A 53,942-nucleotide genomic window follows, 5' to 3' on the forward strand; every position below is an offset into this window, starting at 1 on the left:
ACCTGGCGCGCGCTATGTACGCCATCGTCTCCCTTGGCCTTGAGTTCGACGCGATCACCCAGGATGAGCATCGGCGGGCGAGCCGCGGGATCAATCATCCATTGGGTCATGGCGCGAACGGGCAGCGTCTGTGTAGCCAGCGGTGTGACCTTGAGGCTGCCCAGGGTCATGCGCAGCAGGTCGAGGGTTTCTTCGGCGCGCTTGCGGCTGCCAGTATTGATAGCGATCAGATTGCGTGTCGTGTCCCACCACACATCGATGCGCTGGCTGCGGTAGAAGGCGCGGGGGAGGAACTCTTCGTAGACCTGTTCCTTGAGCGCCTGCTTTTCTCTGCGAGGCAGTGGGCGCCCCTCGGCGGCTTCACGGTTCGCCGCACGTTCCTCGACTTCATCACGCACCACACCAGCCGGTAGCAACCGCTCCTGGCGAAGAGCACATAGAAGGCGCTGCCCCTGGATCTCGTGCACGTACAGCTGGCTATTGCGCCCAGCCGGTGTCTGCCAGCCAAGACGACGCGCCTCGCTACCACCGAGGGGACGACAGGCGTGTTCCGCTAGCGCTTCCTGTAGCGCGTCGATGGATAGGTCAGGCGTGGCATGCAGGCGATACAGGTACAGGGATTTAAACCACATAGTCGTATCCTCTCGACCAAGGCCCCGTAGGGCCCCAGTAGTTGATCAGGCGTCGCCCTGATTGAAGGCAACGTGGCGGATTTCGCCAGCAGCGATGGCGTTGAGTACCTGGTGAGCCACGGCAGCATCGAAGCCAGCTGCCATCAGATCTTCCATGGCTTCGTCCCATCGGGTCAGGCCTTGCTCATGACCGGTAATCAGTTCGCTCACGTCGGCCTGATCCTCGACCGGGACTCGGTAGCGCTGAGCGGCCTCGGTAAGGCGACTGGTGTCGATGGGCTTGCTCTCCCGCTCGGGCGTCGGCGCCTCCGGCTGAGCCTTGGCGGCTTCCTGCTCGGCCTTGAATCGGCGCAGTTCCTCAAGTTCGGCTTGCTCAGCGGCGCGTCGGGCTTCCTCCTCGCGCAGCTTGCGACGTTGTTCCTCGAGCTCGGCCTGTTCTGCCGCGAGACGCTCGCGCTCCATAGCGGACTCGTGCATGGAGCGCAGTTCTTGCAGTAGCACCGCCTTGGCGTCTTCGGCCTCCTTGGTCAGGTCGTAGTAGCCCTCGGTGTCGATGCCCTGGGCGGCGTCGTGTAGATCGGCCAGACCCGCAGCGTCGAGCCCCTGGGCGGTGTCGCGATAACTGCCAATCTCTTTGTCGAGACGATCCTGCAGCTTGGCGATCCGTGCCTGACGCTCACGCTCGGCGCGTTCGTCTTCTTCCTGCTTGGCTTCGCGGTGGGGCGCCTCGAGCTGTTCAATCTCGCCGATCAGACCTTTGGCGTACTGGTTCACCTGCTCGATGAAGTCGCGGTGTGGCTTGGTGATCGCTAGTCGAGCCTTGTCGGTACCGGTGCGGTACTTGGTGAGCTCGCGCAGCGATGCCTTGCCGCTCTGGTAGCCCTCCTTGGTGCCGTAATCCGGCACGGTGCCGTGCTTGGCGCGAAGCTCGGCCATGGCCTTCTCGACGCGGTTGAGCTCAACCAACTCGTTGGCGTAAGCCTGAGGGGGATGTTCGAGTTTCTCGGCTGCGTTACCCATGAGTCACTTCCTCTTGCTGTTGTTTCTGCTGTTGGCGTTCGGCCAGAACACGCTCGATGCCGTCCTCGGCCGCTTTGCGGATCATGTCGGCACCCTTGGCAGGATCGACGCGAGCCACGCTGGCCCGATCGTTGATACGCTGCAGCATGGTGTCGGCGGCGAGCTGGATGCTCTTCGGGTGGGGTACCTTGTGCCGCAGGGTGTCGCACTCGCGCTTGAGCCAGTCGGCGTAGTCATCTCGGTACTTCTGCAGTTCGGCGTCGAAGTCTTCAGCCTTCTCTAGGCGCGTCTCGGCTTCGCGGAGCTTCACGTAGCCCAGGTCATCGAACAGGCCGGTGTAGATGTCGGCGGCGAAGCCCAGCTGACTGAGGCACTTCTTCATGGCGTCGGTGACAGACTTCTTCGGCGCCTCGTTGTCCGTGATGAACTGCCCCTTGTTGGTCATGTAGACCGCCCGGGTATGGCCGAAATGAGTGACCTCGCCGCGCTTGCCTTCCCATTCGTACCAGAGCGTTAACTGGCAGGTGTGGGTCTGCTCATGGCCGATCACCGTCTCCTTGAGCAGTACCGGCGCGCCCTGGTCGAAGCGATCCACGTCGATGCGATACCCCCAGCCAATACCCACCGGCCCGAAGATCTTCGTTGCCAGCTTGACCATGTGCATGGTGTCGATGGCGGTAATGTTCTGGCCGTTGACCTTGGCCGGCTTCACCGCATCGGTAGGCGTCTTCTCGACCCGGCTCCAAATCGCCAGGTGTTGGTCGTTTGTCTGCGTCATGCTCATCACCTCACGCCGCCTCGTACTGATAGCTAATAGCCGCTTCGTATTGATCCTCGGCGACTTGCTGCGCCCAGGCGCGCAACTCAGCCCGGCCGTCGTCGGTAGTGAGGTAGTGCTCGATCAGCTGGGCGATGGTGGTGGTCAGCGCGAGGTTGTCGTACCAGGTGCCCAGCAGGCCTTCATCGCGAACGTGCTCGGCGAACGACAGCTTCGCATCGGCGTTACCGTCATCGACGGCCTCGATGATTTCCTTTGTGCGCTGGGTTGTGTCGAAGGGGCGGCCGCGGACGATGAGAGGGAGGGTCATGTTCATGATGTGCGCTCCAGTTCGTCGAGCAGGGCGTCGGCTGTGGCTACAGAAAGCCTCGCAATCTCCTCCGGCGAGGGCATGCCATTGCTTCCTGCGGCTGTGTATCCCTGCATTGCAGCCTTGGCGAAGTCCTCGCGCTTGGTGAGGCCGTGCGCCTCGGTTGTGCCCTTTGAGGGATCGAATGAATCCACCCAAATCTCTGGCTCAGCCAGCGGCATTGCTGGCATATCTGCATTCTTCACGCCGCAGCCCTCCCTTTCTGCTCTTCCAGATAGGCATCGAGGATGATCTCGATGGCCCGGTTCGTTTCGCATGAGCTCGCGTTGTTGTTGCCCTGAGCGAAGAACTCATCCGCCAGCGCGGAATACAGCTCCGTCGCTTCGGCCTGAGCCCCGCAGACCGCCCAGGCCACCGCCTGGCTGACCAACACGGCGTCGCGGTCGTCGCGGGCATCCTCGATCGCGTGGCTGTTTCGGGCCCATTCATACGTCGGCATCGTGGTGCTCCCTCAGAAACTCGCGAGCAGCCTCGGGGATCTCTTCAGGCGGCACTCGCTCAACGGTGATTCGGTACAGGCGCCGTTCGAACAGGAACGTCTCGACGGCTTTCTCTCTGCCATGCTCGAGCAGCATGCGACGCACCAGGGCGCTTTGAGCCGCGGCGCGGGATAGATCAGGGGTCATGACGGCACCTTCCAAAGCTGCAGGAGGGGCGCCTTCAAGCCGTTGCGACGGGCAACGTATTCAGCCTCGCGTCGAGCGTTGGCCGTCTCGCCTACGCTCATTGGCTTGTCGTCTTCGGTGCGGCGGCGCCAGATGAGGCGCTGGCCCGCTGGAACGAGGTCCGCCACGCGGGCGCTCTCTTGGACCAGCGTCACGACATTGCCGCGATGAATCGGGATCATGGCGAACCTCCGGATTAAAAAAGGGCCACCGAAGTGGCCCAGGTACGCAGGGAACTGAAGGGTGATGCGGCACGCCGCTAGACGTGATTACCGCATCGGGATAGACACCGGCCCCGCACCCTGCTTTGAGCGGCCTTCCGCTCGCTAGACTGCATAACCTAAGAGTCGCGATGCCTATCCCGATGGCCCCAGGTGCGCCCTAGGGCTGGCAGAGGCGCCGACAAGAACGCCTCATTTTGATCATGTATTCACGTAATTATATGAATAATATAGATTTAATAGAGTCGACGATCCCTGCGCCGCCTCAGGCGACCGTGATCAACAATTGCGACCGTTTAGCCGCGCTGGTAATAGTGGTTATGTACAAAGCAGGGAGTCGCAAAGTGGACGCCAATAACTTACAAAAACTGGCCCAGCTCAAAGAACAGATTGCCCAATCTGAGCGCGAAGCCAAGAAACTTACGCTGGATACTTATGATTTCTCAGAAGCTGCGCGGCTTTCGCTTGAGAAGCGGCGAGAACAACTAGGCCAGCCCGAATACCCGCCCGAAGTATTTGATCCTGCAATTCCAAGCAGAGACGTAACCGTACAGGTGAAAAGGAAGAAGAAGGGTAAGAAGCGGCCCTCTTCTTCCGGGACTAGTCCTGAGCGGACGAAGAGCGGAAACCTTAAGAAGCGAAAAGATATTCACGACCCAACTGTTCCTACGTTTCCCTGCTCTTCCGAGCCGACTAAAAGCCGAAAGTGGATTACCAAGCTCTGTAAAATGTGCAGCAGAAAGATTCACATTCATGTCGATTGGAAGTCTCCCTCTCTTTATTGCAAATCCTGCAGGTCAACAGCTGCTAGCTTGCGGAAGAACAAGAAAGCCAATTCCTTCACGCCTCAATACACACACTGCGCTATATACCAGGGCGGTGCTCCTGGCGGGGGGAAGCGCCGGTAGCACGAAAGACACCTCATCGAAGCGGCTTTCGAGCGAGCCCTGCTTGATACTGCAAGGCTCATTAACTCGGCCTTCTGCTTGGCACCGTCAGGCTGACGGCTGGGCTCCCAGGGTTTCCCCCAGTCCCCACTCGGCTGCGCAAGATATCTGCGGGGGCTTCCGGCCCCTACGGCTCCTTCGCCGCGTCTAAGCGTCCCCTCTGTAACCCCGAGGTGCGGAGCTGCCTCTCGCAACGTCGGCCACATTCCCCGGTGGCTCGGGTCGGCCTGTGAGGGCCTGGGACGTTTTGTGCTGTGTCCGTGTTAGTGAATTTAAGCATACTGAAATGACCAGTCAAGAGCTTCGCTGAAATATTTTCAGTAAGCTAAACAGGAAGGCGTGAAAAACCCGCCAGTTAGGCGGGTTGGCTGGGTGCGGTCAGCGAATCAGAGGCGGTTCTCTGACATGAACACACGGCCCAGGATCTTGGGGGCGTCGGGATCGGCCATGCTATAGACCTCTTCGGGGAATTCTTCGGCATTGTCGCTGACGACGCGTACGCGCCCCAAGGGGAGCCGGTAAAGGCGCTTAACCCTCAACATGCCATCGTGGTCGAGTGCGTAGACCTTACCGTCCTCGATGTGACGGCTTCCCTTGTCGATGCCAATGGTCGCGCCGTCAGTGATGGCAGGGTGCATCGAGTCGCCCCTTACTGTCGCCAGGGCGGCGTTCTCCGGCTGCACGCCGTAGTGGTAAAGCCGGGGCAGGCTGAATCGCTCCCTGGCCCCGTGGTTCTCAACCACCTGCGTACTTCCGTCGCCGGCGGCGAACTCGACTTCACGGAAGATCGGCAGCCAGACCTCATCAGCACTTACAGGCTCGCTGCTTTCCACGAACTCCGTATCTAGTATTTCAGCGTCGCCGTCAAAAGCATCAATAGCCTTCTGTGACAACTCGTCGAAGCCCCGAATAGGGCCTTTTCCATCAACTAGCCACGTATACGAGACACGCGTAGCCCTCGCCAGTTTCAGCAGGCGTTCGGCAGTGGGGGCCTTGGTCTCTCCGCTTAGCCATTGCGTTACAGCAGACGGGCTGACGCCGCACGCCTTGGCGATGGCGCTCTTAGACTGCCCGCTCTCGCGGATGGCCTGATCAATTCGGTTGTGGATGCTCATTTTAGCGAGCTTAAAGCAAGCATCGTTAAGCATGCTTGCGGCCTTGCTTTCAGCATGCTTAAATATTTCCATACAGGAGGGCTCCCATGAAAACCGAAGACGCAATCCAGCATTTCGGCGGCAAGAAGATAGATCTGGCGAAAGCGCTGGGGCTGTCTCCGTCCGCAATTACCCAGTGGGGCGAAACGGTGCCTCCGCTTCGCCAGTTCCAGCTCGAGCGGATTACCGACGGAAAGCTGAAAGCCGAACCGGTTGCCGCCTGACTTATTGACCGCCTGCCTGGGAAGGCCGCGACCGCCGATGACTGACCGAAAAAAGGAAGAACCATGGCTCAGTACCTGGTTGACGATCGCCGCCGCAAACCGGAAGGCGAACACCTTAGCAACGTGGTGAAAGTGCGTTTTACCGATACGGAACTTGAGCTCCTCCAGGCCTCAGCCTCGATGAGCACCGAGGGACGCCTGGCTCCGTATCTCCATGACCTCGTACTCGAAGCGCATGAGGCGCGACGAGCCCGGCAAGCCCAGCTGCTTGCGGATCTAGCGGAAGGAAAGCCGCTTGATGACCAGGGCAGGGAAGCGCTCGAGGCATTGCTCGCTCGTATGGCTGAACAGGGCCTGATGAGGAGTTTGGCGCAACAACTGACGGCCTGACAGGCCCTGGAGTCGAATCGTGATCGACCAATCGGTAGTGCAAGGCGCATTGGCCCGTATGCGGCCAAGCCTGCGCCAAGAAGCAGAGGAACGCGCCAAGAGGCGTGGCGTTACCGCAGCAGACATCGTGATGGAGCAGTGCCTGGGGCAGCTCGAGGATCAGCTCTATGCGCTGCGGAAAAAAGGACGACCTGCATTGCGGGTTGTTTGAACGGGCGGGCCCAGGCCCGTCACTGCAATACGAGGCCCTTATAGGGCTGGCCCAGAAACGAAGAAGCCCGGCATATCGCTGGGGAGCGTGCCGGGCTTCGAATCACGAACAGGTGATGGAGTAAATCATGAACGAACTCACAGAACATCGCAAGCCGACCATGAGCAGCCGCGAAATTGCGGAGGTGGTCGAGTCTCGTCACGACAAGGTGAAGCAGTCCATGGAGCGGCTGGCAGATCGGGGCCTGATCGCTTTTACCCCAGTGGGGGAAAAGGACACCGGCGGCCGGCCAGGCGTTGTCTACCACGTCAACAAGCGTGACAGCTATGTGGTCGTGGCCCAGCTCTCCCCCGAGTTCACCGCCCGCCTGGTGGATCGCTGGCAAGAACTTGAGGAAAGCGCGGCTAAAACCGCCCTGACTCAATCAAACGTCCCGGCCACCCTGGCCTTGGTTGAGTGCGCCGCCAATCTGCTGCGCGCTTCCGATTCCGGAAAGGTGGTCATGCTTCGCAAGGCCGGCCAGGCCATCGGCGCCGATACCAGCTTTCTGCCCGACTACACCGAAGACAGCGCCCCGGGTCACGTGGGCGCCATGGATACCGCCAGCCTGACCCAACTGCTGCACGACTATGGCGTGGGCATGAGTGCGGCACGCTTCAACCAGGTCCTGGCTGAGATCGGCCTCCTTGAGCGTCGATCCCGTCGGACGTCAGGCGGGGAGACCAAGAGCTTCTGGTGCATCACCGACGCGGGTCAGAAATACGGTAAGAACGTCGTCAGCCCGCAATCTCCTCGAGAGACCCAGCCCCATTGGTACCGGAAGCGCTTTACAGACCTGCTCGCCCTGGCGGGCATGGAAGGTGCGGCATGACCGCGCTTGAGAACATCCTTCACTTCCCAACGCAAGAGAGGCGCCCACGTGTGAACTCATGGCGCTGGAACGAGCTGGAGGAGGACGCCTTGGATGGCCTTCCTCATGATGCCCAGATTCTCTATCTGCGCGTCATACGCAAGCACATGGACTACGCCACAGGCATCACCGGACGTGTGCGCAAGATCAGCTACACGCAGATGCGGGAGGTGCTTGAGTATCACCCGCCGAAACACAGCCGCGAGAAGCCGATCACCTACAGCAAGGATCAGCTAAAGCGTCTGGTTCAGAAGTTGGTGGATGCTGGCCTCATTGAGCGTCTGCACTGCACTGAGAAAGGTGTTGCGCCGATGGAGGTTCGTCTTCCAATGGCCAGCTGTGACGCTGACGAACACCGCCACGAGAGCGCCACGGAAACACCGCCACGTCTAAACCCCCATGGTAGAGCCTCTGGTGAGGTGAACACCGCCACGAGAGCGCCACGTAATAACGAACAACACCGCCACCCTTCCGGGTCCGGTAATTCCTCTCTACCTAGCGGTAGAGAGTCGTCATGCAAGCGCCGCCAGTGGGGTGAGCCTGTCGATCACGAGATCGCGGCCTGGATGGGCGAGATTGTCGATGCTCTGCCGGGAGGCTCCGAAAAACGCAGCCTGACCTCCTGGGCGAACACGATCCGACTGATGCGAGAACAGGACGAGCGCGAGCCTGACCACATACGCCGCTTGTTCGAATGGGCGACCCAGAACGACTTCTGGCAAGCCAATATCCTCAGCCCCGCCAAGCTTCGCAAGCAGTGGAAAACCCTAGCCCTCCAGTTCAACCGTGACCGCACGGGAGCCCGCCATGAAGACCGCAACCCAGCTAGTCAGCGCCGCGCAGAACAAGATCGTGTCGCAGCAAGCCTCGCAGACCCATACGACACCTCCTGGGCGGCTGGTCTGTTCGACGAAGGAGGAGCGGAAGGCGCTGATCGGCAAGCTAGTGAACCGAGTGTTTACCCGCATGGAGGCGATATTCCCCAGGACCTGGCGGATGTCGTTCACAACGGACCAGATGCTGAATCTGGCGAAGCGGGAGCTTGCGTTATCGATGGCGAGTTGGTCTTCGTTGCCGACACAGGAACGACTCGACATGGCCATTGAGCGCGTGAAGAACGATGGCGGCAACTGGCCTCCGTCCATTGCTGAGCTGTGTCTACGCCTGAAGCCCAGCATGTCTGACTTTGGCCTGCCTGATCCCGAGGTGGCATTCATGGAAGCCTGCTCCCATGCAGGCAATGTGAGCGGACACGCATGGAGTCACGAGGCTGTGCGTGAGGCCGGATCGGCAACAGGCTTCTGGGATTTGCGTCACGTAGCCAGCGACATCGAGAGGTCGCGCCTACGCAAGATATTCCACGCCAAATACGAAGCCATCTGCAACCGCGTGATTGCAGGCGGGGAAGTGTCCAGCGTTGCGCTTATCGAATGCGACGACATGAAAACCGCTCTTGAGCGTGCAGAGGCGGCGGCCAATGAGGAATCCGAGCGCCGGATGCGTGAGTTTTGGGCGAACAGGGGAGAAGAGCCCCCCAAGTCCGGAACTGAGGCCATTCAGCGTATGCGCGGGATGCTCGATGAGGAGGGCACTGCATGAACTCACTACGAACCCTGGTCTGGCTGATGACCGCGGCTGCCCTGACGGGGGCCGTGGCTGTCGAGGTGGCCTTACTCCACACGCTTATCGCCGGAGGTGCCTGATGGGATCCGTGACCAAGCTCAAGCCCAAGGCTTGCATCAACCGCCTTGAGAATCCCGAAAGCCAGCTCGGCCGGGTGCACCTGGTGCTGCGCGACGCAACCTACTGGCTGCAACTCCATGAAATCGGCGAGGCCATCCTTCAGCGCTTCGGACGCATGGACAGCCATGCCGCGATCAGCGCCCGTATCCGCGAACTACGTGGCCTGGGCATAACGATCGTCAGCCGCGAAGTATCAGGCCCTGGTAGTGCCCGACCTCACGAATACAAGCTGATGTCCGCCTGGGGCGGCGAGGACGGTGCGGCGTGAGACTCACGGCCCACGAACAAGGCGCACCGCTGCCGCCCAAGTCAGTGCTCGGAAAGGGCTGCAAGGTGCGCAAGGTCAAGAGCCCCTTTCTCGAAGGCGAGAGGCCGGGCGGGAGGCCTGGCCCTACCGATCCTGAGGGCGCGCGTTTGGTTGCTGAACTCATCGCCCGTCACGGAAGCAAATCGGCAGCTGCCCGAGCCGCCGGCTTCAATCCGACGACCTTCAGGACTTGGATATACAAGGGCGTCTATCCGGCCGAGGCGATGAAGCAGGTCCGCAAGGTACTGGGAGGTGATGCGTGAGAATCGTCCCGATAAGTACCAAGGTTCGCCTGGCTGCATCCATGAGCCCGAGCGGCAGCTGGCGGTCACGCTTGGCATGGTCGCTGCGCACCGTTGCTGATCGCCTCACAGGGCAGGTCACGATCGCTATAGAGGTGAAGGCGAGCCAGAAGATCGACGAACACGACATAGCGACAGCTTTCGTGAAGGGGATGGAAGTCAGCAAGGAATTGCTGTTCGAGCAGTGCCGAGCCAAAGAGATCGAGAGTCTCATGCGTCGGCATCAGCCCCACCTGTATGCGGAGGACAAGCAGTGAGTAAGGAGCTGACCTACCGCATCGAGTCGATACGCGATCTTCAGAACACATTGGCTATGGCAGCACGCATGGCAGGCAGGGCGCTTGAGGAAGGGGCGGTCGAGCTAGTGCTACGCCGCCCTGGGCGCGGCCAAGGCCAGAACGCGAAGTTCCACGCCATGATCGGTGACATTCACCACCAGGCGTTTCGTGGTTATTCCGCAGATGGTGTGAAAGCGGTGCTCGTGAACCAGTTCGCGCTCGAGATGGAGGAGCAGGGCACACCACTGGCCAGCCCGGGCGAGAAGGTCTGGGACTGGAAAACCAAGGAGCCCGTCTACGTGCGCCCCACCACGACGAAGTTTCGCAAGGCAGAGGCCGCGGCGTTCATCGAGTTCCTGTACGCCACCGGCGTTGAGTTGGGCGTCCAGTGGAGCGAGCGAGCCCTGGCAGCGTATGAAGAATACCGGGAGGCAAAGGCGGCATGAGCGAATGCGAGAAGTGTGGTGACGAGGCTATCGGCTTCAACGATGACGGCGACCTTCGCTGCGAGGATTGCCTCTTCGAGGAGACGTGCGAAGAGTTGTTTGCCGACCCGGCTGATGAAGAGGAGGCGTCCTGATGCTCAAGACCCTACGCGTTGAATCCCAGGCTATGCGGAATGCGGCCCGAGCCGAGCGCTGCACGCTCGAGATCCTCGGTGTCTGCAGCCATCGCGAGGAAACGACCGTCCTGGCGCACCTGCCTGACGAGTCGCACGGGATCAGCCGCAAGAGTGATGACATATCCGCCGTGTTCGCTTGCTCCAACTGCCACAACGTCATCGATGGCGATTCGAGAGGATGGCCAGCAGATGAGTACCGACAACGCGAGTGGTACTTCCGCCGTGCTCAGACCCGCACATGGCGCCGGCTGCTTGAGCTTGGCGTGATCAGTATCAAGGGGGTGCGCCTGTGATGACGATCAGTAGCCCGGCAGGGCGACGGCTGGCCAAGGCGAAGGCGGATATGGATGCCGCCAACGAGCTGTTTCAAATCGGCGAAACCCAGGGTCAGCATTACGCATACCTCGCAGCGCGCAAAGAGCTTTCCAAGGCGGCAGCCATAGTCGCCGACGAACTGGTTGCCCAACGGTTTCACCTGATGGAGGGCGACTGATGCGCTTGTTCGTTCCCTATATCGGCCCATCCACGAATGTGGCGCTGCGTCAGCACTGGCGGAAGCACAAGAGCCAGGTCGAGCTGTGCGACCTGCTCACCAAGCAGGCGGTTATTGAATCGGGCTTGCCGCCTATTAGCGACCAGGTAGACCTCTTCTTCACGCCCCGCCTGGGCCCGAAGGAGCGGATCCGAGATACAGGCAACTACTCAATCAGCTGCAAGACGATCGAAGACGGCCTGGTCCGCGCCGGCCTGCTTCCAGATGACCGTGGCGAGTACGTGAGGGAGTGGAAGGTGCGCCCGCCGATAATCGACCGCAAGCAACCGAGCGGTACCTGGGTGGAGATCGTTTTAGTGAAGGAGGAAGCGGCATGATCCAGAGACACGAAGAGAATGCACAGGGCCGCGACTTCTTTGTAGGAGATATTCACGGCCAATACGACTTGCTGATGGAGGCCATGCGTGGCGTCGAGTTCGATAAGGCCCGGGATCGCCTGTTCTCCGTGGGCGACCTGATCGACCGGGGCGCTGACAGCTTCAAGTGCCTATCCCTCGTTTTTGAGCCCTGGTTCTACGGCGTGCTCGGCAATCACGAGGTATTGGCCCATGACGCCTTTGAGGACCCCGGAAGTGCTTGGGACCTGTGGCAGATGAATGGCGGGAGCTGGGTTTACCTGGAAGGCGCTCATGAAGTGAAGTCCATCCTAGGGGAAGCCCTGCGATACCTGCCCTACGCCCGCGAAGTCGAAGTGGCCGGCAAGCGAATCGGCATGGTTCACGCAGAGCCGCCCGCCGATTGGGCCGACATAGAAACCGCCGATCCTCAGCACCTTGTCTGGAGCCGGAGACGCATCAGCCGCATGGATACGACGCCCATTGCTGGCATCGATGCCGTAGTAGTTGGCCACACCATCCTCGAGCAGGCGACCTGGCTGGGCAATGTCCACTACATCGACACCGGAGCATTCCACACCGGGAACCTGACACTCATCGATGCGCGGTCGATTGCAGGGTGAAGGAGCCACCCCGCACCTGGCCGGACGGTCGCCCCGTAGGTGGGACCAACGGCTACCCGCCGGAGTACGCCGAGTGGTTGCTCTATTGCCAGGCACTGCATGTCGCGAAGCAGATGCTCAAGGCAGGCAAGGGACAGCGTGAGGGCATCTTCAAGCAGTGGGAAGGGCAATGGCCGGGTGTGACTCGGGAACGCGTCAGGGAAGCGATGGCAGAGCTCAGCACAAAGCCCAAGGGCAACGAAACAACGCAACACAACGATTTAGGCAACGCTAGGGCAACGGGGGATAGGGGATGAGATATTCAAGCGCACGCCAAATGATTTTCGACGCGTATCAGACACGCCGCGGCAATAGCCCCATCGCCGGGCTATTCGATGACCTGCGCCGGATCCGCGAGAAGACCGGCAACAACGGCGCCAAGCTGCGCAGCCTGATTGCCGAGCACAAGCGCAACGTGAGAGCGCTGGCCAATGCCGATGTGAACAGCCCCGACATTGAGCAGCTGAAGATGGCCGTTCGCCGTACCGAGCAGCGCCTGTCCGAGGTTCGCACCGCGCTCGAGGATATATCGAAGTCGAGCAACGAGGGGCACCTTCCTGACAACGATTGGAAAATTGTGCATGGGCTGGAAGCCGGGGCAGTGATGAGTCGCGTCGAGTCATTGCCGATCCACCTGCAGGCACTAGCGCGGTATTGCTTCGGCCCCTTCACCCGCGACGAGCTTGCCGAAGATGCCGAGCATGTACATTGGGCCCTGTACTCGAAACTGCTGACCGAAGGCGTGAAGCTGCCAGGTCAGGGCAAGGGGCTGCCTACCGCCGAGCAGCTCAATACGCTCAAGTATCTGTGCGCTGCCGCCCTGTACCACCACAGCCAGGTGACATGGCCTTATTCACGGCCAGGGCTGCCCACGCCCAAAGCGGTGCAGGGCTTCATGCTGGACGAGTATGGCGTCGAGGTGGAGGTTCGATTCTGGACGCGCACCGATCGCTCGACCTGGGGCGCGGTATGGGAGCGCATTCTTCGTGTGCTGGATAACTGGGAAGCCGAGGCATTGGCGCCGGTGGCTGACCTTTTACCGCAGGCGGCCTAACAGATATTCTTGTCAGCTTTCGGTTAAATGGTAAGCCAAGTGGAAACGAGTGATGTCCTACAGTTCCTTGCCACCGTTATATTCGGTGGCGTTGCTGCATCCTTAGCCTCAGTGCTTTGGGGTAGAAGACATGCAAAGACTGACGCCAAAGTGGCTCGTCTTGAATCGCTTTACATGGCATTGGTGCGCTCAGAGAGGGATATGGACACCCATGTTCTATGGCACAGCCAATCCATGCTGGGGTTGCTGACCCCTGAACAAGCCATAGAGGGGCTTTCGCGTCACCATCAGCCTGTCTCAGATATAGGGCCCGGGGCTCAAGTACAGACCTATATCCATTTGTACTTCCCTGAATTCAGCGAGCGGTTCGCTGAGCTCGAAAAGCGAAGCAAGGATTGTGTGAGTTTCATCATTTACTACCAGAATTCGACCAAAGGCGGAAATACGGTCAGGAAGGACCTCTTGCCCGCGTTCCAAGCAAAAACAAAAGCCTTTCGCGAAGAGTTAGAGTTATTTAAGTCAGAGATCGCTGAGAAGATTCATTCTTCAATATAGACACCTGCATCCGTTTCGCTTATCTTATACCCATGATCCGATTCTGCGCCCTGGCTTCCGAGCCGGGGCGCTTGCGTTACTGGCCAGCTCCGATTAACTCTCTCGTTAATTGCTCTTTGGCGGCCTTCTCGCGGTCCTCTAGAGACAAGGAAAAGTATTCTCTAGCTGTTATGTTGAGCTGCACCCTGCGGTGGTGGTCTTGAGAAACTCGCACGTAAACAGCGAGCGGATCGGTGCTGCTAATCCCGTTTATGCTTAAACCCATATCGCTTTTCCTTCCGAGAAAGACGCAAGGGTAAAGCCCAATCCAAGGCCCTGCCAGTCCGGCGGGGCCTTATCGTTTCTACTGTCGTGAGACAGCAGGTAGGTATTTATGCACTGGCTCGACGAGATCGATGCGGTTCGACCGGCGGTCTCGCCGGAGCTTTTGCGCGTGGCGATGCCGCGCTGCCCTGATGTGGCGGAGTGGGCCGACGAACTGTCCGAGGCGCTGGCATGGGCAAAGATCCGTGTGCCAGCCGAAGTGGCGATGTTCCTCGCCCAGATAGGACACGAGTCCAGCGACCTGACCCGGCTCGAGGAATCGCTCTGGTATAGCGCCGATAGGCTCATGGTCGTCTGGCCCAGCCGATTCACCACCAAGAGCATCGCCAACCGCTTCGAGGGCAATCCCGAAGCCCTAGCCAACGAGGTCTACGGCGGTCGGATGGGTAACACCCAGCCCGGTGACGGCTGGCGATTCATCGGGCGCGGACCGATCCAACTGACCGGACGCGATAACTACACGCGTTGCGCCGAGGCCACAGGCCTTCCCCTCACAGAGCACCCTGAACGGCTAGCTAGCTGTCCCCGGCATGGGGCCATGGCGGCTGCCTGGTACTGGCTTGATCGCGTCACACCTGGCGCAGACATCATCACTGTGACTCAGCAGGTCAATGGCGGACGCCATGGCCTAAACGACAGAAAGCGCCGCTATGAGCGCACGCTGCGTCACGTTCAATCACTTGGTGCGCAATGCCCGGAGGCGGGATGACAGCCCGAGATGCCGACGTGAAACCGTCTGTCTTTGAACGACACCTACAGACAGGGATCCAGGTCATTCTGGTTGCCCTGCTGGCATGGGCCGGCCTCGAATTGGTCAACCTCGGCAAGAATACTGCCGTACTGCAGGAGCGGTTGATGTATCAAGGTCAGCAGATCGCAGACTTGCGTCGAGAGCTGCGCCAGTGGAACGAAATCTACTACCGCCAGGCTGACGCCGAACGGGACTTCGACGATATCCGCAAAAGGATCGAAGGCCTGGACGGCCGGGTATCCACCCTCGAGGGGGTACGACAGTGAAATGGTCCGATGTCGCAGAAACGGTGGCGAAGGTTGCGCCTGTTGTTGGCGGTGCTCTTGGCGGTCCTGCTGGGGCTGCAGTTGGCTCTCTCGCCGCTAGGGCACTGGGTGTTGAGCCCACTCCTGAAGCAGTGGCGCGCGCTATTCATGACGATCCTGAAGCGGCCGTAAAGCTGCGAAAGATCGAAGCCGACCTCGAGGCAATTCGTATCGAGGCACAGGCCAGTGTGATTACGGCGGAAGCCAATGGCGAAAGCTACCTGCAGCGCAACTGGCGCCCGATCCTGATGCTCGTCATCACGGCCATCGTTGCCAACAACTACATCATCGCGCCGTACCTGGGTGCCATGTTTGGTTCGGCGCTCACGCTCGACCTGCCTGAACGTCTGTGGGATCTGATGACCTTGGGTGTAGGTGGGTATATCGGCGGACGCACGATCGAGAAAGTTACCCGAGGCAGTTCCGGCAAGGGGCTGATGGATCGGATCAAGACGAGGTGAGTGCTATGGATAACCAGCACAAGAAGATCAGCGGCTACCGAGACCTGACTCAGGATGAGATCGACCTGATGAACGAGGCCAAGGCGCTAGAGGCTCAGTGCCTGGCCTTTCATCGCAAGGTGAGGGGTGTGCTCGTCAGTCAGAGCATCACTGGCAGCGACGAGGACAGGTTCAGGATGGATAACGCCAACGCTATGCGCTGGCACTCCATTGCCCGCACGGATATCGAGACTGGATTCATGGCCTTGGTTCGTTCCATTGCCCAGCCTCAGCCGAAGGAGTAGCCCATGCACTTCCAGGCAGCCTACAGCTACATGAAGCGCGGCCATGCCATCACCCTGCCTGAGTGGGGCGGCTACTGGACGTGGGATGACGCCGCAAAGACAGTGTTGATGCATACCCGTAAGGGTGAGGTCATCGGTATTCGTGACTCTCAGGACATGGACTACACCCTGTCATTCACATTCAGAGATGACTGGGAGTTGGTCACCGATATCAGCACTACCGAACATAACCAGGCCAAAGCCTGACCGAATCCCCGCAAGGGGTAGGGCACTGTCGTGAGATAGAGCCCGACCTTTTTCGCGGCACGTCGTGAGACGCCCGCACCTTTCTACGGAGGCGCCGCCCGTGAGGGCCGCGACACCCCATGGCGAAGCAACGATACGACTGGGAGGCCATCGAGAAGGACTTCAGGACTGGACGCTTCAGCCTGCAGCAACTCTCGCACCGACATGGCCCGAACAAGGCGACGATCAGCCGCCGTGCAGCCGAAGAGGGCTGGCAGAAGGACCTGACCGGGGCCGTGCAGCAGCGCACCCGGGAGAAGCTGAGCCGTCCCGCATCCGAGCCGCCCGACCTTCCCGATGCTGACATTATCGAGATGGCGGCGACCGAGAACGCCACTATCGTCCAGGGCCATCGCGAGATGCTGGTCCGCTGGCGGTCGATCGCCAGTAGCTTTGCCCAGCGCCTGTCCGAGCAGATTGCTGCCGGTAAGCGCACCATTGAGGTATCGGAAGGCAAGCCCGCCGAGGTCGATGTCGATCTGGAGTATGTCGGCAAGTGCATGGGCTACGGCACCCAAGCCGTTGAGCGCATCGTCAAGCTGGAACGCCAGAGCTATGGCCTCGACCTGGATGGCGACGATGTTCCGCCCGAGCGTGAACTCTCCGAGGACGAGCTTGACGCCAAGATCGCTCAATACCAGGCGCAGCTGGGTGAGCAGTGACGCCGAAGGAAAAGCGCGACTACCTGGCGCTGCTCGAGGAAAAGGCCAGGCGGCGACGCTACAACCTGATCGAGTCGCTATTCCCCGATGACGGGCCGCTGCGTCGTGAGCTCTACCCGCGACACATGGAGTTCTTTCGGGCCGGGGCTATTCACCGGGAACGACTGTTCCTGGCAGCCAACCGGGTAGGCAAGACCATCGCCGGCGGTGGCGAGATGACCTACCACCTGACCGGCCTGTACCCGGACTGGTGGGATGGGCGCCGCTGGGATCGCCCCGTTGAGGCCATGGCCGCTGGCGACACCAGCCAGACCACACGCGACATCATCCAGCACAAGCTGCTAGGCGGATTGTGGAATACCGACGAGTTGGGGGCGGGGTTGATACCGCGTCGCCTGATCGGCAAGCCCACGCCCGCCCGAGGCGTTCCGAACCTTTACGAAGAGATCCCGGTAAAGCACATCACCGGCGGCTGGTCACGCCTCAAGCTGCGCAGTTATGACCAGGGGCGGCGCATCTTCCAGGGTACCGAGCTGGATATCTTCTGGCCCGATGAGGAAGTGCCACTCGACGTCTACGAGGAAGGGCTCGTCCGGACCATGACCACGCACGGAATGATCATGATGACCTTTACGCCGTTGCAGGGCCTGACCCCGCTGGTGGTGTCGTTCCTCGAATCCAAACATGAGCAGGAGCCGGTATGACCGACTATTCCTCCAAGGTGATGGCAGGCGCCAAGCGCGCCATTGCCGGACTCGAAATGCCGCCGGCCAGCGCGCGCTACGTGAAGCACAAGACCAAGGCCGAGAAGCATATCGAAGCCCTGGTGAAGGAGCGCGGCATTGAAAGCGGAACGATCGGGCTGCGCATCGCTCGCAAGATCGACAGGCGTGCCGTGCACGGCCAGGTGATGCGTATCGCCGGGGCCGTGTTCACCGTCAAGGATCCGGCGCAGGCATGAGCCGCTATGTGGTTCAGGCGGGCTGGAATGACGTGCCGCATCTCTCCGAACAAGACAAGGCCGACCTGATGAAGTCGCTTTCCCCGCACCAAATCAAGGCGCGTTCCGAAGGTATTCCCAGCCTGGGCGCCGGGGCGATCTACCCCGTACCGGAAGAGGACATCGTCTGCGAGCCGTTCCAACTTCCCGATTGGTGGGCGCGTCTCTACGGACTCGACGTGGGCTGGAACAAGACGGCGGGCATCTGGGCCGCATGGGATCGGGATACCGACGTCATCTACCTGTACAGCGAGCACTATCGCGGCCAGGCAGAGCCCAGCGTGCACGCCAAGGCGATCAAGATGCGGGGCTCATGGATTCCCGGGAACATCGATTACGCCGGCACCAACCAGAGTGACGGCAAGCGGGTAATGAATCTCTACAAGGACGAAGGCCTGATCCTGCACCCGGCCAACAAGGCAGTGGAAGCGGGATTACTCGAAATGCTCGACCGCCTATCGACAGGACGGCTCAAGGTGTTCTCCACGCTGCAGCACTGGCTGAGCGAGTTTCGCCTGTACCGGCGCAACGAGAAGGGCCGCATCGTCAAAGAAAACGACCACCTCATGGATGCCACGCGCTACCTGATCATGGGGCTGAACCACGCCACCACGCGACCGGTGGAACGCGCGCACCAGATCACCCAGCCGGGCGACACCACCGCCGGATACTGAGCAGGTACCCCGATGCAGAATGACGCGACTGTCGAGACGACAGACGACATCAGCCTCGCTGAGCAAGCGCAGCTCGAGGAACGCCTCAACATGATGGGCGGCAAGCTGCACAAGCTCGCTCATGACCAGGTGGCCGCCAAGACACAGATTGAGACGCGCTGGCTGGCTGACCTTCGCCAGTACCATGGCGAGTACACGCCCGACCAGACAGCACGGATGGAGAAGAACGGCGGCTCCAAGGTCTTCGTCAACATCACGCGCAACAAGACCCGGGCAGCGCAGGCGCGGCTGTCCGACATGCTACTGCCCAACGATGACCGCAACTGGGGTATCAAGCCCACGCCGGTACCGTCGCCCTCAGGCGGTCAGTACGACAAGGCACAGATGCGCGAACTGGTTGAGGACGCCGCCAAGGCCATGGGCGAGCGCATCGCAGACGACTTCACCGAAGCCCACTACAACGCCATCGCCCGCGACGTGATCGCCGATAGCTGCCTGTTGGGTACCGGGGTGATGAAGGGCCCGACCGTGGTCAACCGCACGCGCCGCGCCTGGGTAACAGACGAGTACGGCCAGAGCACCATGGAGATTCAGCAGGAGTTTCGCGCCGGGCTCGAGCATGTCTCGCCGTGGGATTTCTTCCCCGATATGTCCGCTGCATCCATGTCGGAGGCCGAGTTCGCCTTTGAGCGTAAGCTGATCAACCGTAAGCAGCTGCGTCAGTTGGCCGAGCTTCCCGGTGTCCTGGCTGGCCAGCTGCGCAAAGCGCTTGAGGATGATGGCGACCACCATATTAGCCACGACCGTCGCGACGACATTCGGGCCATCACTGGCGTGGATACCGTAGCCAACGACCGCCGCTGGGAACTGTGGGAATACTGGGGCCCGCTCGACAAGGAAGAGCTTCGCGCTTGTGGCTGCGATGGCATCGAAGAAGACCCGTTGATCGAGTACACCGGCTGCGTGCTGATGGTGGGTCCGCATGTGATCAAGGCGGCGATCAATCCGCTCTATTCCGGTGACCTGCCTTACAGCGTGTGCAACTGGGAAGAGGACGGCTCCAGCATCTTTGGCTTCGGTGTGCCGTACCTGATGCGCAACCCGCAGCGCGTAGCCAACGCCGCCTATCGCATGATGATGGATAACGCAGGCCTCTCGTCAGGCCCCCAGGTAGTGATGAAGAAGAAGGGCATCACCCCGGTAGACGGTGACTGGACGCTGCGCCCCCGCAAGCTGTGGTACGCCGATGATGATTCCGAAGTGGGCCATGCATTCCAGGTCTACAACATCACCAGCCAGCAGGGCGATCTGTTCGCTATCTTCCAGCAGGCCCAGCAGATGGCCGACACCGAGACCAACTTGCCGATCCTGCTCCAGGGTGAAGGCGTCTCCGGTGGCCCCGGTGCCAAGACGGCGACCGGCATGCAGATGCTGATGAACAACTCGAACATCGTGTTGCGCTCGGCGGTGAAGAACTTCGATGACGGCATTACCGAGCCCACCGTGCGCCGCTTCTACGACTGGCACATGGCCTACACCGATGACCCCGAGATCAAGGGTGACTTCGATATCGTGGCGCGCGGCTCGTCTGTCCTCATCGCCCGCGAGGAGCAGCAGGAAAAGCTGATGATGCTCAGCCAGATCGCCGGCAACAATCCGCTGTTTGCGCAGATGACCAACTGGCAGGGGCTGTACAAGGAGATCCTGCGCACGCTGCAGGTGCCGGTCGATGCGATCGTCAAGAGCGAGGAAGACATCAAGCAGGAGGGCGAAGGCGAGGAGCCGCCACCCGAGGTCCAGTTGAAGATGGCCGAACTGCAGCTCAAGCAGCAAAAAGAACAGCGCGAGGCCCAGCGCGACCAGGCCGAGATGCAGCTCAAGGCCCAGCAACAGCAATGGGACCAGGAATACCGGGCGGCACAGCTACAGAGCCAGCAGGAGATTGCTCGCCAGGAAATGGCGCTCAAGCAGGGAATCACCATGGCCCAGCTCGAAACCAAGCTAGGGCTTGAGTCGCAGAAGTTGGAACAAAAGGCCCAGGAGACGTCCGCCCAGTTGCAGACTGAGCGCGACAAGACCGCGGCGCAACTGACCGAGCGTCAGAACGACCGCATGGCTCGTGAACGGAACATGCAGCAGGGGTTCGATAGCTATGGCTGATATCGACAAGCACAGCACGACCTGGCGGGCTGTTACCGAGTGGGCCCAGGCCGAACGCGCTAAGGCTGTTAGTAGCCTGATCGCAGGCAGCGGCTATGACGACAAGCTGCGCGGGGATATCCGTACGCTCGATAGCTTGATGGCCCTGACCGACGAGCCGCCCCCGGCGATACCCGCCGCTGAATACGACTGACCTCAGGCCCGCCACGTGCGGGCCTTTTCATGACCACTAGCCGCTCGGGAGAGCCGCCCCATGGCAGATAAAGCCGCTGATCAGCAGCCGCTGGACTCGCAAACCACTGACGAAACCAGCTTCGATGACGCCTTCGCCGAATACTCCACTAAGGAGCGAGGCGATCGCGACGAGTATCACCGCGAAGAGCGCGAGGCTGAAGCCACCCAGACCCAGGACGCACCACCCCAGGACGAGACCGACGAGGTTGTCCAGGGGGAGGAATCCCAGGCCAGTGACAGCGATCTCGAATCGCGCCTGAAGCAGCTCGAGCACAGTGAGCGCAGTCAGCGTGGCCGTGTAGGTGCCCTGAGCCGACAGATTCAGGAACGTGACCGCATCATTGCCGAGCTACAGAACCGGCAGGCTGCCCCGCAGCCGACACCGAGCAAGAAGACGGGCGAGTCGCAGGACGTGAAGGACCAGAAGCAGGCCATCGCTGACGAGCATGGCGTTGACGACTGGGAGAGCTTCCGCCAGGACTTCCCTGACATTGCAAACGCGCTCGATTCCCGCTTCGAACAGATGAGCCGGATGGAAGAGCGCATCAACTCACGCCTTGAAGAAGTGAATGGCGTGATTCAGCCCATACAGCAGCAGGCCCACGAACAGCACCTCGCAGGTCAATTTGCCGCGCTTGAAGCCCGGCACAAGGACTGGCGTGAGGTGGTCAGTGCGCCCGCGTTTCAGCAGTGGCTGGAGCAACAGCCGGAATGGATGCAGAAGCAAGTGGAGTCCGAGAACGCCGACGATGCGTCCGCGCTACTCGATATCTACAAGGGACTGCACGCCACCGCCGGCGAAAGCCGCAACGATACGCGCGAACAGCGCAACAACCGCCTGGCGCAAGCGCAAACGGTTTCCCGCCGTGGCGCACCGCGTCCGAGTGGGGCCCCCGACGATTTCGAAGGGGCCTTCAACCACTACGCAACCCAGAAACGCTAAGACCGTGAGGTACTGAGCAATGCCTACTACCGCATATGGCGATATCTCCCAGCGCACCGCCGCCTGGGCCGCCTCCGAAATGCTGACCCACGCCGAGCCCATCCTGGTGCTCTCGAAGTTCGGTCAGTCCAAGCCGCTGCCGAAGAACAAGTCCGACACGGTGAAGTTCCGCCGTCCGGTGCCGTTCCCGGTGGTGACCGCCTCGCTGACCGAGGGCGTTACGCCGAATGCGCAGCAAATGCAGTACGAGGACGTGACTGTCCAGATCAAGCAGTGGGGCGCCGTGGTCGAGATCACCGACTACGTGGCCGACCTGGCTGAGGATCCGGTGCTGTCCGACGCCTCGACGCTGTGCGGCGAGCAGGCAGCCGAGACCATCGAGCTTCAAACATGGGGCGCGTTGAAGGCGGGCACCAACGTGTTCTATGCCAACGGCGAGTCTCGCGCGGCCGTGAATACGCCGATCAGCCTGGCCAAGCAGCGCGCGGTTACTCGTGGGCTGAAGGGCAACCGGGCGAAGAAAGTCACCAGCATGGTAGGTGGCAGCCCGAACTACTCCACCGAGCCGGTGGATGCAGCGTTCATTGCTTTCGCGCATACCGACCTTGAGGCCGATATCCGCGACATGGAAGGCTTCACCCCGACCGAGAAGTACGGCTCCATGAAGGCGCTGCCCTACGAGATCGGCAAGGTCGAAGACGTGCGATACGTTCTCTCGCCCGTGCTCGACAAGTGGGAAGACGCAGGCGGTGTCGAGAACGGCATGGTCTCCACCACGGGTACCAGCGCCGACGTGTATCCGGTGGTCTACATCGGCAAGGAGTTCTACGGCTTGATCCCGCTCAAGGGCGCCAATGCCGTGAAGCCCTCTGTCATCAACCCCAGCACCATCTCCAAGGATGATCCGCTGGGCCAGCGTGGCTACGTTGGCTGGAAGACGTACTTCGTCGCCAAGATCCTCAACGAGGGTTGGGGCGCACGGATGGAGGTTGCGGCCAGCGAACTGGCCTGATACCTGAGGTAACCGAAGCCCGCCACCCGGCGGGCTTTCCTTTTCATGACATGCCGTGAGGTATCCCGTGAGCGATTCCACTCCAATCAACACTGCCGAAATGACCCGCGAACAGCTCGAGGCGACAGCCAACGACTTAGGCGTCAAGTTTCAGAGCAATATCGGCGACGACACGCTGCGATCGCGCATCGATGAAGCGCTGGGCACGCCGAACCCGACTGGTAGCGCGACCAAGCCCGCAAACGAGCAACCCAAAGGCTCGGCCCAGCAGACGAAACCCGCCAAGCGCAAGATCATCGTCGCCACCCACGATCAGGACAAGCAGCCGGTCCAGGTGTTCGTGAACGGTCGCAGCTACATCATCGAGCGTGGGAAGGAAGTCGTAGTGCCTGTCAGTGTCGTTGAGGTGTTGCGCAATGCCGTGCAGGACGTCTACGACCCGAAGACCATGAAGAAGTCGCATGTCATGGCCTATCCGTACCAGGACCTTGGCGAGGCGTAAGCCATGACCTTCCTGCAACTCTGCCAGCGGCTGCGTCAGGAGGTGGGCGCAGCCGGTACCGGGCCTGCCGCAGTCACCGGCCAGCATGGCGAGGCCCAGCGCCTGATCGGCTGGATTCAGCAAGCGTGGACCGAGATTCAGGCCACGCGCCCCGACTGGCGGTTTGCCTGGGCGGAAGGGTTGATCGAGTTGGAGAGTGGTTACCGCGACTACGCGCTGCCCGACGACTTCGCCTCGTTCATCCCTGACACGATCTACCTCGACGATCGCGAGCTAACGCTACTGCCGTACAGCGAATTTCGTCGTCGCTTTCGCAATGCCGCACCGGCCCAGCCACGCCATATCACCGTGACGCCTGGCGATGTGATGCGGTTGGGCGGGGTGCTGCACTTCGACGGCACACCGGGCGAGGGCGAGCGGCTGAGCTTCGAGTATTACCGCTCACCGCAGGAACTCGTCACGGGCAGCGACGTACCGCGCCTGCCCCTCGAGTACCACATGCTCATCGTCTACCGGGCAATGATTCAGTACGGGCTCTACGAGAACGCGGGCGAAGTGGTGCAGCAGGGCATGAGCAACGCCAACCGCCTGATGACCGAGGTGGAGCGCACGCAGCTGCCTAGCGTGTCGTTTGCGGGGCCGCTGGCATGAGTCGCTCGGCATATATCCGCCTGGGTGGCGGTCTCGACCTGGTCACGCCCCCGGGCGAAATGGCCCCGGGTGCGGCGCTGTCGTGCATCAACTACGAGTGCCCGGTGACCGGCGGTTATCGGCGCATCGATGGCTACACGCAGCAGGGGCCGGTGGTTCCCGGCGAAGGGCCTGTGCTGGGCGTGGTCACGTTTGCCGACGACACCTATGCCGTGCGCAAGGATGTGGGGGCCAATGCGGCCACACTCTACCGGCTCGATACCGGGACGGATGCCTGGGTATCCATCGGCGCAGTGCATAACGGCCGCCATGAGTTCGATGAGGGCAACGCCTACGCCACCGAGGCCGGGCGTGCCTTGTACGGCGTGGGTGGGGGCAAGCCGTTCGAGCTGACGGCCTCCGGCACCTTCACCACGCTGACCAATGCACCCAGCGGGGCGAAGCTGATCGCCCTGCACAAGAACCATCTGTTCCTGGGCTTTCAGGCGGGTAGCTTACAGTTCTCGGGCATTGGCGAGCCTTCCAACTGGGACGCATCGACCGGCGGCGCTGGCGAAATCGGTGTCGGACAACGCCTGACCGGCCTGTTGCGCGGCGTAGGCGGGGTGCTGCATGTGCTGTGTCGCGATAGCGTTCAGACGCTGCGCTTCACTAGTGCCAGTGATTCGGTGCTGGATGTCACGGTGCCCAACACCGGGGCGCGCACCTATTCGTGCCAATCGCTGATGATGCCGTACTTCGTCAACGAGCGAGGTATCACTACCCTCGAGGCCACGCAGCGCTATGGTGACTTCACGCCACTACAGCCCAGCCGTACGGTCGAGCCGCTGTTCGTGGGCGATGGCCTGTCCAGCCGCGTGAAGGCCAGCGCCGTATCCAAGAGCAAGGCGCAGTATCGGGTCTGGTTCGACAACGGTACCGGGCTCTACATGAGCGGCAACGGCATCGGCGTGGTGAAGTTTCCCCACCAGGTGGAAGTCGCCCACACCGGTGAGCTCTCTACCGGCGAGGAGCGGATCCTGTTCGGTGACAGCAACGGCTATGTCTACCGGCTGGACGACGGCAACACCTTCAACGGCGAGCCGATCGAGGCGTTTCTCACCCTGGCGTTTACAGACCTCAAGTCACCCAGCGTACGAAAGCGCTTCCGCCGCGCCTTCTGGGACGTGCGCAGCGGCACCGATGCCCAGATCGCCATCCAGCCCGACTTCGGCTATGGCCGCAACGAGACGGCCCGACCCCGGCGCGAGTTCATCGACTACATGCTCGGTGGCGGCCTGTGGGGAACCAGCCGCTGGAATGAATTCGTGTGGTCTGTCCCGGTGCTGGGTCAGGAGTCGATGGATATAACCGGCACTGATACCAGCATCAACTTCGCCATCCACTCCAGTTCGAGCGGCACCTCGCACGAAATCCTGGGCTACGACATTCACTATGACCTGAGGAGGCAGCGCCGTGGGTAATCCTTATTTCGACAACTCGGACCCGGGGAAGCGGTTTCAGCCCGGCACGGTGGCCGATGGCGAGGCGGTAGACGAGAAGTTCGACGCTATCGCCAGTGGCCTCGATTCTACCTTCCAGGACACCACGCGCGCGCTCAAATTTCCCTACGAGGAAGGGATGCCCAGCCAGGAGTTCACGGCCTCGGCCCTGCAACGCCGCAACCGTGTGCTGGGCTTCGATGGCGAGGGCAACCTGGCGCTGGTATCGGGCTTCTACTATCGCCAGGACTGGCAGCCGAACACCGATTACTTCCTCAACGACGTGGTGCGCGATCCGATCACCACCAACCTGTACGTGTCGATCGCTCGCCACACCTCCGGTACCGAGCCCGACCTAACGAACACCAGTAAGTGGTACCTGGCTATCGATGCCGACACGGTGCGCCGCGCACGTATCGAAGCCGTCGCGGCGCGTGACCTGGCGATTGCCTGGGCGTCTCAAGACCCCGGCCCGGTGGATGGCACCGCCTACCAGTCGGCCAAGACCTACGCCCTGGCTGCGCAGGGCTCGGCGAGTGCTGCCCATGGCTCGCAGCTTCTCGTCGCTGCCGCCGAGTCTCGCGTGGAGCTGCTCGAGCAGAGCGCGACCGACGCCGAAGCCGCAGCCGGCCAGTACGCCAGCGATGCCCACGGTTTCGCTCAGGCAGCCGCCCAGAGCGAAAGCAACATTCAGGGCGTCGAGAGCAACGTCACGCTCACCGCGCAGCAGGTGGCCACCGATGCCCAGACTGCCAGCGATGCGGCAAGCAGTGCCGAGTCGGTCAGCCAGCGCATCAACGACACCACCACCATGGATTTCCTCAACTTCGAACTCGATGGCCCGAACCTGATCGCGCACTTCGCCGGGTACTCGGATGCCAGCAACTTCTCGGTCAATGCCGCCGGTGAACTGGAGGTAACCCTGTAATGCCGACTATCAACCTGGGGCGCGTGCGCTTCAACTGGCGTGGCCAGTACGATCCGCTTGTTGCCTATGTCGAATACGACTGCGTCGAGGATGATGGCCAGTCCTATGTCTGCATCGCGCCGGTGACCGGTACCGGCCCCAACGATACCGAGGGTGGCACCTACTGGGGCTCGATGCTGATCCGTAGCGCCGATTACAACCAGGCGCGTCAGGATGCTATTGACGCAGCCGCCGCTGCCTCGGAAAGCGCCACCTCCGCAGGCGGGCACGCTACCACGGCAGGCAATGCCGCTACCGCCTCTGGTGATGCGCGGGACATGGCGCAGCAATGGGCCAATGAAGCCGAGGATGTCGAAGTATCCCCCGGGCTGTACTCGGCGTATCACTATGCCCAGAAAGCCGCGGCCTTTGGCGATCCCAACCAGTTCGATATCACTGCCTACCAGACCACCGATACGCGCAATCTCGATGCCTGGGCGGCGCAGGTGTTGTTGAATCAGCAGAAGGGCGCGGATAACGAAACGGCTATTGGTGAGCGCGCGAAACTAACGGGTGGTGCGGATGCCAACTTCGCGGCCATGCCCCAGGTTGGCGGTGCTCCCATAGTAGAGAGCGATAGTAATTCCGATGGTGATTGGGTGAGGTGGGCGGATGGTACGATGCAGGTAACGAGCAGAACTGCTGTTGCTGGTAATGGGGTTAATTACCTTCGGTACTCAGTTATATTCGCTGCCGTATTCTCTAAGCCCCCGAGGATAATGTTAACAGGAGCCGCAGATGCTAGTTTGCTGGAATCTAACTGGTCATTCAATTACAGAAGCCTCTCCTTAACAGGAGTGGACGTTGTAAGAACAATGAATAATAGTTTCAACGGGACCTATGATATTGATCTTTTCGCAACTGGCCTCTGGAAATAACAGGAGAATCACACCATGAAAATCAAGTTCCTGGCCACCGGCCAAAGCCCCGATTACTACACGGTGTCCGGCGAGACAATTACCGCGCATTACGAGGGCGTTAGCGAGACATACGACCTATCCGCCTTCCCCGAAGCAGGAGTTTTCCAATCAGCCGACCCGGTTAATGGTATTACGGCGATCAAGCACGTTGATCGGATAGATGGCGAGCTTAAGGTTACCCTCTGCCAGCAGGTCATCGCAGGCCAATATCCCGACCGCAAAGCCCATTGGCGCGAGTCTGAGTGGATGGATAGCGAAAGCTATGACCCGCAAGCGTGCCATGCCATTCCTACCGGCATGGCTAGCGTGGATGACTACGAGATCGTGCGCGGCACGGACGTGGCTGGCTTCGACGGATGGACAGTGCGCAAGAAAGCCGAGGAGGTAGCCTGATGGCTAACGTAAGCTGGAAGAACCCGCCCACCGCTGCCGAGTTGCTTGCATCCGCCAAGGTGGCCCAGGTCGCACTGATCGAACAAGCACGGGACGAGGCTATCGAGGGTGGTTTCGAGTACGACTTCCATGGCATCAGGGATCAGGTGCAGACTCGCCAGCGTGATCGCGAGAACCTTACCGGGCTCGCCGTTTCCGCTCAGCGGCACAGTCATGCCACGTTCCAGTTTCGCGCCGAGAGCAACACCACCTACGAACTGACCGCTGATGAAATGCTGGCATTGGCCGATGCCGCTCAGCAACACGTCAGCGCCCAGTACATCAAGAGCTGGCAGCACAAGGCCGAGATCGATGCTGCCGCCAGTATCGACGCGGTGAACGCCATCGCCTGGTAAACCCCCTCGCAACTCACCGGGAGGTGACGCACATGGCCAATGATACCGTTCAGAGCCAACTCAATTCGATGCTCTCCAGCAACTCGCCGTTGATGAAGCGGGCCGAGACCAAGGGCAAGCAGTACGCCAACAGCCGTGGGCTGCTTAATAGCTCAATGGGCGCAGGAGCTGCTCAGGGCGCGATGATCGATGCCGCCATGCCTGCCGCCCAGCAGGACGCCGCCGCCCAGCAGGATCTCAACAAGCTGCAAGCCAGCTCCATGGCCAATGCCTGGGGCGTCATGTCCAACAACGTCACGGACATCGTCGCGCAGGGCATGGAAGGCATCGCGAACATCAACGCCAATCCCGATATCTCCCAGACCGACAAGAGCAAGATGATCAGCCAAATCACGTCGATGCGGGATACCGATATCAACTTCCAGCAAAACCTCTACAAGAGCCTGTCCGGTTACCTGAAGAACACCGGCCTGTTCCCCAACCTGTAACGCAAGGAGAGACCTATGGACTGGCTGAGTACCGGATGGGACACGGTGTCTGGATTCGCGACCGACGCATTCAACTGGATCGGCGAGAACCCTGAGGCGGCAAATATGCTGGGCGGTATTGCCGTAGGCGCGGGGCAGGCCTACCTGCAGAACGAGCAGGCCAAGGGCGACCGTGCCTTTCAGCGCGAGATGTACGATCGGCAGCGCCGTGACCGCCAGGTGAAACCCGGCGAGATCAGCAACTACGGCAGCCACAACGCGACCATGACCAAGGGGCTGTTGTCCCACGGCATGATCACCGGGGAGGGCTGAGCCTATGAGCTGGGGCGATTCGGTAGGCACGTCGGGGCCCGGCGGGGGTTACGGCGGCGGGCATAGTAGTACCGATGGCGGTGGCGGTGGCGGAAGCTCGAGCGGCAGCACGAGCAACCTGGGCAGTGAACTGGGCACAGTGGGGGCCGGGAGCGGTTACGGTAGCGGCCATACCAGTACGGATGGCGGTGGCGGTTCAACCACAACGAGTACGGCCCGAGGCACGAGCCGGGCGAGCACGGCAGGGCGCACCGGTAGCCAGGATCCGTCAGGAGTTTCTAGCGCGGCGGTGGATGCCGCCAGTTCAGTAGCGGGCATGGGAAGCGTCACCAGCGGGTCAGTCGCCGACATGGCCGAGGCCAGCTTCGGCGGCTATTCAGGGTTTGCCGGCAACGCGGCCAGTGCGGCCACGTCCAACTATGGCGGCGCCCTGGGAAATGCCGCGCAGGCGTCGAGCATGACCCGGGACCAGCACACGGCATCCATGGAGCGCGCTGGCGTACCGGAGACCGTACAGGCCAATGCTCGCCCCGGCTTGCTGGGCAAAGGGATGGGGCTCGTGGCCAGTACCGTAGGTGGCGTACCCGGCGCCATGGCTAGCATGGCGGCGAATACGGCCCTATCGGCACGCGAGGCGTCCCAGAACCTGGGGGCCATCAATGACTCATTCAGCACGAGCCTGGATGACAGCTTCAGCGGCAGCCTTGGCAAGCAGGCCATGGGTACCGTTGCTGGATATGCCGGGGGCAGAGTAGGCGCAGGTGTCGGTGGCCAACTCGGCGCCATGGCCGGGCCTTACGGCGGTATGGTCGGTACCGTTGCTGGTGGGCTGCTGGGTAGTAATATGTCCCGCAATGCGGCGCTCACCGGCAGCCCCACGGCAGGCCAGGGGGCGTCGGGTGTTGCCACGCCAACTGGTGGCGCCGATGCAGCGGTGATTGGCAATGCCTTGGCTTCTGCGCCTAGCCAGGCACAATCTATCAGCCATGGCCCGGTAGACTTCGGTGGTTACGCCAGTTACGCCGAATCCTTCTTCTCCTAACTCGCCGGGAGGCGACTATGGCAGGACTCATTCAGCAAGGCATGGGCCCCGGCCCGCAAGCATCCCCCCAGGCCCAACCCGGCCAACCCCCACAGCAACAGGGACCAGGTGGTGATCCCCGCGTCGATATGGACCCGCAGCAAGGGCCACAACAGCGCGACCAACTCGTCAACGCCATGCTCGAAACGCTCTACGGCGACATGCTGCCCCAGGTGCGACAGATCCTTGAGCAGGGCCGCGAGCAGCCGGAACAAGCCATTGGCCGTGTGGTATCCGAATTGATGCTCTCCCTCTGGCAGGCGTTGACCGACCAAGGCAGCACAGTGCCCCCAGGCGTCATGGTGCAGTCCGCCATGGTGGCGGCGCAGGCGGTGGGCGAGATGGCGGTCAAGATGGGTATCGTCCCGGCGCAAGGCAACGCCGAGGTCATCGAGGATGGCTTCATGCTGGCTATGGCCATGTTCGGCCAGGCCACTGCCGAGGCCATGCCACCCGAGCAACGCCAGCGTTACGGCGAACTCATCCGTGGGCTACGTGAAGCCAAGGGAATGGGGCAGGCACAGCGGCAGCCGCAGCAGCCCCAACCACAAGCGCAAGGGGGTATGTGATGGCAATCGGTGGACTACTCGCCGGCGCGATGGCCGGCGGCGGCAAGGCGGTGCAGTGGACCGCCATGAGCGCGATCGAGCAAAAGCGTCAGGAAGCGCTGCGCCAACTTGACCACACCCTGTCCATGGAGAAACAGAACGATCAGCAGCAGTTCCAGACGCAGGAGCGCCTAGGTGGACAGGAATTCACCTCAGGCGAGAACCGGGCCAATCGTCAGCACGATACCCAGCTCACACAGATGCGCGAAAGCGGGGCTGATCGGCGGACTGGCATGCAGCTGTCGTCGGCAGACCGTCGCGCCAATGCCGGTGGCTGGCAACTGGTGCCCACCGAGGATGGCGGCGTGGTGCGCTACAACACCATTACTGGCGAGACGAGCGAAGCGCCGCAAGGCTTGCTGACCAGTGCCATGGGTAACGGCGGCAAGATGACCGACCGCGAAAAGGCCCGCTTCGAGATGCTCAAGGATCAGGCCGAAACGCTGCGCAACAAGCAGGCCGATGGCTTCGAGCTGACCACCGAGGAGAAGGCCCGACTCGGTCAAATCGAAGCGGACATGAACGGCATGCTGGGAGGCTCGGCGCCGTCACTGGCCGATGCGCTTGAGCAGGCCTTGGCAGGGGAAGGGGGCGAGGCAGCGCCAGACGCAGAGGATCCTGCACCGAGCGGTGCCGATGCACGTGGCCTACTCAGTCAGGAGCAACGCCAGGCAGAGATGCAGCAATACGCCAGCGAGCACAAGCGTACCGTCGATGCCCAACTGGAACAGGCCGGTGCCGTACTCGATTCCCTCGACAGCCAGCGCAGCGGCGGCGCGCGCGGCGACCTGATGCGTGGTATTAACCAGGCCCGCTATGGCGGCGACCTCGAGCCCGACGCCCAGACCCTGGAACAGGGCCAGGCGCTCGCCGATCAGCTAATGCAACTCCACGATGACCCGCAGACCAGCGACTTCCAACGCAAGCAGATCATGGATCAGCTGCGTCGATTGCGCGACAGCGGTATTAGCCTCACTATCGAATAAGCCCGCGACCCGCCCTGGCTGAGTCTCGCCAGGGTAGGGCCCGCGCCTATCAGCATTGTCGGGAGACAACGCCACATGGCCCTGCTAGACGACCTGCGTCAACAAAACCCTCGCCTCGCCAATTACAGCGATGCCCAGCTCAAGCAAGCCCTTCGCAAGCAACCCCAGTTCCAGTACCTCGACGACAATGAATTCGAGGCCTATGTCGGCGGCGTTACCGCCGAGCCCACGCAAGACGATGCTCCCGGCTTTACGGCTGGCGTATCGGCTGGGCTTGACCAGATGCAGGCCATCGGTGGCGGCTTGGCCATGGCCGCCGGCGATAAGATGGGTAGCGAAGGGCTATGGAACCAAGGCCGCGAGATCTATCAGCGCAACATGGCTGAGGCCGAGGAAAACAGCCTGGGCTATGGCTTCACCGACCTGTTCACCGATCCCGATACCAGCGCCTTGCAATGGGCCAAGTACACCTCGGGCAACCTGTTGCCGATGCTGGCGACATCGATTGCCGGCGGCGGTATTGGTGGCGTGGGAGCGCGCATGCTGGCCGGGGCAACGGCCAAGCAAGCGGCAACCCGGGCCGGTCAGGCGATTGGCGCATCCCTGGCATCGAGCGGCATGGAAACCGGGGCCATCATGGGCGAGGTCGAGAACGCCGACGTCGCGCTTGCACATGGCTCCGTCGCCGGTGCCCTCGATGCGCTTCCGGTCATTCGAGCACTGCGCAAATTCGGCGGCGATGAGATTGCCGACCGTGCGACGAACGAGATTGCCCAGCGCTCGCTGGATGAACTCAAGCAGACGGCCAGTCGTGGCACGCTGAATGCTGCCGGTCGTGGCTCACTGACCCAGATGCTCGCCGAAGCCAGCACCGAAGGGTTGCAGGGACTGATCGGGCAGCACGCCAGCTATTGGGTTGAGAACAACGGCGAATCACTGCTCACCAACCTGGGCGAGGTGAACTACAAGGCGATGATCGACGAGGCCGCTGCCGGTGGCCTCATGGGCGGCATGATGGGCGCCCCGGTGGGGATCGCCGAGCGCAGCCAGGCCCGTAGCGCGGTGGACCAACAACAGCGCAAGGCCGACGCCATTACCCGCGCCCGGGAGCAAGCCGCCCAGCAGGGCGGTGACGCCCTCAACCAGGCACAGGCCGCCCAGCAGGCCGAGCAACAGGCCGATGCCGAGAGCCAGCGTGAACAGGCCGCACAACCCGGCATGACCCAGCAAGACGCTGCCGCCATCGGTAACCGCATCCAGCTTGCCATGGGTGAGCTCGACGACCTGCAATCCCTCGCCCGCGGCTCGAGCTATCAGGGCCAGACCCGACTGCGCAATATCTCGACCATCCTCGACCGGGCCGAACGCGCCTACGAGGCTGGCAACGTCACCCAGGCTCAGCGCCTCGCCGAGCGCGCCGAACTGATTGCCAGCAACTTGCGCGGCGCTCTGAGCCGCGAGGGTACCAGCGAGCGTCCCGTTCGTGCCGATGGTGAGTACATGGGCCCGGATAGCGATGCTGGCCCGGCCGGACTGCTGGGCCGTGACAGCGTGCCCCGCTTGCCGCCTGGTGACCCTTCGACCATCTACGCCGAAGGCCCCACCGCCGACACCACCCAGTATGATCCGCAGGCACGTACCGTGCGCCGCGACGAGCGCATGGCTGCCCAGCAGCAGGGTGCCCAGCGTATGCGGGAAGGCGTGGCTTCACAGCGCCCCATGCTCACCGACAGCGGCACGATCTACGGCGAAGGGCCAGTGGCCGGCAATGCCAATACCGGATTGGATCAGCCGTTCGAGCGCGCACGTTTCACCGAATCGCAGCCCAGCGACGATGGCCGCGCCCAGCAACAGGCCCAAGCCGAACGTGTCGCCGAGATTGCCCGTACACGTGGCCGCAGCGAAACGGCCTACCTGCCCGACAACACGCCGGTACCCACTCGCTTTCGCGTGGTGGATGCCAGCCAGCTGATTGCCTCGAACGCACCGGATGGCCGCGTCAATCCCGATTACCCGAGCGAACTGCAACCGCGAGACCGCACCAACGCCAACAGCCAGGTACAGGTGCGCAACATCGCCGCACGCCTCAACCCCGAGCGACTGGGTGCAAGCCGTGATGCCAGCAGTGGCGCGCCGATCATTGGTCCCGATGGCGTGGTGGAGTCCGGCAATGGCCGTACCATGGCCATCGCCCAGGCGTACCAGCAGGGCGGCGACCGGGCCGGCGCCTATCGCCGTTTCGTGCGCGAGCAGGCCGAAGCCCAGGGCATGGATCCAGCCGCCGTTGATGCCATGGCTCAGCCCGTCCTGGTGCGTGAGCGTACCGGACAGATCGACCGCGCAGAGTTCGCACGTCGAGCCAATGAGGGCAACGTCGCAGGCATGACCGCCTACGAGCAGGCCCAGGCCGATGCCGACCGGTTGGATGCTGACGACTTGCAGACATGGTCACCCGATCAGTCAGGTGATCCCCTGTCGGCCAGCAATCGTAGCTTTCAGCGTGCCTTCGTCTCGCGCTTGGGCAACAACGAGGCCAGCCGCTACACAACCCGCGACGGCCAGGCATCGCCGGAACTGGGCCAGCGCATGCAGCGGGCCGTATTCGCCAAGGCGTACGCTGACAGCGATATGGTCGAGATGGCCACCGAGCAGGGCGATCAGATGCGCAACCTGACCTCAGGCCTGCAAGCCGCCGCCGCCGACCTGGCCGTTGCCCGGGAGACCGGCAGCCAGGAAGCGCTCACCGCTATCGGTACCATCAATGATGCCGTGCGCTTGGTGCGCCGAGCTCGCCAGGACGGTACCGCCATTCGTGAGCTGATCGGGCAGAGTGACGTATTCAGCGAGCCCGTGCCGACACTCACTGCTGACCTGGCGCTGATGCTTAACAACAGCATGCGCTCACGCCGCGCCATGACCGAAGCGTTCCGCTATATTGGTCAGGCAGTGCGCAGCCGTGCCGAGAGCGAAGTCAACGGGGCGCTCTTCGAAGACACCACCACCAACCAGGACGTATTCGATGCCGGATTCCGCCAAGCCGACCCAGAACAACGAACCGCTGCGCAGGATGTTTCAGGACGCGCTGAGCCAAGCCAACCAGCAGCTACCCAAGGGCGACAAGCTGGCCCTGCCCAAGGGGCTCAGGAAACCGGCGGGCAATCACGGCGGCTGAAAGGTCAGCCGGTAGACGATGAATGGACCGCGTTTGCCGCTGATTCCGGCACGCTGAATATCCCTCGTTCCGACATGCCGCAAGTTAAAGCTGAGCATCGCGGCGCCTTGGCCAACTTTCTTAAAGCGCGTGGCATCAATGGGGCCGAGGAAACCATTCCGGCCTCTTCGCTCAAGCCTACCCAGGCAGAGTTCTCCGAAGCGAAGGTGCAAACTGCCAAGGAACGGCAGGGTGGTGACCGGGCTATTCTCGTGTCATCCGATGACCATGTGCTGGATGGACACCACCAATGGCTTGCCAAGCTCGACAAGGGTGAAGACGTGCGGGTTATCCGGTTGGATGCACCCATCACTCAGTTGCTGGACGAGATTCAGGCATTCCCAAGCGTTGAGCAATCGCAAGGCGCCACTACCCCCGAGCCGCTTCTCGAAACCTACACCGAGCAGGACCTCGCCGCGCGTGAACAGGCCCAGCAACAAGCGCAGGAAAACAGCGCCGCGAATCGCCGCATGGAAGAACAGCGCGCCCAGGCCGACGCTGACCTCAACGACTTTAACCTGACCGGTAGCGACCGAACGGCGGACGAAGCAGCGGCACAGGGCCAAGATGCGCTGTTCAGTCTGTCGTCTTCTAACGGTTCACATCCGCCTAGCGCTGAAGCCGTACGCTTCGCCCTGGCTGGGATGGAGGGCCAGCTCGGCGACTTCACCGTCATCGATTCCGCCCGCGACCTACCTGAGAACGCGATCCTGGGTATGGCGCTGCGTGGCGTGAACCCGCGCGACGTGCGCGGCCTGTACCAGGGCGACACGCTCTATATCATCGCCGGGAACAACGACAGCCTGCAGCAGGCAGTACAGACCGCTGTCCACGAGGCTGTGGGGCATAAAGGCATGCGCGGTGTGCTGGGTGATGAGCTGGCCCCAGTGATGCGTCAGCTCTACCGCAGCCTGCCCAATAGCCCGGAAGGCCGGGAAGCGCTGCGCGAGGTGCTGGCGACCTATGACTTCCTCGACCGCAACAACGCCGCCGACCAGGTCACTATCGCTGAAGAGATGGTCGCGCACCTGCTTGAGAAAGGGCAGCGCCCCAAGGCCTGGCAGCGCGCCGTGGCCAAGATCCGTTCGCTACTACGGCAGATGTTCCCCTCTATCGCCTGGACCTACACCGACGTGCTGGCCCTGGGCGAGCAATCCCGGGCATGGCTGGGCAAGCGTCAGGCCGAGCAGACAGGAGCCGTCGAGCCGCTTTTCAGCCTGACCGGCAAGGCCCGCAGCGCCTTTGAGGATCAGTTTAGCGACTTCACCGCCGCCGACCGTGCTGCCGCTTCGAAAATTGGTGCGCGCACACCCCCGCAGCGGGCCATGGCCTGGTTCCGTGAACACGCCGAGCGTGCCGGACTGAAGATCCGCCAGGGTATGGTCGATCGCTACGCCGCGCTCAAGGAGATGGACGAGCAGCTATATGGCGAGTCGGCCCTGGGCGAGAACATACAGCGCTCGAGCTGGGTGCTGGCCCGCATGAGCAACGCCGCCAACGGTGCCCTGCATGCCATGCTTCACAATGGGCGCATTCGTCTCGATGCCAAGGAACGCGTGATCCAGTTGCAGGATGACGGCTCGACTGGCCTTGGCTCGGTGCTGGGCCAACTGGGCAGCGCTGCAGAGATCGAACGCTTCATGGGCTGGATCGCGGGTAACCGGGCTGACCGCTTGGCGAAGGATGGCCGCGAGAACCTATTCGACCTGGGCGACATCGATGCGATGAAATCCTGGAACCGCGGCACCCTGGCCGATGGGAGCAGCCGCGAGCAACGCTACCTGGAGGTATTCGAGCAGTTCCAGCAGTACCGGGATGACGTGCTGGCCATAGCTGAGCAATCGGGGATCATTTCCCGCGAACAGCGCGAAATGTGGGGCGAGGAATTCTACGTGCCGTTCTATCGCTTGAGCGAAGAGAAGGGCGCCCCGTCCGGACAGATGGCCACCAGTGGCCTGTCTCGACAGCAGGCCTACAAGCGGCTCAAGGGCGGGACGCAGAACCTCAACGACCTGCTGCAGAACACCATGATGAATTTTCACCACCTGCTCGATGCCAGCATGAAGAACCAGGCGGCTTCGCAGGCAGTGGAGAACGCCCAGCAGCTGGGCATGGCCGAGCGGGTGCCGGAGACCGGACGCGACACGACCAAGAGCACCTTCGTCATGAAGAACGGCAAGAAGGTTTTCTACGCAATCGACGATCCGTTGGTGTTCAGTGCGCTCACGGCCTTGGCCCACCCGGGCATGAACAGCACGGCCATGAAAGTAATGCGCGCCTTCAAGCGGGTCTTCACGAACCTGACCACCGTGACGCCTCAGTTTGTGGTGGCCAACCTGATCCGCGACACGCTGCAGGCGACCGCCACCAACAACGTGAGCAAAAACGCATTCAAGAACGTGGTGACCGGTGCGAAAACCCTGAAGGATGAGCGGCTACGGGCCCAGATGATGGCCAGCGGGGCGAGCTTCAATTTCGGGCATCTCTACGGCAACAACCCCGACGAGCTGCGCGCCCAGATGACCCGCGGCATGCGGGACGCCAAGATCATCGACGGCCCCTATGCGGTACCGGGGATGCTTCGAGCAGGCTGGTCGTGGTGGAACGACGTCAACAACACAGCGGAGAACCTTAACCGGGCGGCGATCTATGCCGAGAACCGCGAGGGTGGCGAGTTGCGCGCGGCATTCGAGGCGCGTGACCTGATCGACTTCTCGTCTCACGGCGCCTGGCCGGCGGTGAGGATACTGATCGACATCGTGCCGTTCCTGAATGCCCGTATTCAGGGTCTCGACAAGATCTACCGCTCAGGGGTGAAGCCCGGGGCGAGCGTCGTCGCCGAGGCCTTCGGCAAGGGCAAGGCGAACGTCACCGACAAGCAGGCAGCGGCCCGCTTCTGGAGCGTGACCGGCGCGCTGGCCATGGCCACCGTCGCGCTGTACCTGCACAACCAGGACGATGAGGAATACCAGAAGCTCGAGGACTGGCAGAAGGACACCTACTGGTTCGTTCGCTTTGGCGATCAGGCCTTCTTCATCCCCAAGCCGTTCGAAGTCGGTGCTATCGCAACGATGGCCGAGCGTGTCACCGAGCAATTCACCGACGACCAGGCGACCGGGCGAGTGTTCCGTGAGCGTCTCATGCACATGATGACCGACACGTTCAGCTTCTCGCCAGTGCCTCAGGCGATGCAGCCCGCGTTGGACATCTATGCCAATTACGATGCATTCACCGGGCGGCCCATCGAAGGCATGGGGATGGATCGGCTGTCACCCGAGCTGCGCCGGCGTGACTCGACATCGAAGGCGGCCGAGTGGATATCGAATGCGCTGAACAGCACCGTGGGCGCTATCGGCGACCCCGAGAAGAACCCGCTGGCCTTGTCACCGGTGCAGGTCGATCACTTGATTGGTGGCTACTTCGGGCAAGTGGGGTCATGGGCGGCAGCCAGTGGCGACGTGGCCTGGCGTGCAGCGACGGGGCAGGCGAGCCCGGCACAGCATTGGTACGAGTATCAGCCGGTACGACGCTTCTACAAGAACCTGGGTGACGAGGACCGCTATACCAAATACGGGACTGTCTTCTACGAAGGGTTGCGGGAGGCGAGTCGGGCGCATGCCGACGTGAAAGAAATGCGCGAGATGGGAAGGTTGGCCGATGCGACTGAGCTGGCCAACTCGAAGCGGGACATGCTTGCCCTTCGGCCTGCGCTCAACCGCGCTCAGTCCCGGCTGCGTACCGTAAATCAGCAGATGGACATCATCCGTCGATCGAACCTGGACGGAGATTTGAAGCGGCAACGTATCGACCGGCTGAATGCGGTGAAGAACCAGATCCAGCGGGCGCTGGGCGAGCGAATATTAGAGGCAAGGGCGAGCTGATCACTTGCCCCGGGCGGCTATTCCCAGCAGGAACAACGCGCCGAACAGGAGAACAGGGACGTTCACCACCAAGGCAACCACTAGCAAGAAACCCGGAATGCCCAGGTAGCTGACCATGAGCCAGCCCTGGACATTCTGCCAATCCCTGGGAACCCCGATCATGGCTAGCAGCCCAAAGATGGGCAGCATGAAGGCCAGGCCGAGGAGGGTTTCTGTATCCATTTGCCGAGAGTAACCGAGGCTCCCGCCATGTGCGAGGCCCTACTATTTCAACAGCCGAATCAGGCTGTAGAGCCGGTTGCGTTGCTCGACATAGTCACTTGCCGTGAGCTGCGGCCCCTCGTCACATTCCACCGCGTCATAGAGCGCAACCATTGAGCGCTTGCGCATTGAGGCGGTGGTCATGCCAATCTGCGAGACGTACACACACTCCGGCTTGTTCTTCGGTTCACTGGCAGCATCGGGCGTCATTTCGTCATACCGCCCCCAGCCATGCCAATAGGAGACCTTGCCGTTCTGTGCGAACTCGTAGCCTTGCGCATCGCTGAATGGAACCAGCTCGGATCGGCCATCGACCGAAATTTGCCACAGCGTCAGCAGGCTTCCGCCTTCCTGGGGTGATTCCCACGTGAATAGATGCTGGCGTGTCTGGATAGCCCGGGCATCGCCCGCACGCGTGGAGCGCTGGGCATCCTCATGACTGAGGTCGTCGAGGGGAAAGAAGCCGACCGGGGTATGTAGCGTCTCGATGGGATAGCCGGGGGAGACCGCGGCGCGCGCGGTTGCATCGAAGGAGGGTTCGGTATTCTCGGTGACTGGCCCTTGAGCACAGCCAGCCAAAGCGATCATCCCTGCGAGGATGGTTGCAGCTGCTTTCATTGTTCTGCCCTTATGAGCTTTCGAAGGATCCTACCGCACCCAGTCGTAGCCCACGAGGGCACGGAAGGCCCTTACTTTTGATTCTTGGTACTCGCCTCGAAAGAATCTTCTACCAGTGCCAGGCGTGATGCCAGATCACCCAGCAAGCGGATCATTTCGCCCGGGTCGATTCGTTCCCCCGTCTCCGGATTGACTCCTTCCCGGGCCAGGCTTTCTTCGAGTCGCACGATCACCTCGGCGGTCACTGAGCGCCGATTCTTCTTCGCTGCCTGAGCGATGCTGTCGCGTACCACCGTGGGCACGCGCAGATTGAGCTGAACGTCTGATTCTTTCATCCAGCGAAAATGTAGCAATCTGATACATCGGTCAATGAAGCAGTTTGCTACATTTGTGCAAGCATTCCGCTGGAAAGGAGCAATCCATGGCCGCTTTTATACAGACCAACGTCCGGCTGCCCCAGGGTATAAAGGAGCAGTTGAAGCGCGAGGCGCGAGCCAACCGCCGGAGCCTGAGCGCCGAGATCACGTATCGTCTGGACGTTTCCTTGAGGAATGAAAAGCGGCGGCGGAAAACTAAGGATTAATCAATGTGTGCTCGTTATCGATTTATTATGTTGTGGCAACAACGCAATAATTCATTTATTCAATGTTGAATTGTTTTATGTAAGTGGCGCCATGGCGCGCAAAACTGAATTTGCAGCCGTGCGGTTTTAAGGGTCTGAGGTTTAATTGTATTGTGATGAATTGAATTCCTGTTCTGTAGTTAATATTCCAGAAATTAAATTCAGTTCAATCAAAGGCGTAGAATACGATGAATGCGGGCCGGGGAGAGGTGCCCCACATAAACTAGGGTGTTGGGCTATATCAGCATGGCTCATAACTAAGAGGCGATATAAAAAATTAATGCCAAGGGTTGACCGGGCCGGAATACGCGCTAGATTAGTTAGCGTGGTGTCATCTGATTAGAGAGAAATAAGCTATCCAGCTGGCATCATGAGAGCGGTATAAACAGATGGGGCCCCGACGTGTGCGGCGCCGGGGCCCCTGATCAAATCCCTTAACAGAGCAGGTTCGATCATGCTAGATGATAGTGATTCGCCCCAAAATTGCAATTTTGGGCATAGGGTACGGCTGGCCTGGAGAGCGCTGCTGTACGGAGATGAGGCACTGACCCCAGCTCGTGGGGCAGCGCTAGTTGAGGCCGACCTCATCACCATACAGGCGCTTGTCTATCACGCACAGTGGCTTGCCAACCGATGGCAGCGCGAGCTCGGGCCAGCTCTCCAGTCCCTGGGCAGCCGACACGCGACTGAGTGCCATGAGCACATCCTGATGATTGCTCGAACAGCGCGTATGCTCCAACGACGAGCACAGGCAGCCGCAATGGCTGGATAACTCGTCACTGCGGCAGCGGGCGCACCACCTGGCCCGTTGCCGCTGCCGGATCCCTCGCGAACCGCCAGACTCCCTCCACCACATCCTGGCCACGATGCAGCAGATAGATCGGGGTGCCGGGCTCCCAGTAGTCGCGCTGGGTGTCATGGTCCGATAGCAGAACGCGACCGCTGAACAGCCGGCCCTGCCAGATGACGTGATACTCAACGAGTCGGTGATTCGGGGGAAGCTTCCGCCGCAGGCTGACCCAGCCCTGACGTTCGAGCCGCTTTCGCCACTGGGTGAGGGTGTAGTCGTTGGGCATCTACCGTCAGTCGTCGTTGCAATGAATCCACTTGTCGCCTCCCTCGAGGGGAAGCAACTCACCTTCGCCGAGGTCGATCTTCCCATCCCGGTAAGGCCCGACCTGCACACCCTCCGGTCTATACACACAGATCATCTCACCGTCTTCAGGCACATCGCTGGGATACTGGCATTCGCTCATCGTCATCGCTCCCGACTTGTTTGAACGAAGGATAGCGCCAGTTGCATAGGGGTGCTGCCTGGCGACGTGCTGCGCTGCTGTTCCTGCCTATCTCATCCCGGTACAATGAGGTCAGTCTATAGACCCGGCAGCGAATGCCAAGAAAGGGGTTGCATTGTTCGTTGTGAGTACGATTGTGAGTAACCTGACGGGCCTCATGACTCCAACGCTAGAGAAAACAGGAGCTTAGGCCGAAAATGGTTTTGATGATCGATAACTATGACAGCTTCACCTATAACCTCGTGCAGTACCTTGCCGAGCTGGGCGCGAAGGTCGAAACGCATCGCAACGACACTCTGGATATCGATACCATCGAAGCGTTGGCCCCATCACATATCGTGATATCCCCCGGGCCCTGCACGCCCAATGAGGCGGGTATCTCCTTGGAAGTCATTCGCCATTTCGCCGGGAAGCTTCCGATTCTTGGGGTATGTCTCGGCCACCAGGCCATCGGGCAGGTCTACGGCGGCGACGTTATTCGTGCCCCCCAGGTCATGCATGGCAAGACCTCCCGCATACGGCACGCAGGTCAGGGCGTCTTCGCGGGGTTGGATGACCCGCTCGAGGTCACTCGCTATCATTCGTTGGTCGTCGATGCCGATTCTTTCCCCGACTGCCTGGAAGTCACGGCCTGGGTCGATGACGATGACGTCACACCCGGCTTGATCATGGGGTTGCGGCACAAGACACTGGATATCGAGGGCGTGCAGTTTCACCCTGAATCGATCCTGACCCGCCAGGGCCATGAGCTGCTGGCCAATTTCCTCGAGCGCCGCTAGTCGCCATCGTAAGGAGAGCTATATATGCAGATGCGAGAGGCCATCGCCGCGGTCATGCGAGGCCAGAGCCTGAGTTTCGATCAGACCCATGCCATCATGCGCACCATCATGACCGGCCAGGCCACGGATGCACAGATCGGTGGTTTCCTGATCGGGTTGGCGATGAAAGGTGAGCGGGCTGAGGAGATCAGCGCTGCAGCTCAGGTCATGCGCGAATTGATGATTCCGGTCGAGGTGCATGGCGATAACCTGGTCGACATCGTGGGTACCGGGGGCGACGGCGCCAACCTCTTCAATGTCTCCACGGCCTCGAGCTTCGTTGCGGCAGCGGGTGGGGCGCATGTAGCCAAGCATGGCAATCGTAGCGTTTCCTCATCCTCGGGCAGTGCCGATCTTTTCGCAGTGGCGGGAATCAAGATCGACCTCGATGCCAAGCAGGTGGCGCGCTGCATCGACCAGGTGGGTGTCGGCTTCATGTTCGCTCCCATGCACCACCAGGCGATGCGTCATGCCATCGGACCGCGCCGTGAAATGGGGGTGCGGACCCTGTTCAATATCCTGGGGCCGTTGACCAACCCCGCGGGTGCACCCAATCAGGTACTGGGCGTCTATGATGCTGCTCTGGTGCCGCTCATGGCCGATGTGCTCAAGCGTCTGGGCAGTCGCCATGTGCTCGTCGTGCACGCCGAGGATGGTTTGGACGAGATATCGCTGGCGGCTCCGACTCGGGTTGCCGAACTCAAGGATGGCGAAATTCGTGAATACACGATTACTCCTGAGGACTTCGGCATTGCACGACAGTCGCTGGATGCGCTGAAGGTCGTCACCGCCGAAGACAGCCTGCGCCTGGTCAAGGAGGCGCTGGTCGGTGATGGTGCAGCCTCGGATATCGTCGCGCTGAATGCCGGCGCGGCACTGTATGTTTCGGGGGTCTCCGATAGCCTGGGCGAGGGGGTCGCGATGGCACAGGATGCCCAAGCGTCTCGCCTGCCCCTCGAGAAAATGCGCGAGTTGGTGGATTTCACCGGCGTCTTTGCCGAATGAATTACTTGTCATCGCTGCCGCCAAAGCCGGCATACCGACATCGGACCTTGTTATGACTACATCGACGGCCGGCTTGCCGACCATTCTGGCCAGGATACTGGCGCGCAAGGACGAAGAAGTGAGCGAGCGCAGCCAGGCGGTGGCCGAGAGCGACCTACTTAACCTTGCGGCGCATCAGAGCGCACCGAGGGGCTTTATCGCCGCCCTGGACCGTCGAGTCCAGGCGGGCGATCCGGCAGTCATTGCCGAGATCAAGAAAGCATCGCCTTCGAAAGGGGTGATGCGTGAGGACTTCCAGCCCCACGATATCGCGGCAAGCTATGCGCAGGGCGGAGCCGCCTGCCTCTCGGTGCTGACCGATGCCGACTTCTTCCAGGGCCACGAAGACTATCTGATTGCCGCGCGCGATGCGTGTCAATTACCGGTCATTCGCAAGGATTTCATCACCCACGGCTATCAGGTCAGCGAGGCGCGTGCCATCGGGGCCGATTGCATCCTGCTCATCGTGGCTGCCCTGGATGATGCGGAAATGCACGACTTGCACCAGCAAGCCGGTGCGTTAGGCATGGATGTGCTGGTCGAAGTCCACGATGCGGATGAGCTCGAACGGGCCCTTAAGCTGAACCTCGAACTGGTCGGCATTAACAACCGTGATCTGCATACGTTCGAGACTCGCCTGGATACCACGTTCGAGCTACTCGAGCGCATCCCTGCGGATGTAACGGTAATCACTGAATCGGGCATTCATACCCGCAATGATGTCGAGCGCATGCGAGCCCATGGGGTTCATGGTTTCCTGGTCGGCGAGGCCTTCATGCGCCGGAACGACCCTGGCGAGGCGCTGCAAGAGCTGTTTTTCTGACCCTGGCCAGGGGCAAGTACCCAAGTGTGCGTGACCCATAGCGCGATTAATCGGCTTCCAGGTGAGCCAGGAAATGCGCCAGCGCATGGATATCTTCATCCGGTGTGCCTGTCATGATCTCGATCATGGTCGTGTCGGGGCCGCCACGGCGGCGGTCCCGATAGTCCTTCATGGCCTTGTTGAGATAATCCTCCCGCTGCCCGGCGAGACGTGGCATTTGGCGTTGTCCGCTGTAGTCCGGCTGGTGACAGCTACTACAGCCATGCTGAGATGCTAGGCCCTGCCCCTGGTCATACAGCGTGTCGTCTCTGGTCGTGCTTGACGAAGCGACTGGCTGGGCGGCGTAGTAATCCGCCAGTGCCTGTATGGCGCTGTCTTCCAGTCCCTGAGCCTGGGGCGTCATGATCCCGGATTGACGCAAGCGCTCACGGAAATAGATAAGCTGGTTGGTCACGGCCAGAGGGGGCTGCCCCGCCAGGGAGGGGACGGCTTCCTGGGTGGAATTGCCATCCTCGCCATGGCAACCCCCACAGATGGCGATCTGCTCCTCCAGCGGCTTGCCGGCAGCCGGGCCGGTATCGGCCATGCCGCTGGGCATGGCCAACCAGATCGATAGCGCCACGAGCCCCGTACGCACCCCTGTCATTATTGCGCCTGATAGTCGGGGGCCTGATAACTGATGCGGTAGATGGCCCCGTTCTGCTCGTCTGAAACGAGCAACGCTCCGTCGGGCATCTGCAGAACATCCACGGGGCGACCCAGGAAGTCATTTTCGCTAGGCGCATGCAGGCCGACCATGAACGGCGAGGTGCCGGCCCGGCTTCCATCCTCGGAGAGCATGGCCAGTTGAATATCGAACCCCACACTCAGCGAACGGTTCCATGAGCCCCGGCGTGCCACGAAAATGGCATTACGGTAGTCTTCGGGGAACATATCGCCGGTATAGAAGCGCATGCCCAACGGGGCGCTATGGGGATCGAAAAGAGCAACCGGAAGGGTGACGTCATCGCAGGCACCTGCTTCGCCTCGCTCCGGGTCGACGATGCCATGTGCGTGGCACTGGGGGAAGCCGAAGTGCTCACCAGGCTCAGTAACTTTATTGAGCTCGTCGTTGGGCCAGTGTTCGCTCAGCCAATCCTGATTGTTATCCGTGAACCAGAGCTCGCCAGTCTCCGGATGAAAGTCGAACCCCACCGTATTGCGTACACCGCGTGCCACGATCTGCATGTCGGACCCATCGGGGGCATAGCTACGTATGTTGGCATGCGTCTCGCTGTCCACGTCACAGCCGTTGCATGGCGCGCCGACCGGAACGTAGAGGCGCCCATCGGGGCCGAACGCCAGAAATTTCCAACCGTGGTGTTCGTCATCGGGAAGGTCGAATGCCTCGGTCAAGTCTTCGGGTTCGCCTATTTCGCCATTAGCGACCTGGGATTCGATGTCGTCGAAGCGTAATACACGGTTGATGGCTGCCACATACAGGCTGCCATCCTTGAATGCGACGCCATTGGGTTGGGTCAGACCCTCGACCACGATGCGATGTTCTCGCGATTCGCCGTTATCGGTCACGGCATAGACCCGGCCGATGCTACGTGTCCCGACGAACAAGGTACCTTCATCGCCCAGGGCCATCATGCGTGCACCGGGCATGCCATGTGCCCAAAGCTCGGCGCTGAACCCGTCCGGTAGGCGAAGTCGGTCGACGGGTATCTGGTCTTCCGGTGTCACGGTCAGGGGTGCTGCGTGAGGCGATAGGGGCGCACCCTGCATCGATTCGGGGCGCCCTTGTGCCCAGGCAGGCTGCGATGCGTCCTGTTGGGCGATTGCAGGGGAAACACTGGCAGTCAGCCCAGCGATAGCCAACGCGGTAAGCGAGGAGCGGCGTGTCATGAACATGGCGTGGACCCTTGTCGTTGTGATTATGGGACGTTGGGTATGTCCATGTTCAGTGTAGAGTCTTTGTCACGGTGTGCTGATAGGGAAACGCTATCTACCCGAGAGCCAAAGCACCAAAGAGATAATGGCGCTTATGAGGATCATCGTCGTGATTGGAAAATAGAACGAGACGTTTTCCCGGCGAATGGCAATATCGCCGGGCAGCTGACCGAAGGGCAGCTTGCTGAGCCAAGGCCAGAGCAGACCCACCAATACGATCGCGATTCCAATCAGGACGAGGGTCCGGGACATGCTACCTCCTCTAGCGAGCACGTCTGATCAAGGCTAGCAAGGCCTGCAGGGGGTGTTGCAAGGTCGTATCAGAAAAACGCTTCACCTGGCTGCGGCATGAGTAACCTGTAGCCAGAAGACGGGTTTGATTTTCCGGGGCTTCTACTTGGGGCTCCCAGGATTGGGAATAGATCGTACGGGATGTCGCCTTGTTGCGTGTTTCATGGCCATAGGTGCCCGACATGCCGCAGCAGCCACTGGCCAGAAGCTCTAGTTCGAGCCCGAATAGGGCGAATACCTGCTGCCACGCACGGGGGCTTCCCGGTGCGGTAGTTTTCTCGGTGCAATGCGACAGAAGCCGATATCGTGGGTCTTCAAGCGCCAATCCGGTTGGGACGATGCGTTTGCCAAGAGATATCAGCCACTCCTGCAGGAGCAGGATTTCCGGTACGTTCGCAGCACCCAGGGCCTTGGCATACTCCTGTCGGTAGGTGAGGGTCATGGCCGGGTCGATGCCCACCAGGGGGATGCCGAACTCGGCCAGCGCACGAAGACGTAGTGCCTGTTTCTCTGCAGTACGTTCGAATGCGCCCAGGAAACCCTGGACGTTGAGCGGCTTGCCGTTGGGGGAGTAGGGCGCAACGAAAACCTTGATGTCCAGGCGGGACAGCAACTCGACGATATCCATCACCAGCGTCGATTCGAAATAGCTGGTAAAGGCATCCTGCACGATGACGACACTATTGGCCTTTTGGCGCTCGGTAAGCAGTCCCAGTGTGGTCGGGGTAGCTTCGGCGATACCCCAGGCGTGCAACTGCTTTTTCAGTCGGGCACGGGAGAGACGTGGACTGTCTACCATGCCTATGTTGCGCTCGAGCAGGCGATCGACCAGGCGATTCGACAGCAGGCCATTGTAGAGCGGGGCGACATGGGACAGATGCGGTACAAAAAACTCGAGGCCGCCAATCAGGTAATCGCGGAGGGGACGCTGATAACGTCCATGATAGACCTCAAGGAACTGCGAACGAAACTCGGGGACATTGACCTTGACCGGACATTGGCCTGCGCAGGACTTGCATGCCAGGCAGCCCGCCATGGCGTCGTAGACCTCATGAGAAAAATCTGGCTGACCTTGGCGCTGGCGCCGTCGGTTGGTCAGGCGCAAGGGCGTGTCGCGCACAAAGCCCCATAACCCTTCCGTCTTTTTCTTGCGTGATTCGTCAACGACATTAGTGCCCGCCAATCCTTGCAGGCGAAGCCACTCGCGCATCAGGCTGGCTCGGCCCTTGGGCGAATGAATACGCTGGCGCGTGCCTTTCCAGGAGGGACACATGGCATCGTCGGTATCGTAGTTGTAACAAGCCGCATTGCCGTTGCAGTAGACCGCAGCGCTATGGGCCTGCCAGACTCGTTCGTCAATCTGGCGGTCCAGTTGTCCCCGGGTCGTTACGCGGTCGATCGCCAGCAGGCCCGGGTCGACACTCTCGTTAGGGGAGACTGATGCCGTATCGGCAGGGTCGGCGTCAGCAATAGTGGCGGGGGAGAGCGGCGTGGCGATCTTGCCCGGGTTGAGTTGATTGTGGGGGTCGAACGCGCCCTTGATCCGCTGCAGGCTAGGATAGAGTTCGCCGAAAAACTTGGGGGCATATTCCGAGCGGACACCTTTGCCATGTTCGCCCCATAACAGGCCATGATACTTGTGCGTCAGTTCCGCGACTTCATCGGAAATCTCGCGTATCAGGGCCTCTTGGGCAGGATCCTTCATGTTAATGGCCGGGCGTACGTGCAGTACGCCGGCATCGACATGACCGAACATGCCATAGTCGAGCCCTCGCGCATCGAGGGCTGCCCGGAACTCGGCGATATATTCGGCCAGGTGCTCGGGCGGCACCGCCGTGTCCTCGACGAACGGAATCGGACGCTTCTCTCCCTTGGCATTGCCCAACAGGCCCACAGCGCGCTTGCGCATGGCGTAGACACGACCGATCTGTTCGCGTCCCTCGGCCAAGGTGTAGCCGATCCGCTCGACACTCGCATCCGTTTTTAGATGGCGTGTGAAGGCGGCCACCTTGGTTTCCAGCGCCAAGGCATCGTCTTCGTTGAACTCCACCAGATTGATGCCGCGAATACGCGGCGTGCCAAGGGTGGCGGTCACCATTTCGCCTGCGCTTGCCGTTTCGCCACTCGCTTCATCGGGGAAAAATTCGGCCACGCTATCCCAGACGAAATCCTCCATGGCGAGCCCCAGCACCTTGTCGTCAACCGTCTCGATCGAGGTCGGCCGTACCTCGAAGCCCAGAGCATCGCTATCGAGGCCCATCAGGGCCTTGGCGTCACGCAGGGCATCCATGAAACTGGCATAACGCACGTTGACCAAGACCGAATGCCGCGGGATCGGCAGAACGTTGAGCACGGCTTCGTCGAGAAAGGCAAGTGAGCCTTCTGCACCACATAGGAGGCTGGTAAGGTCCAACCGACCGTCGCTGTCGCGAAGGTGGGCCAGATCGTAGCCGGTCAGGCAGCGATTGAGCTTCGGAAACTTTCGTTCGATCAGATCGCGTTGGGTATCGATGATCTCGCGTGCGGTTCGGTGAACATCACCGACCAGATCATTCCTGCCGCAAAGCTGCTCCAGCGCCTCTTCGTCGACCGGCCGAGCGGTGAAGCGCTCGCCGCCCAGCAGCACCGTGTCCAGTTCAAGCACATGGTCTCGGGTCTTGCCATACTCCCGACTTCCCTGGCCGCTGGCGTCGGTACTGATCATGCCGCCAAGCGTGGCGCGGTTGGATGTCGAAAGCTCAGGCGCGAAGAACAGCCCATGCGGTTTCAGTGCGGCATTCAACTGATCCTTGACCACCCCGGCCTGGACGCGTACGCGCCGATTCTCGACATCGATATCCAGGATCCGGTTCATGTAACGGGAGACGTCCACGACCAGGCCATCCGTCAACGATTGGCCGTTGGTTCCCGTGCCGCCGCCGCGGGGGGCGAGCACTATCTTACGGTACGGGGGCTTGCCGGCGAGGCGTGCGATACGCACTAGATCCTCACCATTGCGTGGATACAGCACTGCCTGCGGAAGGCGCTGGTAGATCGAATTGTCGGTAGCGAGAACCACGCGGTTGGCGTAGTCCGGAGCGATATCACCCTCGAAACCGTCGGCCTTCAAGGCCTCGAGATAGTTCAGGTAAGGGGCGTCTAGCCGCTCGATGGTGTCCAGTCGTGCGATCATGGTTCTTCGTCAAGCCAGTGGGTGCCGCTCAAGGTGGCGTCTACTTTACCCGAGCCTGGCCGGGGACGCATCCGCCGCCGCAGGTTACGGGCGGCGTGGTGAAAGAAAGGGCTTTTCCCTACAATAGGCGGCTGATCGCCCTATTCACGTTTTCGACGGACAGGATTCCATGCTCGATCCGAAACTGCTGCGTAGCGACCTGGAAACGGTTGCCCAACGACTGGCCCAGCGAGGCTTTACACTCGATACCGCGCAATTCGAGGCGCTGGAGTCCCGGCGTCGTGAGCTGCAGACCGAGACCGAGCGGCTGCAGAATGAACGCAACACCCGCTCCAAGGCTATCGGCAAGGCCAAGGCCAGTGGTCAGGACATCGAGCCGCTATTGGCCGAAGTCAGCGACCTGGGCGATCGGCTCGATACGGCCAAGCACGAGCTCGCCGAGGTCCAGGCGCAATGGGAATCCCTTGCCGCCAGTCTGCCCAACCTGCCTCACGATAGCACTCCCGTTGGCGTGGACGAGGACGACAATGTCGAATTGCATCGTTGGGGGACGCCGCGAGACTTTGACTTCGAGGTCAAGGATCATGTCGACTTGGGTGCCAGGCTCGGTTATCTCGATTTCGAAATGGCAACCAAGCTGACCGGCTCCCGGTTTGCCGTGATGCGCGGGCCCATCGCTCGGCTGCATCGGGCGCTTGCGCAATTCATGCTAGACAAGCAGACCCTCGAGCATGGCTACGAAGAGTGTTATGTCCCTTACATGGTCAATGCCGATTCGCTGACCGGTACCGGCCAATTGCCCAAGTTCGGTGAAGATCTGTTCCGCCTTGAGGGGGATCAGGGCTACTACCTCATTCCTACCGCCGAGGTTCCGCTGACCAACTTTGCTCGGGACGAAATTCTCGAGCACAAGATCCTGCCGGTTCGGCTCACTGCCCATACACCCTGTTTTCGAAGCGAGGCGGGTTCCCACGGTCGGGATACGCGTGGCATGATTCGCCAGCACCAGTTCGACAAGGTGGAAATGGTGCAACTGGTCGATCCCGAGACCAGCTATGCGGCCCTCGAGGAAATGCGAGGCCATGCCGAGGCGATCCTGCAGGCACTCGAGTTGCCGTATCGTGTGGTTACCTTGTGCACGGGCGACATGGGCTTCGGTGCGGCCAAAACCTACGATCTGGAGGTCTGGCTTCCCAGTCAATCGACGTACCGTGAAATTTCCTCAGTGTCCAACTGTGAGGATTTCCAGGCGCGACGGATGCAGGCCCGCTTCCGTCATCCCGAGCACAAGAAACCGCAACTGCTGCATACCTTGAATGGGTCTGGGCTAGCGGTAGGGCGTTGCCTGCTGGCCGTTCTGGAGAATTACCAGAATGGCGACGGCTCGATTACGGTGCCAACCGCGCTTCGGCCCTACCTGGGTGGGCTCGAGACGATCAACGCCTGATCTCCCAGCGAACCTCGACGCCTGCGTCGATGCTGATCGTGCCGGGACGGTACTCCGGCGCGGCCTGTTGTTCCATAGCATCGGCGCGCATCGACATCATGCGAGGGGCGAATATCGGCGATTGGGTTTCCTGAACGCGCTTGATCGCCCCCAATGACACATCGAGCGTCTCGGCCATCAGTTCGGCCTTGCGCCGGGCTTTTTCCAAGGCCTGAACCAATGCCCGATCGGTAGCCGCTTCCCTGTCCGAGAGCTCGTATACGATACCGTCCAGGGCATTGACGCCCGAGCTGGTCAAGGCATCCAGAATCATGGGTAGGTGAGTAAGATCATCGATGGCCAGGGTAATGGGACGCTCGAGCTGGGTTCTTACCAGCATGCCCGGCTCGCCATTCTCTTCCCTTCTGCCGGGAATATGGTCGGGCCGAATACTCAGCGAGCCAGCCGTTATCGCCTCACTGGCGATCCCTTCCTGTTCCAACAAACGGATCAAGACGCCTGTACGCTCTTCCAGGGTCTCCCTGGCTTCCCGCAGGGCGGCAGGGTCGGGCGGTGTGCTCTCATCCTGCATGGCAATCGGAGGCGTTCTTTCCCACAGCCTGGCATTTACCGTGGCCCGATCGGGTGTTACATCGAGCGTGGTCTGGGCTTGCACCTGTACCCAGGCTTCGTTGTCCTGGGACTCTCGAGCCTGAGCCGACGCGGACATCAGCGTGCCGACCAGTATCGATCCGACGAACAGAGTTAGATGGCGACGACCTAGCATGTTATCTCCTTGGTCTTGGGCAGTAGCAATTCATTGCGTTTGGTAAGCGTGCCTGCACGTCGCTTCGAGCATCAACTGTCCCCAAGGTTCCCATGGTATTCTGCGTTCAGGCGATTTCCTGCTTGCTGCACGATTGAGTCTGCACCGGCAATGAAATCCTGACATACACTTTGTGAAAATGACTTGGCCAGGATGGCGGAATGATCGAACCCGAAACAGATGATGCTAAGCGCAACCTCCCCCTTAACTTGACTGTCGGCCTGGCTGCCCTGGTGGTGATCATCGCTGGAATGAAGGCAGGCTCGGAAATTCTCGTCCCCTTGCTGTTGTCGGTATTTATGGCGGTGGTGTGTACGGCTCCCGTCCATTGGCTGCATCGACTCGGCGTGAACCTACGCGTGGCAGTATGGCTTACCCTCCTGGTCATCGGTATTTTCCTGACATTGCTGATCGTGCTACTGGTCAATAGTTTCAGCACCTTCGTCGAAGCGTTGCCCGATCTCGAAAGCCAGCTGCAGGAATACTATCTCAGTTTGCTCAACTGGGTGGCCTCGCTAGGGGTCTCGATACGCCCCCAGCAGTTCAACCAATGGCTGGACCCCACCAATGCGACACAATTCATTCCCCAGTTCCTGAGTCAGTTGGGGGGATTACTGATGCAGAGCATCGTGGTCGCCCTGCTGGTCGTATTTTTGCTGTTCGAAACACTCAATTTTCGGAAAAAGTTTTCGACGGCATTGCTCGATCCTGCACCCAGTCTCAGGCGCTTCAGCGAATTCAGCCTGAAACTGAAGCGCTACCTGGCGGTCAAGACCTTAATTAGCCTGTTCACAGGGGTCCTGGTATGGATCGCCTGCCAGCTGGTCGGCGTGCAATTTCCCTTCCTGTGGGCCACGTTGGCCTTCGGCCTGAACTACATACCCAATATCGGTTCCGCACTGGCAGCCCTGCCACCGGTGCTTCTCTTGCTGATCGCGCCGGATGCTGGCTTCCTGCCGGCAGTGACCCTGGCGCTATCCTATCTGATGATCAACTTCGTGATGGGCAACCTGGTCGAGCCACGGGTGATGGGGCAGGCGTTGGGACTGTCGACCTTCGTGGCGTTCCTGTCGTTGGTCGTGTGGGGTTGGATTCTGGGGACTGTGGGGATGCTACTGTCGGTATTGCTGACCATGACGCTGAAGATAGCCTTGGACAGCCACCCCGAGACACGCTGGCTCGCATACATGCTAGGGCCGGGGGAGCGAGCTGTGCCCTCAAAGCCTGAGCCGCGTTGAAGCTTTGGCACTGGCCTGAACTGGACTGGCCCAGGCGACCAGACCGGCACGCTGAAACGAAGACGCCCCGGACGGTGCCGGGGCGTCGAGCGTTCTTCGATCAGTGAATCAGGCGTTCTGTTCGATGAACTGGGCCAGTTGGGACTTGGACTGGGCGCCTACCAGTGAGGCGACCTTGGCGCCGGATTTGAATAGCATCACGGTGGGAACGCCGCGAACGCCATGTTCGGCGGCGATTTCGGGGGCATCATCGACATTAACGCTAACGACCTTGAGGTTATCGGCGCGTTCATCGGCGACTTCGTCCACCACTGGGGCCATCATCTTGCACGGGCCGCACCACGGTGCCCAGAACTTCAATAGAACCGGCTTGTCGGCCTTGAGCACTTCCTGCTCGAAATTTGAGGCGGTGACATCGACATTATTGGCCATAGGGGTCTCCAATTGCTGTACGCGCTAGCGTCACGGTAACCAGTTTAGCTCGCGATGTTATCGACCGGCCGCCTTGCTGGCAAATGCCTGGGAAGTAACGAAGCGATAGTGACTTACTATGATGGGGGCTGTTGGTGCGAATAACAATGGTGGAGGGCCATGGTGAAGTGCGGTCAGTAACGCTATAGTTATGCTATTCGGAAATTAAAGATCGCGCTGCTATCGCCAAGTGATCTT

Annotated in this window: 71 protein-coding genes and 1 pseudogene (1 of these 72 only partly in view); 51 read left to right on the forward strand and 21 right to left on the reverse strand. The window is 60.9% G+C overall.

Annotation, left to right across the window (positions count from 1 at the left end; all coding sequences use genetic code 11):
• The 8 genes and pseudogenes from JH15_RS11840 to JH15_RS11875 all read right to left on the reverse strand — a co-directional run.
• Positions 1-632, reverse strand: a pseudogene (locus tag JH15_RS11840) (recombination-associated protein RdgC); its annotated part reaches 271 nt to the left of the window's first position; the annotation flags it as partial.
• Between the two features lie 45 nt (positions 633-677).
• Positions 678-1,652 (reverse strand): hypothetical protein, encoded by a 975-nt coding sequence (locus JH15_RS11845; protein WP_043530419.1) that lies wholly within the window; start codon positions 1,650-1,652, stop codon positions 678-680.
• Positions 1,645-2,430 (reverse strand): Rad52/Rad22 family DNA repair protein, encoded by a 786-nt coding sequence (locus tag JH15_RS11850; protein ID WP_197053311.1) that lies wholly within the window; start codon positions 2,428-2,430, stop codon positions 1,645-1,647. Before JH15_RS11850 ends, JH15_RS11845 begins: the two co-directional genes overlap by 8 nt.
• Positions 2,431-2,440: 10 nt before the next feature.
• Positions 2,441-2,746 carry a hypothetical protein gene (locus tag JH15_RS11855; protein WP_043530421.1) on the reverse strand — a complete coding sequence of 102 codons (306 nt, stop codon included), beginning with the start codon at positions 2,744-2,746 and terminating at the stop codon, positions 2,441-2,443.
• Positions 2,743-2,985, reverse strand: a complete 243-nt coding sequence (locus JH15_RS11860; protein WP_043530423.1) for a hypothetical protein — start codon at positions 2,983-2,985, stop codon at positions 2,743-2,745. The genes JH15_RS11855 and JH15_RS11860 overlap by 4 nt, the downstream gene beginning before the upstream one ends.
• Positions 2,982-3,239: a hypothetical protein gene (locus JH15_RS11865; protein WP_043530425.1), complete on the reverse strand. Its 258-nt coding sequence runs from the start codon at positions 3,237-3,239 to the stop codon at positions 2,982-2,984. Before JH15_RS11865 ends, JH15_RS11860 begins: the two co-directional genes overlap by 4 nt.
• A complete protein-coding gene (locus JH15_RS11870; protein ID WP_043530427.1) occupies positions 3,226-3,426 on the reverse strand; it encodes a hypothetical protein in 201 nt (66 codons plus the stop codon). The genes JH15_RS11865 and JH15_RS11870 overlap by 14 nt, the downstream gene beginning before the upstream one ends.
• Positions 3,423-3,647: a hypothetical protein gene (locus tag JH15_RS11875; RefSeq protein ID WP_043530429.1), complete on the reverse strand. Its 225-nt coding sequence runs from the start codon at positions 3,645-3,647 to the stop codon at positions 3,423-3,425. Before JH15_RS11875 ends, JH15_RS11870 begins: the two co-directional genes overlap by 4 nt.
• A 260-nt stretch (positions 3,648-3,907) precedes the next feature.
• Here JH15_RS11875 and JH15_RS18100 point away from each other — a divergent pair, with 260 nt between their 5' ends.
• Positions 3,908-4,594 (forward strand): hypothetical protein, encoded by a 687-nt coding sequence (locus JH15_RS18100; protein WP_156105297.1) that lies wholly within the window; start codon positions 3,908-3,910, stop codon positions 4,592-4,594.
• Between the two features lie 425 nt (positions 4,595-5,019).
• Here JH15_RS18100 and JH15_RS11880 read toward each other — a convergent pair whose 3' ends face one another.
• Positions 5,020-5,820 (reverse strand): S24 family peptidase, encoded by an 801-nt coding sequence (locus tag JH15_RS11880; protein WP_052384069.1) that lies wholly within the window; start codon positions 5,818-5,820, stop codon positions 5,020-5,022.
• Between the two features lie 14 nt (positions 5,821-5,834).
• On the opposite strand from JH15_RS11880, the gene JH15_RS11885 reads away from it, so the two are divergent.
• From JH15_RS11885 to JH15_RS17575, 44 genes are all read left to right on the forward strand, one after another.
• Positions 5,835-6,011, forward strand: a complete 177-nt coding sequence (locus tag JH15_RS11885; RefSeq protein WP_043530431.1) for a Cro/CI family transcriptional regulator — start codon at positions 5,835-5,837, stop codon at positions 6,009-6,011.
• Positions 6,012-6,074: 63 nt separating this feature from the next.
• Positions 6,075-6,401 carry a hypothetical protein gene (locus tag JH15_RS11890; RefSeq protein WP_043530432.1) on the forward strand — a complete coding sequence of 109 codons (327 nt, stop codon included), beginning with the start codon at positions 6,075-6,077 and terminating at the stop codon, positions 6,399-6,401.
• A gap of 19 nt (positions 6,402-6,420) precedes the next feature.
• Positions 6,421-6,612 (forward strand): hypothetical protein, encoded by a 192-nt coding sequence (locus JH15_RS11895; protein WP_043530433.1) that lies wholly within the window; start codon positions 6,421-6,423, stop codon positions 6,610-6,612.
• Between the two features lie 127 nt (positions 6,613-6,739).
• The gene (locus JH15_RS17815) at positions 6,740-7,483 is read left to right on the forward strand and encodes a Rha family transcriptional regulator (RefSeq protein WP_081949002.1); all 744 of its coding nucleotides are present in this window, start codon (positions 6,740-6,742) and stop codon (positions 7,481-7,483) included.
• Complete coding sequence (locus JH15_RS18345) at positions 7,480-8,628, forward strand: hypothetical protein (RefSeq protein ID WP_052384070.1); 1,149 nt, start codon at positions 7,480-7,482, stop codon at positions 8,626-8,628. The genes JH15_RS17815 and JH15_RS18345 overlap by 4 nt, the downstream gene beginning before the upstream one ends.
• Complete coding sequence (locus tag JH15_RS18235) at positions 8,519-9,121, forward strand: hypothetical protein (RefSeq protein WP_231566432.1); 603 nt, start codon at positions 8,519-8,521, stop codon at positions 9,119-9,121. The genes JH15_RS18345 and JH15_RS18235 overlap by 110 nt, the downstream gene beginning before the upstream one ends.
• 103 nt (positions 9,122-9,224) lie before the next feature.
• A complete protein-coding gene (locus tag JH15_RS11920; protein ID WP_043530434.1) occupies positions 9,225-9,533 on the forward strand; it encodes a hypothetical protein in 309 nt (102 codons plus the stop codon).
• Positions 9,530-9,835, forward strand: coding sequence for a hypothetical protein (locus JH15_RS11925; protein WP_043530436.1), 306 nt, complete (start codon positions 9,530-9,532; stop codon positions 9,833-9,835). Before JH15_RS11920 ends, JH15_RS11925 begins: the two co-directional genes overlap by 4 nt.
• On the forward strand, positions 9,832-10,131 hold the full coding sequence (locus JH15_RS11930; protein ID WP_043530438.1) for a hypothetical protein: 300 nt from the start codon (positions 9,832-9,834) through the stop codon (positions 10,129-10,131). Before JH15_RS11925 ends, JH15_RS11930 begins: the two co-directional genes overlap by 4 nt.
• Positions 10,128-10,598, forward strand: a complete 471-nt coding sequence (locus JH15_RS11935) for a recombination protein NinB (protein WP_043530440.1) — start codon at positions 10,128-10,130, stop codon at positions 10,596-10,598. The genes JH15_RS11930 and JH15_RS11935 overlap by 4 nt, the downstream gene beginning before the upstream one ends.
• Positions 10,595-10,732, forward strand: coding sequence for a hypothetical protein (locus tag JH15_RS18105; RefSeq protein ID WP_156105298.1), 138 nt, complete (start codon positions 10,595-10,597; stop codon positions 10,730-10,732). The genes JH15_RS11935 and JH15_RS18105 overlap by 4 nt, the downstream gene beginning before the upstream one ends.
• On the forward strand, positions 10,732-11,067 hold the full coding sequence (locus JH15_RS11940; protein ID WP_043530442.1) for a nuclease domain-containing protein: 336 nt from the start codon (positions 10,732-10,734) through the stop codon (positions 11,065-11,067). The genes JH15_RS18105 and JH15_RS11940 overlap by 1 nt, the downstream gene beginning before the upstream one ends.
• Positions 11,064-11,267 carry a hypothetical protein gene (locus tag JH15_RS11945; protein WP_156105299.1) on the forward strand — a complete coding sequence of 68 codons (204 nt, stop codon included), beginning with the start codon at positions 11,064-11,066 and terminating at the stop codon, positions 11,265-11,267. The genes JH15_RS11940 and JH15_RS11945 overlap by 4 nt, the downstream gene beginning before the upstream one ends.
• Positions 11,267-11,644, forward strand: coding sequence for a hypothetical protein (locus JH15_RS11950; protein ID WP_043530446.1), 378 nt, complete (start codon positions 11,267-11,269; stop codon positions 11,642-11,644). Before JH15_RS11945 ends, JH15_RS11950 begins: the two co-directional genes overlap by 1 nt.
• Positions 11,641-12,285: a metallophosphoesterase gene (locus tag JH15_RS11955; RefSeq protein ID WP_043530448.1), complete on the forward strand. Its 645-nt coding sequence runs from the start codon at positions 11,641-11,643 to the stop codon at positions 12,283-12,285. The genes JH15_RS11950 and JH15_RS11955 overlap by 4 nt, the downstream gene beginning before the upstream one ends.
• Positions 12,282-12,581, forward strand: coding sequence for a hypothetical protein (locus JH15_RS11960; RefSeq protein WP_043530450.1), 300 nt, complete (start codon positions 12,282-12,284; stop codon positions 12,579-12,581). The genes JH15_RS11955 and JH15_RS11960 overlap by 4 nt, the downstream gene beginning before the upstream one ends.
• Positions 12,578-13,378: a hypothetical protein gene (locus JH15_RS17565; protein WP_197053314.1), complete on the forward strand. Its 801-nt coding sequence runs from the start codon at positions 12,578-12,580 to the stop codon at positions 13,376-13,378. The genes JH15_RS11960 and JH15_RS17565 overlap by 4 nt, the downstream gene beginning before the upstream one ends.
• Positions 13,379-13,417: 39 nt before the next feature.
• The gene (locus JH15_RS11970) at positions 13,418-13,933 is read left to right on the forward strand and encodes a hypothetical protein (RefSeq protein WP_156105300.1); all 516 of its coding nucleotides are present in this window, start codon (positions 13,418-13,420) and stop codon (positions 13,931-13,933) included.
• A 373-nt stretch (positions 13,934-14,306) separates the two neighbouring features.
• Positions 14,307-14,966, forward strand: coding sequence for a glycoside hydrolase family 19 protein (locus JH15_RS11980; RefSeq protein ID WP_052384073.1), 660 nt, complete (start codon positions 14,307-14,309; stop codon positions 14,964-14,966).
• The gene (locus JH15_RS11985) at positions 14,963-15,274 is read left to right on the forward strand and encodes a hypothetical protein (protein ID WP_043530456.1); all 312 of its coding nucleotides are present in this window, start codon (positions 14,963-14,965) and stop codon (positions 15,272-15,274) included. The genes JH15_RS11980 and JH15_RS11985 overlap by 4 nt, the downstream gene beginning before the upstream one ends.
• On the forward strand, positions 15,271-15,774 hold the full coding sequence (locus tag JH15_RS11995) for a 3TM-type holin (protein ID WP_197053315.1): 504 nt from the start codon (positions 15,271-15,273) through the stop codon (positions 15,772-15,774). Before JH15_RS11985 ends, JH15_RS11995 begins: the two co-directional genes overlap by 4 nt.
• Positions 15,775-15,779: 5 nt before the next feature.
• Complete coding sequence (locus tag JH15_RS12000; RefSeq protein ID WP_043530458.1) at positions 15,780-16,058, forward strand: Acb2/Tad1 domain-containing protein; 279 nt, start codon at positions 15,780-15,782, stop codon at positions 16,056-16,058.
• 3 nt (positions 16,059-16,061) lie between these two features.
• The gene (locus JH15_RS12005; protein WP_052384075.1) at positions 16,062-16,304 is read left to right on the forward strand and encodes a hypothetical protein; all 243 of its coding nucleotides are present in this window, start codon (positions 16,062-16,064) and stop codon (positions 16,302-16,304) included.
• A gap of 119 nt (positions 16,305-16,423) precedes the next feature.
• Positions 16,424-17,005, forward strand: coding sequence for a hypothetical protein (locus JH15_RS17570; protein WP_052384076.1), 582 nt, complete (start codon positions 16,424-16,426; stop codon positions 17,003-17,005).
• Positions 17,002-17,709 (forward strand): terminase large subunit domain-containing protein, encoded by a 708-nt coding sequence (locus JH15_RS12015; RefSeq protein ID WP_043530460.1) that lies wholly within the window; start codon positions 17,002-17,004, stop codon positions 17,707-17,709. The genes JH15_RS17570 and JH15_RS12015 overlap by 4 nt, the downstream gene beginning before the upstream one ends.
• Complete coding sequence (locus JH15_RS12020) at positions 17,706-17,966, forward strand: hypothetical protein (RefSeq protein WP_043530462.1); 261 nt, start codon at positions 17,706-17,708, stop codon at positions 17,964-17,966. Before JH15_RS12015 ends, JH15_RS12020 begins: the two co-directional genes overlap by 4 nt.
• Positions 17,963-18,679 carry a phage terminase large subunit family protein gene (locus tag JH15_RS12025; protein WP_043530464.1) on the forward strand — a complete coding sequence of 239 codons (717 nt, stop codon included), beginning with the start codon at positions 17,963-17,965 and terminating at the stop codon, positions 18,677-18,679. The genes JH15_RS12020 and JH15_RS12025 overlap by 4 nt, the downstream gene beginning before the upstream one ends.
• 12 nt (positions 18,680-18,691) lie before the next feature.
• Positions 18,692-20,839 (forward strand): hypothetical protein, encoded by a 2,148-nt coding sequence (locus JH15_RS12030; protein ID WP_043530465.1) that lies wholly within the window; start codon positions 18,692-18,694, stop codon positions 20,837-20,839.
• Positions 20,832-21,032, forward strand: coding sequence for a hypothetical protein (locus JH15_RS12035; RefSeq protein WP_043530466.1), 201 nt, complete (start codon positions 20,832-20,834; stop codon positions 21,030-21,032). The genes JH15_RS12030 and JH15_RS12035 overlap by 8 nt, the downstream gene beginning before the upstream one ends.
• Positions 21,033-21,092: 60 nt before the next feature.
• Complete coding sequence (locus JH15_RS12040; protein WP_043530467.1) at positions 21,093-22,016, forward strand: hypothetical protein; 924 nt, start codon at positions 21,093-21,095, stop codon at positions 22,014-22,016.
• Between the two features lie 19 nt (positions 22,017-22,035).
• Positions 22,036-23,028 (forward strand): N4-gp56 family major capsid protein, encoded by a 993-nt coding sequence (locus JH15_RS12045; RefSeq protein ID WP_043530469.1) that lies wholly within the window; start codon positions 22,036-22,038, stop codon positions 23,026-23,028.
• 67 nt (positions 23,029-23,095) lie between these two features.
• Positions 23,096-23,530, forward strand: coding sequence for a hypothetical protein (locus tag JH15_RS12050; RefSeq protein WP_043530470.1), 435 nt, complete (start codon positions 23,096-23,098; stop codon positions 23,528-23,530).
• 3 nt (positions 23,531-23,533) lie between these two features.
• Positions 23,534-24,181, forward strand: coding sequence for a phage adaptor protein (locus JH15_RS12055; protein ID WP_043530471.1), 648 nt, complete (start codon positions 23,534-23,536; stop codon positions 24,179-24,181).
• A complete protein-coding gene (locus tag JH15_RS12060) occupies positions 24,178-25,644 on the forward strand; it encodes a hypothetical protein (protein WP_043530472.1) in 1,467 nt (488 codons plus the stop codon). Before JH15_RS12055 ends, JH15_RS12060 begins: the two co-directional genes overlap by 4 nt.
• Positions 25,637-26,590: a hypothetical protein gene (locus tag JH15_RS12065; RefSeq protein ID WP_043530473.1), complete on the forward strand. Its 954-nt coding sequence runs from the start codon at positions 25,637-25,639 to the stop codon at positions 26,588-26,590. Before JH15_RS12060 ends, JH15_RS12065 begins: the two co-directional genes overlap by 8 nt.
• The gene (locus JH15_RS12070) at positions 26,590-27,507 is read left to right on the forward strand and encodes a hypothetical protein (protein ID WP_043530474.1); all 918 of its coding nucleotides are present in this window, start codon (positions 26,590-26,592) and stop codon (positions 27,505-27,507) included. Before JH15_RS12065 ends, JH15_RS12070 begins: the two co-directional genes overlap by 1 nt.
• A 15-nt stretch (positions 27,508-27,522) precedes the next feature.
• On the forward strand, positions 27,523-27,942 hold the full coding sequence (locus JH15_RS18110) for a hypothetical protein (RefSeq protein ID WP_043530476.1): 420 nt from the start codon (positions 27,523-27,525) through the stop codon (positions 27,940-27,942).
• Positions 27,942-28,337, forward strand: a complete 396-nt coding sequence (locus JH15_RS12080; RefSeq protein ID WP_043530478.1) for a DUF4376 domain-containing protein — start codon at positions 27,942-27,944, stop codon at positions 28,335-28,337. The genes JH15_RS18110 and JH15_RS12080 overlap by 1 nt, the downstream gene beginning before the upstream one ends.
• Before the next feature lie 32 nt (positions 28,338-28,369).
• The gene (locus JH15_RS12085; protein WP_043530480.1) at positions 28,370-28,825 is read left to right on the forward strand and encodes a hypothetical protein; all 456 of its coding nucleotides are present in this window, start codon (positions 28,370-28,372) and stop codon (positions 28,823-28,825) included.
• Between the two features lie 15 nt (positions 28,826-28,840).
• Positions 28,841-29,137, forward strand: coding sequence for a hypothetical protein (locus JH15_RS12090; protein ID WP_043530481.1), 297 nt, complete (start codon positions 28,841-28,843; stop codon positions 29,135-29,137).
• A gap of 4 nt (positions 29,138-29,141) precedes the next feature.
• On the forward strand, positions 29,142-30,179 hold the full coding sequence (locus JH15_RS12095; RefSeq protein WP_043530483.1) for a hypothetical protein: 1,038 nt from the start codon (positions 29,142-29,144) through the stop codon (positions 30,177-30,179).
• A gap of 17 nt (positions 30,180-30,196) precedes the next feature.
• Positions 30,197-30,787, forward strand: a complete 591-nt coding sequence (locus JH15_RS12100; RefSeq protein ID WP_043530485.1) for a hypothetical protein — start codon at positions 30,197-30,199, stop codon at positions 30,785-30,787.
• The gene (locus tag JH15_RS12105) at positions 30,787-31,812 is read left to right on the forward strand and encodes a hypothetical protein (protein ID WP_043530486.1); all 1,026 of its coding nucleotides are present in this window, start codon (positions 30,787-30,789) and stop codon (positions 31,810-31,812) included. The genes JH15_RS12100 and JH15_RS12105 overlap by 1 nt, the downstream gene beginning before the upstream one ends.
• A gap of 75 nt (positions 31,813-31,887) precedes the next feature.
• Positions 31,888-38,904 (forward strand): LPD38 domain-containing protein, encoded by a 7,017-nt coding sequence (locus JH15_RS17575; RefSeq protein ID WP_052384078.1) that lies wholly within the window; start codon positions 31,888-31,890, stop codon positions 38,902-38,904.
• Here the strand turns inward: JH15_RS17575 and JH15_RS12115 are convergent, their stop codons facing one another.
• From JH15_RS12115 to JH15_RS12125, 3 genes are all read right to left on the reverse strand, one after another.
• Entirely contained in the window at positions 38,905-39,126 is a 222-nt protein-coding gene (locus tag JH15_RS12115; protein WP_043530487.1) for a hypothetical protein, read from the reverse strand. It abuts the gene before it with no gap.
• Positions 39,127-39,168: 42 nt separating this feature from the next.
• The gene (locus tag JH15_RS12120; protein WP_156105301.1) at positions 39,169-39,783 is read right to left on the reverse strand and encodes a hypothetical protein; all 615 of its coding nucleotides are present in this window, start codon (positions 39,781-39,783) and stop codon (positions 39,169-39,171) included.
• A 71-nt stretch (positions 39,784-39,854) separates the two neighbouring features.
• A complete protein-coding gene (locus tag JH15_RS12125) occupies positions 39,855-40,118 on the reverse strand; it encodes an Arc family DNA-binding protein (RefSeq protein WP_043530489.1) in 264 nt (87 codons plus the stop codon).
• 86 nt (positions 40,119-40,204) lie between these two features.
• Here JH15_RS12125 and JH15_RS17820 point away from each other — a divergent pair, with 86 nt between their 5' ends.
• On the forward strand, positions 40,205-40,366 hold the full coding sequence (locus tag JH15_RS17820; protein ID WP_081949006.1) for an Arc family DNA-binding protein: 162 nt from the start codon (positions 40,205-40,207) through the stop codon (positions 40,364-40,366).
• 607 nt (positions 40,367-40,973) lie between these two features.
• Here the strand turns inward: JH15_RS17820 and JH15_RS18475 are convergent.
• The 3 genes from JH15_RS18475 to JH15_RS18115 form a co-directional block, all read right to left on the reverse strand.
• Positions 40,974-41,102 carry a hypothetical protein gene (locus JH15_RS18475; protein ID WP_269319794.1) on the reverse strand — a complete coding sequence of 43 codons (129 nt, stop codon included), beginning with the start codon at positions 41,100-41,102 and terminating at the stop codon, positions 40,974-40,976.
• 79 nt (positions 41,103-41,181) lie between these two features.
• On the reverse strand, positions 41,182-41,481 hold the full coding sequence (locus JH15_RS12130) for a hypothetical protein (protein WP_043530491.1): 300 nt from the start codon (positions 41,479-41,481) through the stop codon (positions 41,182-41,184).
• 6 nt (positions 41,482-41,487) lie between these two features.
• Positions 41,488-41,661, reverse strand: coding sequence for a hypothetical protein (locus JH15_RS18115; protein WP_156105302.1), 174 nt, complete (start codon positions 41,659-41,661; stop codon positions 41,488-41,490).
• 236 nt (positions 41,662-41,897) lie between these two features.
• Here JH15_RS18115 and JH15_RS12135 point away from each other — a divergent pair, with 236 nt between their 5' ends.
• Genes JH15_RS12135 through trpC form a run of 3 tightly spaced genes read left to right on the forward strand, consistent with a single transcriptional unit; the run spans position 41,898 to position 44,385 of the window.
• Positions 41,898-42,479 (forward strand): anthranilate synthase component II, encoded by a 582-nt coding sequence (locus JH15_RS12135; protein WP_043530493.1) that lies wholly within the window; start codon positions 41,898-41,900, stop codon positions 42,477-42,479.
• A 24-nt stretch (positions 42,480-42,503) separates the two neighbouring features.
• Entirely contained in the window at positions 42,504-43,523 is a 1,020-nt protein-coding gene (gene trpD, locus JH15_RS12140; protein WP_043530495.1) for an anthranilate phosphoribosyltransferase, read from the forward strand.
• 52 nt (positions 43,524-43,575) lie between these two features.
• Positions 43,576-44,385 carry an indole-3-glycerol phosphate synthase TrpC gene (trpC, locus tag JH15_RS12145; RefSeq protein ID WP_043530497.1) on the forward strand — a complete coding sequence of 270 codons (810 nt, stop codon included), beginning with the start codon at positions 43,576-43,578 and terminating at the stop codon, positions 44,383-44,385.
• Between the two features lie 46 nt (positions 44,386-44,431).
• On the opposite strand, the gene JH15_RS12150 is transcribed toward trpC, so the two are convergent.
• The 4 genes from JH15_RS12150 to ydiJ form a co-directional block, all read right to left on the reverse strand.
• Positions 44,432-45,031 carry a c-type cytochrome gene (locus tag JH15_RS12150; RefSeq protein ID WP_052384079.1) on the reverse strand — a complete coding sequence of 200 codons (600 nt, stop codon included), beginning with the start codon at positions 45,029-45,031 and terminating at the stop codon, positions 44,432-44,434.
• Entirely contained in the window at positions 45,031-46,281 is a 1,251-nt protein-coding gene (locus JH15_RS12155; RefSeq protein ID WP_197053316.1) for a PQQ-dependent sugar dehydrogenase, read from the reverse strand. Before JH15_RS12155 ends, JH15_RS12150 begins: the two co-directional genes overlap by 1 nt.
• A 90-nt stretch (positions 46,282-46,371) precedes the next feature.
• Positions 46,372-46,572, reverse strand: coding sequence for a DUF2905 domain-containing protein (locus JH15_RS12160; RefSeq protein WP_043530498.1), 201 nt, complete (start codon positions 46,570-46,572; stop codon positions 46,372-46,374).
• 10 nt (positions 46,573-46,582) lie between these two features.
• Positions 46,583-49,783 carry a D-2-hydroxyglutarate dehydrogenase YdiJ gene (gene ydiJ, locus JH15_RS12165; RefSeq protein WP_043530500.1) on the reverse strand — a complete coding sequence of 1,067 codons (3,201 nt, stop codon included), beginning with the start codon at positions 49,781-49,783 and terminating at the stop codon, positions 46,583-46,585.
• A 169-nt stretch (positions 49,784-49,952) separates the two neighbouring features.
• Between ydiJ and serS the strand changes: the two genes are divergently transcribed.
• The gene (gene serS, locus JH15_RS12170) at positions 49,953-51,230 is read left to right on the forward strand and encodes a serine--tRNA ligase (RefSeq protein ID WP_043530502.1); all 1,278 of its coding nucleotides are present in this window, start codon (positions 49,953-49,955) and stop codon (positions 51,228-51,230) included.
• On the opposite strand, the gene JH15_RS12175 is transcribed toward serS, so the two are convergent.
• Positions 51,220-51,996 (reverse strand): SIMPL domain-containing protein, encoded by a 777-nt coding sequence (locus JH15_RS12175; protein ID WP_043530504.1) that lies wholly within the window; start codon positions 51,994-51,996, stop codon positions 51,220-51,222. The genes serS and JH15_RS12175 overlap by 11 nt on opposite strands.
• Before the next feature lie 203 nt (positions 51,997-52,199).
• Here JH15_RS12175 and JH15_RS12180 point away from each other — a divergent pair, with 203 nt between their 5' ends.
• On the forward strand, positions 52,200-53,273 hold the full coding sequence (locus tag JH15_RS12180; protein WP_156105319.1) for an AI-2E family transporter: 1,074 nt from the start codon (positions 52,200-52,202) through the stop codon (positions 53,271-53,273).
• A gap of 108 nt (positions 53,274-53,381) precedes the next feature.
• On the opposite strand, the gene trxA is transcribed toward JH15_RS12180, so the two are convergent.
• Positions 53,382-53,705 carry a thioredoxin gene (gene trxA / locus JH15_RS12185; protein WP_043530508.1) on the reverse strand — a complete coding sequence of 108 codons (324 nt, stop codon included), beginning with the start codon at positions 53,703-53,705 and terminating at the stop codon, positions 53,382-53,384.
• Positions 53,706-53,942 lie beyond the last annotated feature (237 nt).

Source organism: Litchfieldella xinjiangensis (assembly GCF_000759345.1).
Taxonomy (GTDB): domain Bacteria; phylum Pseudomonadota; class Gammaproteobacteria; order Pseudomonadales; family Halomonadaceae; genus Litchfieldella_A; species Litchfieldella_A xinjiangensis.

Bases quoted from the DNA above. Each gene is read 5' to 3' on its own strand.
- JH15_RS11845 (WP_043530419.1), bottom strand. From the start codon at position 1,652: ATGGGTAACGCAGCCGAGAAACTCGAACATCCCCCTCAGGCTTACGCC.
- JH15_RS11850 (WP_197053311.1), bottom strand. From the start codon at position 2,430: ATGACGCAGACAAACGACCAACACCTGGCGATTTGGAGCCGGGTCGAG.
- JH15_RS11855 (WP_043530421.1), bottom strand. From the start codon at position 2,746: ATGAACATGACCCTCCCTCTCATCGTCCGCGGCCGCCCCTTCGACACA.
- JH15_RS11865 (WP_043530425.1), bottom strand. From the start codon at position 3,239: ATGCCGACGTATGAATGGGCCCGAAACAGCCACGCGATCGAGGATGCC.
- JH15_RS11870 (WP_043530427.1), bottom strand. From the start codon at position 3,426: ATGACCCCTGATCTATCCCGCGCCGCGGCTCAAAGCGCCCTGGTGCGT.
- JH15_RS11875 (WP_043530429.1), bottom strand. From the start codon at position 3,647: ATGATCCCGATTCATCGCGGCAATGTCGTGACGCTGGTCCAAGAGAGC.
- JH15_RS18100 (WP_156105297.1), top strand. From the start codon at position 3,908: ATGAATAATATAGATTTAATAGAGTCGACGATCCCTGCGCCGCCTCAG.
- JH15_RS11880 (WP_052384069.1), bottom strand. From the start codon at position 5,820: ATGGAAATATTTAAGCATGCTGAAAGCAAGGCCGCAAGCATGCTTAAC.
- JH15_RS11885 (WP_043530431.1), top strand. From the start codon at position 5,835: ATGAAAACCGAAGACGCAATCCAGCATTTCGGCGGCAAGAAGATAGAT.
- JH15_RS11890 (WP_043530432.1), top strand. From the start codon at position 6,075: ATGGCTCAGTACCTGGTTGACGATCGCCGCCGCAAACCGGAAGGCGAA.
- JH15_RS17815 (WP_081949002.1), top strand. From the start codon at position 6,740: ATGAACGAACTCACAGAACATCGCAAGCCGACCATGAGCAGCCGCGAA.
- JH15_RS18345 (WP_052384070.1), top strand. From the start codon at position 7,480: ATGACCGCGCTTGAGAACATCCTTCACTTCCCAACGCAAGAGAGGCGC.
- JH15_RS18235 (WP_231566432.1), top strand. From the start codon at position 8,519: ATGTCGTTCACAACGGACCAGATGCTGAATCTGGCGAAGCGGGAGCTT.
- JH15_RS11920 (WP_043530434.1), top strand. From the start codon at position 9,225: ATGGGATCCGTGACCAAGCTCAAGCCCAAGGCTTGCATCAACCGCCTT.
- JH15_RS18105 (WP_156105298.1), top strand. From the start codon at position 10,595: ATGAGCGAATGCGAGAAGTGTGGTGACGAGGCTATCGGCTTCAACGAT.
- JH15_RS11940 (WP_043530442.1), top strand. From the start codon at position 10,732: ATGCTCAAGACCCTACGCGTTGAATCCCAGGCTATGCGGAATGCGGCC.
- JH15_RS11950 (WP_043530446.1), top strand. From the start codon at position 11,267: ATGCGCTTGTTCGTTCCCTATATCGGCCCATCCACGAATGTGGCGCTG.
- JH15_RS11955 (WP_043530448.1), top strand. From the start codon at position 11,641: ATGATCCAGAGACACGAAGAGAATGCACAGGGCCGCGACTTCTTTGTA.
- JH15_RS17565 (WP_197053314.1), top strand. From the start codon at position 12,578: ATGAGATATTCAAGCGCACGCCAAATGATTTTCGACGCGTATCAGACA.
- JH15_RS11980 (WP_052384073.1), top strand. From the start codon at position 14,307: ATGCACTGGCTCGACGAGATCGATGCGGTTCGACCGGCGGTCTCGCCG.
- JH15_RS11985 (WP_043530456.1), top strand. From the start codon at position 14,963: ATGACAGCCCGAGATGCCGACGTGAAACCGTCTGTCTTTGAACGACAC.
- JH15_RS12000 (WP_043530458.1), top strand. From the start codon at position 15,780: ATGGATAACCAGCACAAGAAGATCAGCGGCTACCGAGACCTGACTCAG.
- JH15_RS12005 (WP_052384075.1), top strand. From the start codon at position 16,062: ATGCACTTCCAGGCAGCCTACAGCTACATGAAGCGCGGCCATGCCATC.
- JH15_RS17570 (WP_052384076.1), top strand. From the start codon at position 16,424: ATGGCGAAGCAACGATACGACTGGGAGGCCATCGAGAAGGACTTCAGG.
- JH15_RS12020 (WP_043530462.1), top strand. From the start codon at position 17,706: ATGACCGACTATTCCTCCAAGGTGATGGCAGGCGCCAAGCGCGCCATT.
- JH15_RS12025 (WP_043530464.1), top strand. From the start codon at position 17,963: ATGAGCCGCTATGTGGTTCAGGCGGGCTGGAATGACGTGCCGCATCTC.
- JH15_RS12030 (WP_043530465.1), top strand. From the start codon at position 18,692: ATGCAGAATGACGCGACTGTCGAGACGACAGACGACATCAGCCTCGCT.
- JH15_RS12035 (WP_043530466.1), top strand. From the start codon at position 20,832: ATGGCTGATATCGACAAGCACAGCACGACCTGGCGGGCTGTTACCGAG.
- JH15_RS12040 (WP_043530467.1), top strand. From the start codon at position 21,093: ATGGCAGATAAAGCCGCTGATCAGCAGCCGCTGGACTCGCAAACCACT.
- JH15_RS12045 (WP_043530469.1), top strand. From the start codon at position 22,036: ATGCCTACTACCGCATATGGCGATATCTCCCAGCGCACCGCCGCCTGG.
- JH15_RS12055 (WP_043530471.1), top strand. From the start codon at position 23,534: ATGACCTTCCTGCAACTCTGCCAGCGGCTGCGTCAGGAGGTGGGCGCA.
- JH15_RS12060 (WP_043530472.1), top strand. From the start codon at position 24,178: ATGAGTCGCTCGGCATATATCCGCCTGGGTGGCGGTCTCGACCTGGTC.
- JH15_RS12070 (WP_043530474.1), top strand. From the start codon at position 26,590: ATGCCGACTATCAACCTGGGGCGCGTGCGCTTCAACTGGCGTGGCCAG.
- JH15_RS18110 (WP_043530476.1), top strand. From the start codon at position 27,523: ATGAAAATCAAGTTCCTGGCCACCGGCCAAAGCCCCGATTACTACACG.
- JH15_RS12080 (WP_043530478.1), top strand. From the start codon at position 27,942: ATGGCTAACGTAAGCTGGAAGAACCCGCCCACCGCTGCCGAGTTGCTT.
- JH15_RS12085 (WP_043530480.1), top strand. From the start codon at position 28,370: ATGGCCAATGATACCGTTCAGAGCCAACTCAATTCGATGCTCTCCAGC.
- JH15_RS12090 (WP_043530481.1), top strand. From the start codon at position 28,841: ATGGACTGGCTGAGTACCGGATGGGACACGGTGTCTGGATTCGCGACC.
- JH15_RS12095 (WP_043530483.1), top strand. From the start codon at position 29,142: ATGAGCTGGGGCGATTCGGTAGGCACGTCGGGGCCCGGCGGGGGTTAC.
- JH15_RS12100 (WP_043530485.1), top strand. From the start codon at position 30,197: ATGGCAGGACTCATTCAGCAAGGCATGGGCCCCGGCCCGCAAGCATCC.
- JH15_RS12105 (WP_043530486.1), top strand. From the start codon at position 30,787: ATGGCAATCGGTGGACTACTCGCCGGCGCGATGGCCGGCGGCGGCAAG.
- JH15_RS17575 (WP_052384078.1), top strand. From the start codon at position 31,888: ATGGCCCTGCTAGACGACCTGCGTCAACAAAACCCTCGCCTCGCCAAT.
- JH15_RS12115 (WP_043530487.1), bottom strand. From the start codon at position 39,126: ATGGATACAGAAACCCTCCTCGGCCTGGCCTTCATGCTGCCCATCTTT.
- JH15_RS12120 (WP_156105301.1), bottom strand. From the start codon at position 39,783: ATGAAAGCAGCTGCAACCATCCTCGCAGGGATGATCGCTTTGGCTGGC.
- JH15_RS12125 (WP_043530489.1), bottom strand. From the start codon at position 40,118: ATGAAAGAATCAGACGTTCAGCTCAATCTGCGCGTGCCCACGGTGGTA.
- JH15_RS17820 (WP_081949006.1), top strand. From the start codon at position 40,205: ATGGCCGCTTTTATACAGACCAACGTCCGGCTGCCCCAGGGTATAAAG.
- JH15_RS18475 (WP_269319794.1), bottom strand. From the start codon at position 41,102: ATGGCACTCAGTCGCGTGTCGGCTGCCCAGGGACTGGAGAGCTGGCCC.
- JH15_RS12130 (WP_043530491.1), bottom strand. From the start codon at position 41,481: ATGCCCAACGACTACACCCTCACCCAGTGGCGAAAGCGGCTCGAACGT.
- JH15_RS18115 (WP_156105302.1), bottom strand. From the start codon at position 41,661: ATGAGCGAATGCCAGTATCCCAGCGATGTGCCTGAAGACGGTGAGATG.
- JH15_RS12135 (WP_043530493.1), top strand. From the start codon at position 41,898: ATGGTTTTGATGATCGATAACTATGACAGCTTCACCTATAACCTCGTG.
- trpD (WP_043530495.1), top strand. From the start codon at position 42,504: ATGCAGATGCGAGAGGCCATCGCCGCGGTCATGCGAGGCCAGAGCCTG.
- trpC (WP_043530497.1), top strand. From the start codon at position 43,576: ATGACTACATCGACGGCCGGCTTGCCGACCATTCTGGCCAGGATACTG.
- JH15_RS12150 (WP_052384079.1), bottom strand. From the start codon at position 45,031: ATGACAGGGGTGCGTACGGGGCTCGTGGCGCTATCGATCTGGTTGGCC.
- JH15_RS12155 (WP_197053316.1), bottom strand. From the start codon at position 46,281: ATGTTCATGACACGCCGCTCCTCGCTTACCGCGTTGGCTATCGCTGGG.
- JH15_RS12160 (WP_043530498.1), bottom strand. From the start codon at position 46,572: ATGTCCCGGACCCTCGTCCTGATTGGAATCGCGATCGTATTGGTGGGT.
- ydiJ (WP_043530500.1), bottom strand. From the start codon at position 49,783: ATGATCGCACGACTGGACACCATCGAGCGGCTAGACGCCCCTTACCTG.
- serS (WP_043530502.1), top strand. From the start codon at position 49,953: ATGCTCGATCCGAAACTGCTGCGTAGCGACCTGGAAACGGTTGCCCAA.
- JH15_RS12175 (WP_043530504.1), bottom strand. From the start codon at position 51,996: ATGCTAGGTCGTCGCCATCTAACTCTGTTCGTCGGATCGATACTGGTC.
- trxA (WP_043530508.1), bottom strand. From the start codon at position 53,705: ATGGCCAATAATGTCGATGTCACCGCCTCAAATTTCGAGCAGGAAGTG.